The sequence below is a fragment of the Corallococcus silvisoli genome, from assembly GCF_009909145.1.
Lineage (GTDB): Bacteria > Myxococcota > Myxococcia > Myxococcales > Myxococcaceae > Corallococcus > Corallococcus silvisoli.
In genome coordinates this window covers 114,314-154,831 of record NZ_JAAAPJ010000020.1, presented here as the reverse complement: position 1 = coordinate 154,831, position 40,518 = coordinate 114,314, and the positions used below count along the sequence as shown (strand labels likewise).

At 70.0% G+C, this 40,518-nt stretch carries 40 protein-coding genes (1 of these 40 running past the window's edge); 20 read left to right on the top strand and 20 right to left on the bottom strand.

Annotated elements, in window-relative coordinates; translation table 11 throughout:
- Positions 1–214: 214 nt before the first annotated feature.
- The 5 genes from fusA to GTY96_RS32005 all read right to left on the bottom strand — a co-directional run bounded on the left by fusA (position 215) and on the right by GTY96_RS32005 (position 4,886).
- Positions 215–2,296 carry an elongation factor G gene (fusA, locus tag GTY96_RS32025; RefSeq protein ID WP_161666694.1) on the bottom strand — a complete coding sequence of 694 codons (2,082 nt, stop codon included), beginning with the start codon at positions 2,294–2,296 and terminating at the stop codon, positions 215–217.
- A 153-nt stretch (positions 2,297–2,449) separates the two neighbouring features.
- On the bottom strand, positions 2,450–2,920 hold the full coding sequence (gene rpsG / locus GTY96_RS32020) for a 30S ribosomal protein S7 (RefSeq protein ID WP_014395858.1): 471 nt from the start codon (positions 2,918–2,920) through the stop codon (positions 2,450–2,452).
- Positions 2,921–3,087: 167 nt separating this feature from the next.
- Positions 3,088–3,459 carry a 30S ribosomal protein S12 gene (gene rpsL, locus GTY96_RS32015; protein ID WP_014395857.1) on the bottom strand — a complete coding sequence of 124 codons (372 nt, stop codon included), beginning with the start codon at positions 3,457–3,459 and terminating at the stop codon, positions 3,088–3,090.
- 222 nt (positions 3,460–3,681) lie between these two features.
- Complete coding sequence (rimI, locus tag GTY96_RS32010) at positions 3,682–4,176, bottom strand: ribosomal protein S18-alanine N-acetyltransferase (protein ID WP_143905903.1); 495 nt, start codon at positions 4,174–4,176, stop codon at positions 3,682–3,684.
- Positions 4,173–4,886, bottom strand: a complete 714-nt coding sequence (locus GTY96_RS32005; protein ID WP_407926992.1) for a hypothetical protein — start codon at positions 4,884–4,886, stop codon at positions 4,173–4,175. The genes rimI and GTY96_RS32005 overlap by 4 nt, the downstream gene beginning before the upstream one ends.
- 119 nt (positions 4,887–5,005) lie before the next feature.
- Between GTY96_RS32005 and GTY96_RS32000 the strand changes: the two genes are divergently transcribed.
- The 6 genes from GTY96_RS32000 to GTY96_RS31975 all read left to right on the top strand — a co-directional run bounded on the left by GTY96_RS32000 (position 5,006) and on the right by GTY96_RS31975 (position 14,488).
- Complete coding sequence (locus GTY96_RS32000; protein WP_143905899.1) at positions 5,006–6,196, top strand: DnaJ C-terminal domain-containing protein; 1,191 nt, start codon at positions 5,006–5,008, stop codon at positions 6,194–6,196.
- An 80-nt stretch (positions 6,197–6,276) separates the two neighbouring features.
- Positions 6,277–7,005: a HEAT repeat domain-containing protein gene (locus tag GTY96_RS31995; RefSeq protein WP_143905898.1), complete on the top strand. Its 729-nt coding sequence runs from the start codon at positions 6,277–6,279 to the stop codon at positions 7,003–7,005.
- A gap of 161 nt (positions 7,006–7,166) precedes the next feature.
- On the top strand, positions 7,167–8,867 hold the full coding sequence (locus GTY96_RS31990; RefSeq protein ID WP_143905896.1) for a hybrid sensor histidine kinase/response regulator: 1,701 nt from the start codon (positions 7,167–7,169) through the stop codon (positions 8,865–8,867).
- A gap of 75 nt (positions 8,868–8,942) precedes the next feature.
- Complete coding sequence (gene argS / locus GTY96_RS31985) at positions 8,943–10,664, top strand: arginine--tRNA ligase (protein ID WP_143905894.1); 1,722 nt, start codon at positions 8,943–8,945, stop codon at positions 10,662–10,664.
- A gap of 14 nt (positions 10,665–10,678) precedes the next feature.
- Positions 10,679–13,234 (top strand): 1-acyl-sn-glycerol-3-phosphate acyltransferase, encoded by a 2,556-nt coding sequence (locus tag GTY96_RS31980; RefSeq protein ID WP_161666692.1) that lies wholly within the window; start codon positions 10,679–10,681, stop codon positions 13,232–13,234.
- A 72-nt stretch (positions 13,235–13,306) separates the two neighbouring features.
- The gene (locus GTY96_RS31975; protein ID WP_328701076.1) at positions 13,307–14,488 is read left to right on the top strand and encodes a type II CAAX endopeptidase family protein; all 1,182 of its coding nucleotides are present in this window, start codon (positions 13,307–13,309) and stop codon (positions 14,486–14,488) included.
- Positions 14,489–14,518: 30 nt separating this feature from the next.
- Here GTY96_RS31975 and GTY96_RS38040 read toward each other — a convergent pair whose 3' ends face one another.
- The 3 genes from GTY96_RS38040 to GTY96_RS31960 all read right to left on the bottom strand — a co-directional run bounded on the left by GTY96_RS38040 (position 14,519) and on the right by GTY96_RS31960 (position 17,337).
- Complete coding sequence (locus GTY96_RS38040; RefSeq protein ID WP_143905891.1) at positions 14,519–14,734, bottom strand: DUF5818 domain-containing protein; 216 nt, start codon at positions 14,732–14,734, stop codon at positions 14,519–14,521.
- Positions 14,731–16,545, bottom strand: coding sequence for a S8 family serine peptidase (locus tag GTY96_RS31965; protein ID WP_161666691.1), 1,815 nt, complete (start codon positions 16,543–16,545; stop codon positions 14,731–14,733). The genes GTY96_RS38040 and GTY96_RS31965 overlap by 4 nt, the downstream gene beginning before the upstream one ends.
- A 156-nt stretch (positions 16,546–16,701) precedes the next feature.
- Positions 16,702–17,337, bottom strand: coding sequence for a serine aminopeptidase domain-containing protein (locus GTY96_RS31960; RefSeq protein ID WP_143905886.1), 636 nt, complete (start codon positions 17,335–17,337; stop codon positions 16,702–16,704).
- Between the two features lie 194 nt (positions 17,338–17,531).
- On the opposite strand from GTY96_RS31960, the gene GTY96_RS31955 reads away from it, so the two are divergent.
- From GTY96_RS31955 to GTY96_RS31945, 3 genes are all read left to right on the top strand, one after another.
- On the top strand, positions 17,532–18,485 hold the full coding sequence (locus tag GTY96_RS31955; protein WP_161666690.1) for an alpha/beta fold hydrolase: 954 nt from the start codon (positions 17,532–17,534) through the stop codon (positions 18,483–18,485).
- Positions 18,486–18,513: 28 nt separating this feature from the next.
- On the top strand, positions 18,514–18,942 hold the full coding sequence (locus GTY96_RS31950; protein WP_161666689.1) for a hypothetical protein: 429 nt from the start codon (positions 18,514–18,516) through the stop codon (positions 18,940–18,942).
- A gap of 80 nt (positions 18,943–19,022) precedes the next feature.
- Entirely contained in the window at positions 19,023–19,445 is a 423-nt protein-coding gene (locus tag GTY96_RS31945) for a hypothetical protein (RefSeq protein ID WP_235686013.1), read from the top strand.
- 61 nt (positions 19,446–19,506) lie between these two features.
- On the opposite strand, the gene GTY96_RS31940 is transcribed toward GTY96_RS31945, so the two are convergent.
- Genes GTY96_RS31940 through GTY96_RS31930 form a run of 3 tightly spaced genes read right to left on the bottom strand, consistent with a single transcriptional unit; the run spans position 19,507 to position 22,684 of the window.
- Positions 19,507–20,703, bottom strand: coding sequence for a class I SAM-dependent rRNA methyltransferase (locus GTY96_RS31940; RefSeq protein ID WP_143905871.1), 1,197 nt, complete (start codon positions 20,701–20,703; stop codon positions 19,507–19,509).
- On the bottom strand, positions 20,700–21,539 hold the full coding sequence (locus GTY96_RS31935) for an HAD-IIB family hydrolase (RefSeq protein ID WP_161666688.1): 840 nt from the start codon (positions 21,537–21,539) through the stop codon (positions 20,700–20,702). Before GTY96_RS31935 ends, GTY96_RS31940 begins: the two co-directional genes overlap by 4 nt.
- Positions 21,536–22,684: a hypothetical protein gene (locus GTY96_RS31930; protein ID WP_161666687.1), complete on the bottom strand. Its 1,149-nt coding sequence runs from the start codon at positions 22,682–22,684 to the stop codon at positions 21,536–21,538. Before GTY96_RS31930 ends, GTY96_RS31935 begins: the two co-directional genes overlap by 4 nt.
- Positions 22,685–22,771: 87 nt before the next feature.
- Between GTY96_RS31930 and GTY96_RS31925 the strand changes: the two genes are divergently transcribed.
- The 4 genes from GTY96_RS31925 to GTY96_RS31910 are packed head-to-tail and all read left to right on the top strand — an operon-like array spanning position 22,772 to position 25,233.
- Positions 22,772–23,713, top strand: a complete 942-nt coding sequence (locus GTY96_RS31925; RefSeq protein WP_143905866.1) for a magnesium transporter CorA family protein — start codon at positions 22,772–22,774, stop codon at positions 23,711–23,713.
- 34 nt (positions 23,714–23,747) lie between these two features.
- Positions 23,748–24,533, top strand: a complete 786-nt coding sequence (locus tag GTY96_RS31920; RefSeq protein WP_161666686.1) for an alpha/beta fold hydrolase — start codon at positions 23,748–23,750, stop codon at positions 24,531–24,533.
- A 34-nt stretch (positions 24,534–24,567) separates the two neighbouring features.
- Positions 24,568–24,837, top strand: coding sequence for a carboxymuconolactone decarboxylase family protein (locus GTY96_RS31915; RefSeq protein WP_143905862.1), 270 nt, complete (start codon positions 24,568–24,570; stop codon positions 24,835–24,837).
- A 30-nt stretch (positions 24,838–24,867) separates the two neighbouring features.
- Positions 24,868–25,233, top strand: a complete 366-nt coding sequence (locus GTY96_RS31910) for a carboxymuconolactone decarboxylase family protein (RefSeq protein ID WP_143905860.1) — start codon at positions 24,868–24,870, stop codon at positions 25,231–25,233.
- A gap of 18 nt (positions 25,234–25,251) precedes the next feature.
- Here the strand turns inward: GTY96_RS31910 and GTY96_RS31905 are convergent, their stop codons facing one another.
- The 4 genes from GTY96_RS31905 to GTY96_RS31890 all read right to left on the bottom strand — a co-directional run bounded on the left by GTY96_RS31905 (position 25,252) and on the right by GTY96_RS31890 (position 28,683).
- Positions 25,252–25,635 (bottom strand): hypothetical protein, encoded by a 384-nt coding sequence (locus GTY96_RS31905; protein WP_143905858.1) that lies wholly within the window; start codon positions 25,633–25,635, stop codon positions 25,252–25,254.
- Between the two features lie 36 nt (positions 25,636–25,671).
- Positions 25,672–26,679 (bottom strand): dipeptidase, encoded by a 1,008-nt coding sequence (locus GTY96_RS31900; RefSeq protein ID WP_161666697.1) that lies wholly within the window; start codon positions 26,677–26,679, stop codon positions 25,672–25,674.
- Positions 26,680–26,742: 63 nt separating this feature from the next.
- A complete protein-coding gene (locus GTY96_RS31895; RefSeq protein ID WP_161666685.1) occupies positions 26,743–27,870 on the bottom strand; it encodes a serine/threonine-protein kinase in 1,128 nt (375 codons plus the stop codon).
- Between the two features lie 216 nt (positions 27,871–28,086).
- On the bottom strand, positions 28,087–28,683 hold the full coding sequence (locus GTY96_RS31890; protein ID WP_143905852.1) for an SPFH domain-containing protein: 597 nt from the start codon (positions 28,681–28,683) through the stop codon (positions 28,087–28,089).
- Positions 28,684–29,004: 321 nt separating this feature from the next.
- Between GTY96_RS31890 and thiS the strand changes: the two genes are divergently transcribed.
- The 6 genes from thiS to GTY96_RS31860 all read left to right on the top strand — a co-directional run bounded on the left by thiS (position 29,005) and on the right by GTY96_RS31860 (position 34,103).
- Positions 29,005–29,208: a sulfur carrier protein ThiS gene (thiS, locus tag GTY96_RS31885; protein ID WP_120559178.1), complete on the top strand. Its 204-nt coding sequence runs from the start codon at positions 29,005–29,007 to the stop codon at positions 29,206–29,208.
- A gap of 26 nt (positions 29,209–29,234) precedes the next feature.
- On the top strand, positions 29,235–30,020 hold the full coding sequence (locus GTY96_RS31880; protein ID WP_143905850.1) for a thiazole synthase: 786 nt from the start codon (positions 29,235–29,237) through the stop codon (positions 30,018–30,020).
- Positions 30,020–30,640 (top strand): thiamine phosphate synthase, encoded by a 621-nt coding sequence (locus GTY96_RS31875; protein WP_161666684.1) that lies wholly within the window; start codon positions 30,020–30,022, stop codon positions 30,638–30,640. The genes GTY96_RS31880 and GTY96_RS31875 overlap by 1 nt, the downstream gene beginning before the upstream one ends.
- Positions 30,641–30,987: 347 nt before the next feature.
- A complete protein-coding gene (locus tag GTY96_RS31870; protein ID WP_161666683.1) occupies positions 30,988–32,031 on the top strand; it encodes a hypothetical protein in 1,044 nt (347 codons plus the stop codon).
- A 6-nt stretch (positions 32,032–32,037) separates the two neighbouring features.
- Complete coding sequence (locus GTY96_RS31865; RefSeq protein ID WP_161666682.1) at positions 32,038–32,922, top strand: DUF4129 domain-containing protein; 885 nt, start codon at positions 32,038–32,040, stop codon at positions 32,920–32,922.
- Complete coding sequence (locus GTY96_RS31860; protein ID WP_161666681.1) at positions 32,919–34,103, top strand: DUF4350 domain-containing protein; 1,185 nt, start codon at positions 32,919–32,921, stop codon at positions 34,101–34,103. The genes GTY96_RS31865 and GTY96_RS31860 overlap by 4 nt, the downstream gene beginning before the upstream one ends.
- Before the next feature lie 73 nt (positions 34,104–34,176).
- Here GTY96_RS31860 and exoP read toward each other — a convergent pair whose 3' ends face one another.
- From exoP to exoL, 5 genes are all read right to left on the bottom strand, one after another.
- Entirely contained in the window at positions 34,177–35,379 is a 1,203-nt protein-coding gene (gene exoP / locus GTY96_RS31855; RefSeq protein WP_161666680.1) for a spore coat polysaccharide biosynthesis glycosyltransferase ExoP, read from the bottom strand.
- A gap of 86 nt (positions 35,380–35,465) precedes the next feature.
- Complete coding sequence (locus GTY96_RS31850) at positions 35,466–36,527, bottom strand: glycosyltransferase family 4 protein (RefSeq protein WP_161666679.1); 1,062 nt, start codon at positions 36,525–36,527, stop codon at positions 35,466–35,468.
- A 33-nt stretch (positions 36,528–36,560) separates the two neighbouring features.
- Positions 36,561–37,091 carry a serine O-acetyltransferase gene (locus tag GTY96_RS31845; RefSeq protein WP_143905835.1) on the bottom strand — a complete coding sequence of 177 codons (531 nt, stop codon included), beginning with the start codon at positions 37,089–37,091 and terminating at the stop codon, positions 36,561–36,563.
- Positions 37,092–37,193: 102 nt separating this feature from the next.
- Complete coding sequence (locus tag GTY96_RS31840; RefSeq protein ID WP_143905833.1) at positions 37,194–38,711, bottom strand: oligosaccharide flippase family protein; 1,518 nt, start codon at positions 38,709–38,711, stop codon at positions 37,194–37,196.
- Entirely contained in the window at positions 38,708–39,958 is a 1,251-nt protein-coding gene (gene exoL, locus GTY96_RS31835) for a spore coat polysaccharide deacetylase ExoL (RefSeq protein ID WP_328701077.1), read from the bottom strand. Before exoL ends, GTY96_RS31840 begins: the two co-directional genes overlap by 4 nt.
- Before the next feature lie 424 nt (positions 39,959–40,382).
- Between exoL and ccmA the strand changes: the two genes are divergently transcribed.
- On the top strand, positions 40,383–40,518 hold the 5' portion of the coding sequence (gene ccmA / locus GTY96_RS31830) for a heme ABC exporter ATP-binding protein CcmA (protein WP_143905829.1). Its footprint extends 530 nt past the window's final position; only the first 136 of its 666 coding nucleotides appear in the window; the start codon lies at positions 40,383–40,385; its stop codon lies beyond the right edge, outside the window.

Below are 40,518 nucleotides of genomic sequence, written 5' to 3'. Positions count from 1 at the left end.
CTTGCCGTGGTCCACGTGCCCAATCGTTCCGATGTTCACGTGGGGCAGGCTGCGATCGAACTTTTCCTTGGACATGAACCGCTCCTCACGACGTCGCCGGTGCAACTCCGGCGGTCTAGGACTTCGAGAGAACTTCCGAGGGGTGCTGCGTGTGCTTCAAAGCCGCTAGAAGGTCAACACAATTCGCCCGGCGGCCTCCCCACCTGGCGGGAAGTCAGTAGCTCGGGTTGAGCGCTGACTTGGGCGCCGGGGCGTAGTGCTTGAACTGCATGGTGTAGGTCGCCCTTCCCTGGCTCTTGCTCCGCAGGTCGGTCGAGTACCCGAACATGGCGGCCAGGGGCACCTCCGCCTGGATGGCCTGCACGCCGCCAGGCCGGGGGGTCATGCCCAGGATCTTCCCGCGCCGGCCGTTCAGGTCGCCAATGACGTCGCCCATGGCCATCTCCGGGGTGACGACCTCCGTGGCCATGATGGGCTCCAGGAGGACCGGGGTGGCCGCGCGGACCGCGTCCTTGAAGGCCATGGAGCCGGCGATCTTGAACGCCATCTCCGACGAGTCCACGTCGTGCATGGAGCCGTCGTAGGCCTCCACCTTCACGTCCACCATGGGGTAGCCCGCCACGGGGCCGTTCTGCATGGCCTCCTTCGCGCCGTCGCGCGCGGCGTCCACGAACTCCTTCGACACGGCACCGCCGGTGATGCTGTTGACGAACTCGAAGCCCTTGCCGGGCTCGTTGGGCGACACGCGCAGGTTGATGTGGCCGTACTGGCCCTTGCCCCCCGCCTGGCGGATGTACTTGCCCTCGGCCGTCTTCGTCGCCGTCACCGTCTCGCGGTAGGCCACCTGCGGCTTGCCTATGTTCGCGTCCACCTTGAACTCACGCAGGAGCCGGTCGACGATGATCTCCAGGTGCAGTTCGCCCATGCCGGCGATGAGCGTCTGGCCCGTCTCCTCGTTGGTGCGCACGCGGAAGGACGGGTCCTCCATGGCCAGCCGCTGCAGCGCCTGGATGATCTTGTCCTGGTCCGCGGTGGACTTCGGCTCGATGGCGATGTCGATGACCGGCTCGGGGAACTCCATCCGCTCCAGGATGATCTGCTGCTTGTCGTCGCAGAGCGTGTCGCCCGTGCTCGCGAGCTTCAGGCCCACCACCGCGCAGATGTCACCGGCGTAGCACTCGGTGAGCTCGTCCTTCTTGTCCGCGCGCATCTGCACGAGCCGGCTGACGCGCTCGCGCTTGCCCTTCACGGAGTTCCACACCGCCGTGCCCGCCTCCAGCTTCCCCGAGTAGACGCGCAGGAACGTCAGCGTCTGCGAGGAGAAGGACGGGTCGTTCATGATCTTGAACGCCAGCGCGCTGAAGGGCGCGTCGTCGCGCGTCTCGCGGATGGCGTCCTCGCCCTTTGGCGTCTTGCCGTGCACCGGCGGGATGTCCAGCGGGCTGGGCAGGTAGTCCACCACCGCGTCCAGCAGCGGCTGCACGCCCTTGTGCCGGAACGCCGAGCCGCAGAACACGGGGAACAGCTTCAGCCCCACGCAGCCCTTGCGGATGGCGCCGCGCACCTCGTCCTCGGTCAGCTCGTGGCCCTCGAGGAACTTCTCCGTCAGCGCGTCGTCCTGCTCCGCCGCGGCCTCCAGCAGCTCCCCGCGCGCGGTGTCCGCGGCCGCGCGGTAGTCCTCCGGGATGTCCACGACGTCGAAGCGGCTGCCCTGCTCCTGCTCCTGGAACACGAGCGCCTTCATCCGGACCAGGTCGATGACGCCCTTGAGCTTGTCCTCGCTGCCCAGCGGCAGCTGCATGCGCACGGGGCGCGCGCCCAGCTTCTCGCGGATGGTGCCGACGGACATCTCGAAGTCCGCACCCACCCGGTCCATCTTGTTGATGAAGCAGATGCGCGGGACCTTGTAGCGGTCCGCCTGGCGCCACACCGTCTCCGACTGCGGCTCCACGCCGTTCACCGCGTCGAACACGGCGATGGCGCCGTCGAGCACGCGCAGCGAGCGCTCCACCTCGATGGTGAAGTCCACGTGCCCCGGCGTGTCGATGATGTTCACGCGGTAGCGCTGACCCGACCGCTCCCAGAAGGCGCTGATGGCGGCGGACGTGATGGTGATGCCGCGCTCGCGCTCCTGCACCATCCAGTCCGTGGTGGTGGTGCCTTCGTGCACCTCGCCCATCTTGTGGATGGCGCCTGTGTAGAACAGGATCCGCTCGGTGGTGGTCGTCTTGCCGGCATCGATGTGCGCCATGATGCCGATGTTGCGATAGCGCTCGAGGGGGAACTCACGGGCCATGATTCAGTTCCTTCCTGGAAGGGCGGGATGGACCGAAGCGGCCCGCGTCACCCACCCACCGGACATCTCAAAGATCCTGCCAGCCTGACAAACAAAACCGCCCGGACGCCAAGCAGCGCATCCGGGCGGCGACCGCGAAGCCCCTGACGGGACCTACCAGCGGTAGTGCGCGAAGGCCTTGTTCGCCTCCGCCATCTTGTGCGTGTCTTCACGCTTCTTCACCGCGTTGCCGCGGTTGTTGGCGGCGTCCATGATCTCGCCGGCCAGCTTCTCCTGCATGGTCTTCTCACCGCGCGCCTTGGCGTAGGAGATGATCCAGCGCATGCCCAGCGCGACGCGGCGATCCTGACGGACCTCCACGGGCACCTGGTAGGTGGCGCCACCGACTCGGCGGCTCTTCACCTCGAGCACGGGCTTGACGTTGTCCAGGGCCTTCTTGAACGTCTTGAGGGGGTCTTCCTTCGCGCGCTCCTCCATGAGGGCGAAGGCGCCGTAGCAAACGCCCTCCGCGATGGACTTCTTCCCCTTGCGCATCAGGTCGTTGACGAACTTGGTGACGAGCCGGTCCTGGAACTTCGGGTCCGGGAGGATCTTCCGCTTGGCGACTACGCGACGACGAGGCATCTCTTCTCTTCCCTTACGCCCCACTCCCCTCACCCGAGGGAAGCCTTGTACGGGGCTTCAAGAATGGCTTGTGACTTCCAGGGACACTCCCCAGGGTGTGGGGCCAGCGTCCGACACTGCTTCAATGACAGCGAAGGTGTTCCGCGCCAACGACGCGCGGGGACCGACTAGCTGGGACGCTTCGCGCCGTACTTCGAACGGCTCTGCTTGCGACCGGCAACGCCCACGGAGTCCAGCGTGCCGCGGATGATGTGGTAGCGAACACCCGGGAGGTCCTTCACACGGCCACCGCGGATCATGACCACCGAGTGCTCCTGGAGGTTGTGACCCACGCCGGGGATGTAGGAGGTGACCTCGATGCCGTTGGTCAGACGCACGCGGGCCACCTTGCGGAGGGCCGAGTTCGGCTTCTTCGGGGTCGTGGTGTAGACGCGCGTGCACACACCGCGCTTCTGGGGGCACTCCTTCAGGGCAGGGCTCTTGCCCTTGATGTTGAGCTTCTCGCGGCCCTTGCGGACGAGCTGGCTGATGGTCGGCACTGAAACCTCTTCTTCGTGGGAACCCCGCGTCCGGCTACACGAATGCGGAGCATATCTACCTACAGGCTACACAAAAGGCCCGCGAGTATAGGGAGGGCCCCCCGGGTGTCAAGCATGGCCTGCCCCTGGGCCTGAACCGGCCAGAGGACCCGGGCGTATTTCCCCGACACCCGAAAAACCTGGGACTGCGACGACGGTCGGACGCTCTACTCCCTTACGCCCCTAGAAGTCGAGGACCATCACGATCGCGTCCTCGCCCTCGTCCGCGTAGTAGTTCGGGCGGACTCCGACAGGCCGGAAGCCCAGCGAGCGGTAGAGGTTGAGGGCGGACTCGTTGCCCCGGCGCACCTCCAGGGTGGCCAGGGAGCAGCGGCGCGCGACGCCCCGGCGCAGGACCTCCTCCATCACGGTGCGGGCGACGCCCCGCCGGCGATGGACCGGGGCGGTGGCGACGTTGAGGACATGGACCTCGTCGTGGACGATCCAGAAGATGGCGAGCCCCAGGAGGGCCACGCCGCCCTCGGGCAGCGGCTCCTCCACCAGGAGGATGGTGGACCAGTCGTGCTGGAGCTCGCGTCCGAGCAGCTCCGTGGACCAGGGGTTCTTGAAGGACGCCTTCTCCAGCGCCATCACCGCCGGCATGTCGTCCAGGGTCATCTGCCGGATGACGAAACCCTGCGCCTTTTCGGGAGTCCCGTCCTCCCGCAGCCGTCTCATCGCCGTGCCTCCCGCGCGAAGGGCGCCACCCGCCGCACCTGCGCCGACTTGCGTACTTCAGCCAGGGCCTGGGCCGCCAGCGTGCCATATCGCGCCCGGACCAGCTCCTCGCGGATCGCCGTGCGCGCCGCCTGGTCGAACTCACCGGGGTACAGGTCCCGGTGCGCGTCATAATGGTGGCGCACCTCCGCCTCGCTCACCTGTGCCTTCAACCGAACCCGGCTGTCCAGGATTCGCTCCGCCCGGAGTCCGCGTGCCAGCACGCCCAGGAGCGCGTCGCGCCTCACGTCATGCCGGGTCAGGAAACGCTGGAGCCCCGCCTCCCCTCCCAGCCGCGCCCGGAACGCGTCCAGGCGAGCCTCCACCTCCGCGGGTTCGGCCGGAAAGGCCTGGAGCCGGTCCGCGCTGAGGACCTGGAGGCGCTGGTTGATGGACAGCTCCAGGGCTCCCTGGAGCGTCTGCTCGTCCAGCGGCAGGGCGGCGGCCTGGACGGCGCCCCGCTGGATCAGCGCCACCCGCGCCTCCATCTCCAGTTCGCTCTGGGTGAGGACCTGGCCCTCGATGACCGCCACGACGCGGTCCATCATCCGGCCCTCTTCCACGGTGGAGGGGACCAGGGGCTGAGCGGCCCTGCCGGCCCCGAAGGAGGTGCCCAGCAGCCCGTACATCAGCCATAAGGGGGCCGCCCGGCGGGCGCGCGGTGCTGGCATGGCCTTCCTCATCTTCCGGCGACTGTAACCATCGCGGCCCTGTCCCGACATCCCATGCTGGCGCTCACCGCCCCGCTGGTTACGTTCTTCCTTGTCGGGTACTGCACGGCAAAAAACCTATGGCGGACGACTACTACCAGATTCTGGGCGTGCCACGGACAGCCTCCGCGGACGAGCTCAAGAAGGCCTTCCGGAAGCTGGCACGCCAGCACCACCCGGACGTCAACCCCGGAGACAAGGGAGCGGAGGAGAAGTTCAAGCGCGTCAACACCGCCTTCGAAGTGCTGGGCGACCCGAAGAAGCGCGCCCTCTACGACGAGTTCGGCGAGGACGCGGAGAAGATCGGCTTCGACGAGAAGAAGGCCGCGGCCTACCGCCAGTACCGCGCGGCCCAGGCAGCCGGCGGGAGTGGGGGCGGTGGCATCCCCTTCAGCACCGAGGGCGTGGACCTGGGGGACCTCTTCAACGACATCTTCGGGCGCTCGGGCGGGGGCGGCGGCGGTGGGGGCGCCGGCGGCTTCGACATCAACGACCTCTTCGGCCGGGGTCGGGGCGGCAGCCGGGCGACTGCGGCCGAGCGGGGCGACGACCTCACGACCCGCGTGCAGATCTCCCTGGCGGAGGCCGTCTCCGGCACCGAGCGCACCCTCTCCCTCCAGCGCCCGGGCCGCTGCTCGCGGTGCCATGGCGAGGGCAACACCGGGAAGCTGGTGACGTGCCCCACCTGCAACGGCACGGGCCGTTCGCGGCGAGGCGGGGCCGTGTTCGGTGGCTCGGGCGTGTGCCCCACCTGCCGGGGCAGTGGGAAGGCACCAGAGCCCTGCCCCCAGTGTGGCGGCAGCGGCATCAAGGAAGAGACGACCCGGCTGACGGTGAAGATCCCGGCGGGCGTGCTGACGGGCTCCAAGGTGCGGCTGGCCGGTCAGGGCGCGGCGGGCGTCCATGGCGGCCCTCCCGGGGACCTCTACATCGAGACGGAGGTGGCCGAGCACCCGCTGGTGCGCCGCGAAGGCGATGACCTCTACCTGGACCTGCCGGTGACGGTGGCGGAGGCGATGCTGGGCGGCGAGGTGCGCGTGCCCACGTTCCAGGGCGAGGTGACGCTGAAGGTGCCCCCGGGTTCGCAGTCCGGTCGGAAGATGCGGCTCAAGGGGCGCGGCGTGCCGTCGCTCCGGGGAGGAACACCGGGCGACATGTACCTGCTCCTCCAGGTCAAGGTCCCCGAGGAGGCCACCGACGAGGTCCGAGCCGCCGCGGAAACGTTGTCTCGTGGCTACCGGGGCGACGTGCGCCGGGAGCTGACGTTGTAGTTGTCGTTGCCACTTGTCCTCGAAGGCGCACCGTCCTACATGGCGCCTCCACCTTCCGAATCCGGAGCGGGTACGTACCTATGGGTCTCTTCGATTTCCTCACGGGCGGCTCGGGCCCCGAAAAAGCCCTCAAGCTCAAGTCCAAGGTGACCCAGAAGTACGGGGAGCCATCCACGCGGCAGAAGGCCCTTCAGCAGCTGGGGGAGATGAAGTACCCCGAGGCCGTCACGGTGCTGCTCAGCCGGTTCACCATCACCGTGGACCCGCTCACCACCGACGCGGATGAGAAGGAGCACACCTACGAGCTCATCAAGCACTTCGGCCAGGATGCCGTCGCGCCGGTGAGCGCCTTCCTCAAGCAGGGCGATCAGGCCACCTCCTGGGCGCTGCGCATCCTGCAGGAGCTGCTGCCCGAGGACGCGCTGATGGGCGTCATCGCCGACACGCTCCAACACCTGTCTTCCCGCTACACGCGCGACCCGGAGAAGAAGGTCGTCCTGCTCCACCACGTGCTGGGCAAGCAGGATCCGCGCGTGGCCCCGGCCGTCCTCCCCTTCCTGGAGGACATGTCCGACGACGTGAAGATCGCCGCCATCAACGTCCTGGGCCCCCTGAAGCACGAGCCGGCGCGCGAGCCCCTGCTCAAGCTGCTCACTTCCGAGGAGACCGCGCGCCGCGTGCAGACGGCGGCGCTGGGCGCCCTGGCGGAGAGCGGCTTCGTGGTGCAGGGCTTCCAGGAGAAGGTGCAGGCCGCCCTCGTGGATCCCTACAGCCTGGACAAGGACGGCCGAATCCAGCGCCGGCCCTGAAGCAAATCCAGAAGTCCTTGGATTCAAGCCCCGGCGGGAAGCAGGCCGCCGGGCATGGGGGGATGGAAGGCTGTCGGGCAGATGACACGGGCCCGGTCGGCGGAGGACGCCTGGCTTCGGTGCGGTTCCCTCCCACGTGAGACATGAAGCAGGATTCACGCGTGCCATCGAAGAAGAAGGGTCCGCAGCTCGCAGAGGTCGTCCCGCTGCGCCCCGCCACCACCGTGAAGAAGGCCCCGCCGAAACGAGCGGTGAAGCCCCCGCCTCCCGTGGACACGGACGCGGCCGCGCAGGCCCTGCTGGAGATGGGTCGCCAGCTCACCGACAACGCGGGCCCCACGGAGGCCCTGCGCGCCCAGCTCCAGACGCTCCACGCGCTGCTCAAGCCGAAGGTCTGCTACGTCGCGCGCCACTTCCCGTCGCGCAACCAGCTGCATGTGGAGCACGTGCGGGGCCGCTACGACGAGCGCGTCACCGCCGCCGTCCCCGGTGAGGGCGTGGTGGGCCGGTGTTTCACCGACAAGGTGCTCCTGCGCGAGGACGACACTGTCGCCGTGCCCCTGGAGGGGCCGCAGGGCGTGACGGGCGTGCTCGTGGTGCTGGGGGCCCGGAGGAAGGCGTCCGACGTCCTGATGCAGTCGCTGGCGTCGCAGCTCACCGCCGCCTACGAGGTGGCCCGGCTGCGCGACGACAGCGCCCGGCGCAACAAGGACCTGCAGACGGCCATCGCGGGGCTCAAGAGCCTGGAGCAGAACCGCGAGGAGCTGCTCGGCAATGTGTCCCATGACCTGAAGAACCCGCTCACCACCATCAAGGCCTACCTGGCCATGCTGGGCCGGGAGAAGCTGGGCACGCTGACGGACGGACAGCGCCGCGCGGTGCAGATCTGCGATCGCAACGCGGACCGGCTCCTCCAGCAGGTGAACGACCTGGTGCTGATGTCCCGGCTCTCATCCGGGAAGATGCAGCTCAACCAGCGCCCCTTCGGCCTCAAGGCCGTGGCGGAAGAGGTGGTGCGGGGGCTGGGCGCGGTCGCCGAGCACAGCCGCGTGCGCGTGGTGATCCCGCCCTGTCCGGAGGTGTTCGTCCGGGGCGACCGCGAGCGCATCTCCGAGGCCATCCACAACCTCGTCGAGAACGGCATCCACCACAGCGAGACGGACGACGTCGTCGAGGTGAGTGTCGCCTCCAGCGAGGGCCTGGGCACCCTGACCGTGAAGGACTCCGGCCAGGGCATGACGGCCGAGGCGCTGGAGCACGTCTTCGACTCGTTCTACCGCGCGCAGCCGGGCATGCCGCGCCCCCCCGGCGCGGGCCTGGGCCTGCCCCTGGTCGCGAAGATCGTCGCCCTGCACGGCGGCCGCGTGGACGCCTCCAGCATCCTGGGCGAGGGCAGCACCTTCCAGATCGTCCTGCCCCTGTTCGCGAGCGCGGTGAGCGCCCCGGACATCAACCAGGCCGCGCCCAAGGCGGGCGGCATCCTCCTGGTGGAGGACGACGTGGACTGCCGCGAGGTGCTGGAGCAGGTGCTGGAACAGGAGGGCTACCGGGTGATGGCCACGTCCGGCGCCGCCGAGGCACGCTCCATCCTGTCCCACATCCGGCCGGCCATGGTGCTGCTGGACCTGCGGCTTTCCGGCGAGGACGGCCGGTCCGTGCTCCACTACATCCGCACCACGGAGTCCCTGGCGGACGTGGTCGTCTACATCATCTCCGGGGCCAGCGATGTCGCGTCCCTCACCTCGGGTGAAGGGCCGGACCGCATCGACGGCTACTTCGAAAAGCCGCTGAAGCTGCCCAAGCTGCTGGACACCGTGGCCTCGGTGGTGCGCCCCAAGAGCCGCGGCCCCGCGGTGCCCTGAACGGCGCCCCGAGCACCTTCCGCGCAGAAGAGGTGGCCGGAAGATGCCCCGCCTTGGCTAGTATCCGCGCGGTCCATGAGCACATCCGTCTATTCCCGCTACCGCGCAGCGTTCGCCCAGGCCCTGGCCGGGGCCCTGGGTGTCCCCGCCGCTGACATCGAGCCCCAGGTCAAGCCCGCGGACCCCGCGCACGGCGACCTGAGCTTCGCCACCTTCCCCCTCGCCAAGGCGCAGAAGAAGGCGCCGCCCGCCATCGCCGCGTCGCTCGCGCAGACGATCCAGGTGCCCGGCCTGGAGGTGAAGGCCGTCGGCCCGTACGTCAACGCGCGCTTCCTTCCCCTCCCCTTCACCCAGGAGGTCATCGACAGCGTGCGCCTCGCGGGCGTCGCGTATGGCAGCGACGCGGAGGACGGCAAGGGCAAGACGGTGGTCATCGACTACTCGTCGCCCAACATCGCCAAGCCCATTGGCTTCCACCACATCCGCACCACGTTCCTGGGCCACTGCATCGCGAACCTCTACCGCGCGCTGGGCTGGCGCGTGGAGGGCATCAACTACCTGGGTGACTGGGGCAAGCAGTTCGGCCTCGTGGCCGTGGGCTTCCAGGAGTACGGCGATCCGGCGCGCATCGACGACATGGCGCACCTGGTCCAGGTCTACGTCCAGGCCAACAAGCGCGCCGGGGAAGACCCCGCCTTCGACGAGAAGGCCCGCGAGTTCTTCCGCCGCATGGAGGCAGGCGAGCCGGAGGCGATGAAGCTCTGGAACCAGTTCCGCGAGACGAGCCTCAAGGGCTTCAAGCACGTGTACGCGCGCATGGGCATCGACTTCGAGCACATCGAAGGCGAGAGCCGCTACCAGGGGCGGATGGACGCGGTCATCGAGCAGATCGCCCAGAAGCCCGGCGTGAAGGAGTCCCAGGGCGCGCTCATCGTGGACATGCCCTACGCGGACGGGGAGCCGCCCGTGCTCCTCAAGAAGAACGATGGCAGCACGCTCTACGCCACGCGCGACCTGGCCGCCGCCGAGGACCGCCACGCGCGCTTCAACTTCGACAAGTCGCTCTACGTCGTCGCGCAGGACCAGGCGCTGCACTTCCGGCAGGTGTTCCGCACCCTGAAGGAGATGGGGCAGCCGTGGGCGGACCGGTGCATCCACGTGCCGTTCGGCCGCATCCACGGCATGAGCACGCGCAAGGGCCAAGTGGTGGAGCTGTCGCAGGTCCTGGACGAGGCGAAGGAGCGCGTGCTCGAGCGCGTGAAGGAGAACATCGCCCAGGGCAACCTGGAGACGGCTGACGCCGACGCGCTGTCGGAGCAGATCGGCCTGGGCGCCATCGTCTTCGGCGACCTGAAGCACAACCGCGCCAGCGACTACACCTTCGACTGGGACGAGGTGACGAGCCTGGAGGGGCACACCGGCCCGTACCTCCAGTACGCGCACGCCCGGAGCGCCAACGTGCTGCGCAAGGGCGGCGGCGTGCCGGCGAGCTATGATCCCGCGCTGCTGACCCTTCCGGAGGAGCAGGCCCTGGTGCGTGAGCTGACGCGGCTGCCAGACGTGGTGAAGGCGGCGGCGGAGCAGTACGAGCCCAGCCTGGTCGCGCGCCTGCTGCTGGACGTGGCGTCGGCGTACAGCCGCTACTACACGGCCGGAAACAAGGAGAAGGAGAAGCGCATCCTCGTGGAGGGGAATGACGCAGTGCGCGCGGCCCGCCTGGCCCTCACGGACGCGACGCGCATCACCCTGGCCGCGGGCCTGACACTGCTCGGGATCCCGACGCCGGAAAACATGTAGCCTGGGGGGCTGCCGTGGACACCGCGCTGGCGCAGACCGTGACGCAAGGAGAGGCCTTGAAGGAGGAATTCGGTCCCATGTCCCGGGTGCTCGGGGCACGGTACTTCGACGGGGTGCATTTCCCCCCCGAGGCCGAGAACGAGCTGCGTGCGCTCAGCGCCCGGGGTTTCGTGGTGCACGTCATGCGCACCACCGCCTGGATCAACTTCCTCTACATCGCGTGGGCGATGGTCCGCCGGGCCATGCCGCCCATCCGCGCGGTGGTGAACCTGCGGCCGTGGTTCACCCGGCCCTGGCGCCAGACGGCCCAGGGCGGCGCGGTGGAGGAGCGCTTCCGCTACGCCGGCGAGCAGGGCGGCAGCGGGCTGGTGTTCCTGCGCCGCACGGCGCTCCTGCACGCCTCCGGCAAGGAGACGCGCGAGGACCCCTTCCCCGCCCTGGTGCGGCTGGCGCGCAGCTCCGAGCGGCCGGTGTTCCTGGTGCCGGAGCTGTTCGTCTGGGAGAAGCGCGCCGCGAAGCTCAAGCCGGGCTGGCGGGACGTGGTGTTCGGCAGCCCCGAGGCGCCGGGCTTCGTGCACTCCATGGTGGCGTTCTTCCGCAACTACAAGCGCGCGCAGTTCCGCGTGGGAGAGCCCATCGATCTGCGCCGCTTCATCGAGGAGAACCCGCAGGCCACCGACGAGGTGCTGGCGCGCAAGGTGCGAAGCGCGCTGCACGTGTACCTGGCCCGGGAGACGCGCGCGGTGTTCGGCCCGCCGCAGAAGCCCACGGACCGGCTCATCGAGGAGACGCTGCGCGACCGCCAGCTGCGCAAGGTGCTGGACGAGCACGCCGCCGCCACCGGCCGCAAGCCCGCGAGCGTGCAGCGCGAGGCGAAGCGCAACCTGGAGGCCATCGCGGCCAAGCCCAACCCCTCCGTGCTGGCCCTCATCGCGCCGGTGCTGGAGTGGGTGTTCAACCGCATCTACGACGGCATCGGCGTGGACGAGGCGGGCCTGCACCGCGCGCTCAAGGCGGCGGGCAAGGCCCCGGTGGTGCTCTGCCCCAGCCACAAGAGTCACGTGGACTACCTGGTGATGAGCTGGGTGCTCTGGAACCGGGGCTACACGGCGCCGCTGGTGGCTGCGGGCGCGAACCTGTCCTTCTGGCCCCTGGGCCCGATGTTCCGCCGCTGCGGCGCGTTCTTCCTGCGCCGCTCGTTCAAGGGCGACAAGGTCTACGCCGCGTCCTTCAAGGCGTACATCAAGAAGCTGGTGCACGACGGCATCCACCAGGAGTTCTTCCCCGAGGGGGGACGCTCGCGCACGGGCAAGCTGCTCACGCCCAAGCTGGGCATGCTCACGTGGCAGGTGGAGGCGGTGCTGGACGGCGCGCGCAACGACCTCTACTTCGTGCCCGTCTCCATCGACTACGAGAAGGTGGTGGAGTCCGGCAGCTATTCGAAGGAGCTGGCCGGTGGCGAGAAGAAGCCGGAGGACCTGAAGGCCCTGCTGAGCACGCCCAAGGTGCTGGCGGCGCGCTACGGCCGCATCCACCTCACCTTCGACGAGCCCCTGTCGCTGGTGGAGTTCATGAAGGCGCGTGGCCTGTCGCCCCAGGAGGGGGTGACGGACGAGCAGAAGAAGGGCCTGGTCCGCGCGCTGGGCAACCGCGTGATGTACGGCATCAGCAAGGTATCCACCGTCACGCCGCATGCGCTGGTGAGCGCGTCGCTGCTGGCCCACCGCCGGCGCGGCCTCACCCAGCGCGAGCTCACCGACCGGATCAGCCTCTTGCGCCGCATCGCCTCCGAGGACGGCGCGCGGCTGTCCAAGGAGCTGGCCAACGCGCCGAGCAACCCGGAGACGCTGGGCCCCATCCAGGACGCGATGCGTGAGTTCATCTCCGACGAGATGGTGCGCACGCAGGAGGCGCGAGGCGAGGTCAGCTATCAGGTGGAGGACTCGCGCCGTCCGGAGATGTCCTTCTACAAGAACACGCTGATGAACCTGGTGGCCGCGCGCAGCCTGGTGGCCAACGCGCTGCTCGCGGGCACGCCCGCGCCCTACGACACCGTGAAGGCCCGCGCGCTGTTCCTGTCGCGCCTCTTCAAGGTGGAGTTCATCTACCGGGTGGGCGCGTCCTTCGACACCATCTTCGGCGAGTGCGTGGAGCGGCTCGTGCGCATGGGCCTGGTCATCCAGGAGGGCGACACGCTCACGCGCGCACCGGAGGCCCACGCCCAGCCGGACCTGGAGTTCCTCGCGGACCTCTTGCGCGACTTCCTGGAGGCCTACCTGCTGGCGGCCATGACGCTGCCCGACGTGGCCGCGGGCGTGGCCACCGACCGCAAGTCCTTCGTCAAGCTGGCGCTGGAGACGGGGCGCGGCGAGTACAACGCCGGCCGCATCACCGCCGCCGAGTCGCTGGCGAAGACGACGCTCGAGAACGCGGTGGAGTACCTGCTGGATCAGCGAATCCTCGTGGAAGAGGACAAGAAGCTGCGCATGGGCGACCCTGCCACGGCGGCGGAGCTGCCCCGGAAGAACCCGCTCGCGGACGAGATCCGCGGCTACCTCCACCGGGGCTGAAGTCCCCCGACAACCCGAAGCGAACGCGGCACCCGAGCCTCCGCCCTGGCGGAAGGGGCAGGAGACGACACGGTGGACGAAGCCTCTCCTCCCAGCGAACCTCGGTCGCCGGAGCCTCCCGCGGTGGCCCCCCTGGACGCGCCCCACCCCGTGCTCGCCGCGGCGGTGGCCTTCGGCATGTTCATCACGCTGGGGGCGGTCACCCAGTTGCTCAACCCCGCCTTCGGCGTGTGGTTCACGGAGGTGTTCATCTTCCTGGGACTCGCGTGGGTGGTCCTGCGCCAGGCGGGGTTCCGGCCAACCGTGTACACCGGCCTCACGCCGTTCCTGGGGCCTCCGGCGCTGTTCGGCTTCCTGCTGGGCGTGGCGAACTTCTTCGCCGTGGTGGTGCCCATCCAGTTCCTGGCCCAGTGGGTGGCCCCCGCATGGGTGCGGGAGATGTTCGACGCCTCGCGCCTCTTCGAGGGGCAGACGCCCGTGGAGCTGGCCCTGCTCCTGGGCGGCGTCTCCGTGGCCGCGCCGCTGTGCGAGGAGTTCTTCTTCCGCGGCCTCTTCCAGCGCGCACTGACTCCGCCGGCCCCCGCGTCGCCCTGGCGTGCGTTGATCATCACCTCCGTGGTGTTCAGCGCGTTCCACCTGGATCCCGTGGGCTTCCTCGCGCGGGTGGAGCTGGGACTGCTGTTCGGCTGGCTCTTCCTGCGCACCGGTTCGCTGTGGCCCGGCATCGCCGCGCACGCGGCCAACAACATCGTCTCATCGGCGCTGTTCCTCGCCGCGACGCACTCGGGGCTGGCGAAGGACGCGGGGACGGATGACGTGACGGACTGGCGGGCCGTGCTGGGGCTGGCGCTCGTGGGGTGGTCCGCGCTGCTGGGCCTGCGCGCCGCGTCCCAACACTTCCCCTCCATCTGGGGACGCGGAGCCCCAGCGGGGGACGAGGAGGTGCGCGCGACGAAGTCCGTGCCCCTCTTCGCCGTGCAGATCCTGCCGTGGGTGCTGCTGGCCACGCTGTCCCTGGTGGGACTGGCCGTGGTGGATGGTCGTGGCGTATCGCTGAGCGTCTACGACGTCCAACACCCGGTGACGCCGCTGAAGAAGGACGCCGATCCGGCCCTCCAGGCCGAGCGCAAGGCCCTGCAGCAGCTGCGAGTGGCCGTGCGCAAGGGCCAGGCCCCCATGGAACGCTACGAAGAGGAGCGGCTTCGGCAGTCGGAGGCGTATGGGCCTCCCGACAAGAAGAAGCCCTCGCGCTGAGGCCCGGGAGGAGTCCCCCCGGGCGTCGCGTCAGTCCGCCTTGTACGTGGTGACGTGGAACACCGGCCCCACCATGGCGGCGGTGACGGTGTCCCGTTGGATGCTGCCCTCGGCGGAGATGCGCTGACCGTCCTTCTTGATCTTCCGGTCGCCGCCGGCCAGCTGGTACGTCTTGCCGTCATCGGCCTTGAGGACCCACACACCGCCCTCGAGGTCCTGGTACTGCACCGTGCCGGAGAGCTTCACGCGTCCTCCCGCTTGAGCATCGCGCGAGCGATGACGAGGCACACCACCGTGTTGAAGCCCAGCCACGGCTTCGCCAGGAAGGTGAAGGGCATCCACGCCAGCGCCGGAGCGCCCACCCACGCCGCGTAGGCCAGGAAGCCCGCGAACCCGAGCGCCAGTCCGCCCACCGCCGGACGGAAGCCCCGCCACGCGATGGCCGGCAGCGACAGCACCAGGGGAATGAGCGCGCTGTAGAACAGAGGGCTCACCGTGTTCCGGCCGAAGATGATGCGCTGCCAGTCCGGGATGGGCAGCGACGCCACGCTCACCACCTCACCAGCCGCCCCCGAAGCGCCCGTGAACCAGGTGCGCAGGAAGAAGAAGCCCACCGTGGAGAGGACCAGCGGCACGAGGAACGCCGGGCGGAAGAGCACGTTGAGGTAGCCCGGACGCTCGCGGCCGCGCAGCGTGAGCAGCACCAGCGCGAGCAGCGCCGCGGCCCACCCCAGCGAGGGCCAGCGGGGCGAGCCGCCCGTGAACACCTGCATCGACGCGCTGGCGTTGAGCACACCGTGGCCATACTGCTCCGACCAGGCCCGGTCCCCCGACCCCTTCGCGCCGGCGTAGAGCGCCTGCTCCACCTCGTCCGGAGTGGTGGCGCCCGCGCCGTAGAGCATCGCCGCGACGGCGGCCACGTGCGGGGCGGCCATGCTGGTGCCCTGGTACCAGGCGTAGACGGAGCGCGACGGGTCGCGCGGGTCGATGGTGTTCTGCAGGATGCCGCCCGAGTCCCCCTGGCGCTTGTCACCACCGGGCGCCGCGATGTCCAACTCCTTGCCGTAGGACGAATAGGGGGCGCGCGTGCCGTCCGGCCCCACCGCGCCCACCGCCACCACGCCCGGGTATGCCGCGGGGAACTCCACCCGGCCGCGCCCGGTGTTGCCCGCCGCGGCCACCACGGTGACGCCCTTCTTGCGCGCGTACTCCACCGCGTTCGCCATGACCTGGGAGTAGAGGCCACCGCCCAGCGACATGTTGATGACCTTCGCGTCGTGGTCCGCCGCGAAGCGGATGGCGTCCGCGATGTCCGCCGTCGTGCCACTGCCGAAGTGGTTCAGCACCTTCAGGGGCATCAACGTCGCGTCGAACGCCACGCCCGCCACGCCCTCGCCGTTGTTGGTCGCCTGCGCGATGGTGCCCGCCACGTGCGTGCCGTGGCCGTGGTCGTCGTTGGCGTGCTCGTCGTCGTTGACGAAGTCATAGCCCTTCACGAACGACACGCCCTTCAGGTCCGGCACCTGCTTGAAGTCGCCGTAGTCCTCGTAGGCGATGCCCGTGTCGATGACCGCCACCACCACGCCCTTGCCTCGGTTGCCGTCCCAGGCCTTCGGCATGTCGATCATCCGGAGGTTCCACTGGGACTCATACTGGGGGTCGTTCGGCGTGTAGCTCGTGCGCACCTGCATGAGCGGCTCGGCGGACTCCACCGCGGGGTTCTGGCGGATGCGCTGGAGCACGTCCTCCACGTTGCCCACGCCCACCGCCAGCGTGATGCCATTGCTGGGGCCCTCCAGGGAGTTGAACTCCAGGTCCACCCCCCACTCCTGCTCCCAGGCGTCGAACTGGGCCTTGGTGGTGCCGTCCTTGAAGTCCACCACGATGGCGTTCGACACGACGTCGACGGAGCCCTCCGCCACGGCCCGGGCCACCTCCGCCTCGGCGGCGGCCACGTCCTGCCCGGCCGGGACCTCCGGCTCCCGCGACGCAGAAGCACACGCCGAGGCCGACAGGGCCAGCGCCGCGAGAACCACGTTCCATCGCTTCATCCGCATCGGGATACTCCTTGAACGATGACGCCTCGAAGACCCACTACGAACGAATGGCGGGACGATTGGGTCTGCCCCACCAGTCTGTCCGTCCCCCGGCCGGCCATGCAAGGCGGCCGGGGTGAAGAAACGTGAAGAAGTCCGGAGGTTTGCACCCCCGCCCTACCCCCCCGCCAGCCGCTGGAGCCACGCCGCCGCCGCCCGGCCCACCTGCGGAAGGTTGCGGTGGAACGTGGCCCCCGCATCGTCGATGACCTCTAAATCCCCGCCGGCCTCGGCGACAGCGGCGGCCAGCGCCGCACGGGGCAGCCGGGTGTCCTGCGCCCCGACAATCACCAGCAGCGGACACGACAGTCGCACGAGCGACAACGGGTCCACATCCGGCGCCACCAGACACAGTCCGCCCACCGCCGGGTGCCGCTCCTGGAGCGCCAGCGCCACCCGCGCCCCGCCATGCAGCGACGCCACCGCGAGCGCGGCCGTCCCCGCGTTCTCCAGCGCCACCCGCATCGCGGCTTCCGCGTCCTCCACCAGCGCCCCGCCGGAGCCCCGGACGCCCTGGCTGGCCCCCACCCCCCGGTGGTTGAAGCGCAGCGTGGGAAAACCCGCCCGCGCCACCGCGAAGGCCACCTCCGCCGCCACGACGTGATCCATCCCGCCCCCCTCCTCCGGCCGAGGCGGGAGGATGAGCAGCGGCGGCGCGCGCTGGCCCCGGTGCACCGTGCCCTCCATCACCGAGCCCTCGGTGCCTACCGGGATGAGCGTGGACCGCTCCAGGAACTGACCTTTCTGGACCATGCCCCCACCATAATCCGCCCTCCCGGAACACCAGGGCCGCTTCACTCGGGCCGTCCCCTCTCGGACGCCCGGCTACGCGGCGCGTTACGCACATTCCGTGACCTGCTCGCAACTTTTCAACGGTTCGGCTGAGAATGGATCAACGCAACATACTGTCCTTCCCCCCCTTCAAAAATCCGCAGGAGCCTCAAGCCATGGGAACCATCGGGAGCGGTCGCAACTCCATCAACACGGCCACGCGCACCACGACGACGACGCCGACCACCACCGCGACCCCCGCGGCGAAGCCGGCCGCCGCCGTGACGGCCAAGCCGGCCAACCAGGTGAAGGACGGCTTCGACGCGCGCGCGACGAACAGCGCGGTCCGCACCGCCGCCCCCACGGGCGTGTTCACCGCGCCGGCGGGCTCCAAGGACAAGGTGTTCGACGGCAAGCTGGTGGGCAAGGGCGGCCAGGCGTTCGACGCCAGCACCCCGCTGAGCCAGGTCCCGGCCTATGAGCCGAAGGGCGGCGTGAAGACGCCCGGGACCATCATCTACGTGAACGGGATGATGACGGACAAGGCGGGCCAGGAGACCACGCTGCAGGCCATCGCGGACAAGACGGGCCAGAAGACCATCGGCATCCACAACTCCACCGAGGGCTTCTTCAAGGACCTGGGCCAGTGCATCACGGACAAGATGGACAAGGGCAAGAACCCGGCCGTGGATACGCTGGCGGACTCCCTCTACAACGAGCTGAAGGCGGGCCGTGACGTGAGCCTGATGGCCCACAGCCAGGGCGGCCTCATCACCTCGCGCGCGCTGAACGACGTGGCCAAGCGGCTGCGCATCGAAGACGGGTTGTCCCCCGCGCAGGTGCAGGAGAAGCTGGGCAAGGTCTCCGTGGAGACCTTCGGCGCCGCGGCGGCGACCTACCCGGACGGCCCCAAGTACGTCCACTACGTCAACGACAAGGACCCCGTGCCGGGCATCTTTGGCCTGGGCACCAGCGGCAAGGGCCCCCTGGACCTCATCCGCCACGCCGGCAAGGACGCGAAGATCCACTACTTCTCCGAGAAGAGCATCTTCTCCGGCGCGCACAACATCAACGACACCTACCTGAACAAGCGCGTCCCGTTCGACCAGGCCCGCGCCGGCAATTTCTAAGTAGGCAGGCTGTGCTATGACTGCACGTATGACGCTCGAAGATGCCCAGCGACTGGTGCAGTCATTCATCCGGGCCCACGGAGGCGATGAGAAGGCCTCCGGGCTCAACGCGAAGGGATTTGGCGGCGCCGCGCTCGGCGAAGCGCAGGTCTACTTCGAACACGTGAAGGACTCGGGGGCGCTGAAGGTCAGCGCCCTCATCTACCGCTTCCGCGACGCGCCCCGCCCGGGCGTCATCGACGGCTTCCGTGACGAGGAGAAGCGCGGCACGGACGCCGGCGGCGGCAAGGTGGACTACGAGACTGAGAACAAGAGCCTCTTCCTGAGCCGCACGTACGGTGTGTTGCCGGCGGAGCAGCAGTTCAAGGAAGACGTCGACCGGCTCGTGGAGGCCAGCCTCGTGTGGGGCGATGAGGTCTTCAACCGCGTCGCGGATCGCGTCGCCCCCGCGAAGTGATCAGCTCCTTCTCCAACAAGCTGCAGTGGCTCCTGTCCTCCATGGGCCTGGCGCGTCCAGCGCCGCCCGCGGGAGGACCGATGACCCGCGAGGCAGCCCGGCAGCTGGTGAAGTGGTACCTCCAGTCGCAGGGCGCCGGCGTCACCGAGGGGCTCAACGCGGAAGGCCTGGGCGGCATGATGGCCGGCGAGGGTCAGTACGCCTTCGAGCACATCGAGTCCCCGCCTTCGCTCAAGTGCAGCGCCCTCATCTACCGGTTCCGAGAGCCGCCCAAGCCCGGCATCATCGAGGGCTTCCGGCAGCAGCAGGAAGAGGGCACGGACACCGGCGGTGGCAGCGTCGACTTCGAGCCGGGCAGTGGCTGCCTCTTCCTCAGCCGCACCTATGAAGTGATGCCGGATGGCCGCGAGTTCACGCGCGACCTGGACCGGCTGGGCAAGGCCAGCGTCGTCTGGGGCAAGGACGTGCTGGACCGCGTGGCCCACCAGGTCTTCGGGACCTGAGCCCCGCGCGGCTTCCGAGGGCGCGCCGCGCATCCGGCGCGCCCCGAAGCCGGGCCTTCCTCTACACCGACTGCATCACGTAGAACTTGAGGTACTTCCCTTCCGGGAACTGCAGGCGCACGGGGTGGTCCGGCGGCTGGTAGCGCTCCTCCACCAGCGCCAGGTCCACGCCGGCCTTGAAGCCCGCCTCCCGCACGGCGCCCATGAACATGTCCCCCGTCACGCGCGCGGAGCACGACGCCGTGGCCAGCAGCCCTCCGGGGCGCAGCAGCGCCAGGGCCTGCCGGTTGAGGGACGCGTAGCCGTCCACCGCCGCCTCCACCGCGCGCTGGCTCTTCGCGAAGGCGGGGGGGTCCAGGATGATGAGGTCGAAGGTGCGGCCCTCCTCCTTGAACGACTGGATGAGGGCGAACACGTCCGCCGCCAGGAAGTCGTGCTTCGCCGCCGGCAGCCCGTTGCGCGTGAAGTTCTCACGGGCCAGGGCGATGGCCTCCGGGTCCTGATCCACGGAGAAGACGCTGTTCGCCCCGCCCAGCGCGGCGTTCACGGAGAAGCCGCCGCTGAAGCTGAAGCAGTTGAGCACGTCCCTGCCCTGCCCCAGCCGCCGGATGAGGTGGCGATTCTCACGCTGGTCCAGGAAGAAGCCCGTCTTCTGCCCCTTCCACGCGTCCACCAGGAAGATGGCGCCGCGCTCACGGATGGGGATGAGCTCCGGAGCCTCCTCGCCCCAGAGCATCTTCCCGCTCCCGCGCCCGTCGTCCTCCTCCACGTCGTCGCGTCCCACCTCGTCGCGGCCGAGGATGCCCTTCAGGCCCGGCACCCCCGCCTTCAGCGCCTCCACGATGAGGGGGCGGTACGGGGTGAGCCCCGCCGAGTACAGCTTCATCACCGCCCAGCCCGCGTACAGGTCCACCACCACGCCGGGGAGCCCGTCGCCCTCGCCATGGATGAGGCGGTAGCTGTCCGTGTCCTTCAGGTCGATGAGCGCCGTGCGCGCGGCCAGCGAGCGCTGCACCCGCTGCGTGATGAAGCGCGCGTCCACCGTCTCGCGCGAGTCCCGCGTGAGGACCCGGACCGCGATGGCCGAGTGTGGGTCGTAGTATCCGCGCGCGACGAACTTCCCGTTCTCCGTCAGGTCCACCACGCTGCCGGGCGGGATCCGCGGCAGGTGCTCCAGCGCCTTGCGGAACACCCACGGGTGGCCCGCGCGCAGGTGACGCCCCAGGCCCCGGGCCAGCTCCAGCTTCACGACATTCACGTTGAGACTCCTCGACTGCGGACCGCCCGGCGGCGGGCGAGGAGGGCTCGCGCCAGCTCCTCGAAGCCCCGCCCCTCGGGCGCCCGGGTGATGAAGGCCGGCGGCGCGTCGATGCGGTCCAGCACCGCGCGCACGTTGGCCACGCCCACGCCCAGCTTGAACGCCTGGAACATCGGAGCGTCGTTGAAAGAATCCCCCGCGTAGACGTACCGGCCGTCCGCGGGCTGCAGTTTTTCACCCCACGCCACCCGCGCGAAGCGGCGCGAAGCGGAGAGCTTGTCGAAGCGGCCCAGCCAGCAGTTGACGTGCACCGACGAGCGCACCGCCGTCACGCCCCGGGCCCGGAGCAGCGCTTCGATGCGGCCCGCGCCCGCGTCTCCCAGCCGGGCCTCCTCGTTGTAATCCACCGCCAGGTCCACTTCCGTGTAGCGGCTGTCCACGGAAAGCCGCGCCCCCGGCACCTGGGCGAGCACGCGCCGCACCTCTTCCTCCAGGCGCTTGCGGTTCGCCACGCGCTGGGCGGGCGGCTCCAGGTACACCTTGCACAGCTGTCCCCGCGAGCCCTTGAGGAAGAACAGCCCGCCGTTCTCCACGATGACGCCCTCCACCGGGAGCTGACGGGCCCACGCCTCGCCCCACCCCGCTGGCCTGCCGCTCACCAGCACGACGCGCAGCCCGGCGGCGGTCAGCTGCTCGAGCGCCCGCATCGTCTGGCTGCGCAGCTTGTGGCCGGTCGTCAGCGTGCCATCCACGTCGGTGAAGACGCCGTGCACCCCCGACAGGTCCGCCTTCCGCAGGGGGCGCGGCTCCACGTCCTTCTTCGCGGAGTCCTTCACATCACGTCCAGTTGCGCGAGCTGGGACTGGAAGGACTCGATGGTGGCGAGCAGTTCGGGACCCGTGAGCGTCGCGAGCTTCAGCTTGCGCGCCTTGCGCAGGAACGCGTCCATGGTCGCGTCCCGGCCGTAGAGCGATTGGGCGCTGGCCGCGGCCTCCGCCAGGGCCTTGGCGGACGCGACCGGATCCTTGTTCGACTGGCTCAGGGCGCGCTCCAACCGCACGCCACACGCGGCCCACACCTCGCGGTCGTGGAGGATGAGCAGCTGGCGCTGGTTCATCGCGGACAGCCCGCGCACCAGCGCGTCCAGCCCCTCCGTCACCGTCACCAGCGCCTGCCGCTCCGGGGCCGTCTGGAGCGCGAGCGCCCCTATCTCCGCGCGGGCCTCGACGATGTGGCGCTTGTCCTGCGCGCGCAGGTTCCGGTACGCGGCGGTGCGGCCGAAGGCATCCAGCTCCGTCTGGAGCTGCTGCGCGTTCCAGAGCACCTCTTCCGGCTTCGCGTCACGCACCTTGCCGAGCCGCGCCGCGACGATGCGCGACAGGTCGGAGGTGATGGCCCGCACGGTGACGGCCGCCTTCACCTCCGCCTCGTAGCCGGGGACCACCTGGGCGCGTGACACCTCGCCGAAGCTGCTCGCGGACTCGAAGACGAGCTGGCTCATCTGTTCGCGGTAGTCCGAGCGGAAGCGCTGGATCTCCGCCAGCAGCTGCCAGCGGTCGCTCACCACGGACGGGTTGCGCATGGCCTCGCCCAGCTGGGTGATGCTCTGGGCCAGCCGCGTCATCCCCTCCTGGAGCAGGCCCGGCACGTCCGCGGCGCCCTTGCGCGACGCGGAGGGCTCCGCCGGGGGCGCGCCGGGGAACTGCTCCCGGATGACGTTGAGCAGCCCGTTGACGTCCATCACCGTGTCGCGGATGACGGGCGCCATCTCCTCCCACAGTGACAGGTCTGGGCTGGCGTCGACGACGGGCGTCTCGTACTTCACCAGGTCCAGGTCGCTCAGCCGGGAGATGGCCTGGGCCGCGGCGAGATACACCGCGCGCAGCCGCGCGGCGAAGGCGCGGTCGGGCAGCGACTGGAGGATTTGTTCGAGCCTCGGGGTGAGGGAGGCCGGCGGGGGATTCTCGGCGGCAGCGGACACGTTGCCCCCACTCTACCGCTCGACATCGCGTCCGGGGAGTTCTAGCAATCGTTCCGGGCCGGAAGCTTGGCCGGGGAGTCCACGGAAATGATCCAGGTCTGTCTGTGGGAGGACGGCAAGGCGGTTTCAGGCGGCGAGGAGCTGCTCGACCGGCCGGGGCCCAAGTGGATCGACGTCCTGGAGCCGACCGCGGAGCTGATGGGCCGCCTGGCTGAACGCTTCCAGCTCCACCGGCTCGCCGTGGAGGACTGCCTCCACCTGGACCAGCGGCCCAAGCTGGAGGAGTACCCGCACCACCAGTTCATCGTGCTGCAGGGCTTCAGCTGCGGGACGGAGGTCACCGAGCTCACGCTGCATGAACAGCACTTCTTCCTGGCGCAGGACTGGCTCATCAGCGTGCACGCGCTCAAGCTGCCCAGCCACGATGCCGTCGTGCGGCGCGTGAAGGAAGACCCCGCCGGCACGCTGGGCCGGGGCGTGGACGTCGTCCTCTACCTGCTCACGGATGCGCTCGTGGACGCGCAGTTCCCCATCCTGGATGACTTCAGCGACGAGCTGGACGACCTGGAGGACGCCATCTTCGCGGAGCCCTCCCCGGAGCAGCTCCAGCGCATCTTCCAGCTCAAGCGCGCGCTGGTGACGCTGCGCCGGGTGCTCTCCCCCCAGCGCGACGTGGTGGGCATGCTGTCGCGCCGGGGCATCCCGCAGATTCAAGAGAAGACCACGCTGTACTTCCGCGACGTCTATGACCACCTGGTGCGGCTGTACGAGCAGATCGACTCCAGCCGCGACGTGGTGGGCAACGTGATGGACGGCTACCTGTCCATGGTGGCCAACCGCACCAACGACATCAGCAAGCAGCTGACCATCTTCGCGACCCTCTTCCTGCCCCTGTCCTTCATCGTGGGGTTCTTCGGGCAGAACTTCGACCAGTTGACGGGCCGGGGCTGGTACGCCGCCATGTGGGCGACAATGGTGGGCTTCCCCGTGGGGCTCGTCGCCTGGTTCAAGTACAAGAAGTGGATCTGACCCCGCACCCGAACGGGTCACGCCGGGAGGACGCATGCTGACGGTCGCCGTGGATGGAATCCCGCTGCACTACCGGGACGTGGGCCGGGGCTTGCCGGTGCTGCTCCTGCATGCCTTCTCGCTGGATGGCTCCTCGTTCGACCCCCAGGTGGCGGCGCTGTCCGGGCGCTACCGCTTCATCGTGCCGGACCTGCGCGGCTTCGGACAAAGCCCGCTGGGCGAGGGCCCCCTGGAGATGCGCAGGCTGGCGCTGGACGCGCTGGCGCTGCTGGACGCGCTGAGCATCGACTCGGCGGTGGTGGGCGGCGTGTCCATGGGGGGCTACGCGTCGCTGGCCCTGCTGCGCGAGGACCCGGGCCGGGTGCGCGGACTGGTGCTCGCGGACACGCAGTGCAACGCGGACGACGCCGCGGGACGCGACAAGCGCGAGGCCACCGCACAGCAGGCCCTGAAGGAAGGCTCTGCGTCCGTCATCCACGGGCTCGTCCCGCTGCTGCTGCACGCGGGGCCGGAGTCACCGGTGGGGCGCGAGGCCACAAGGCTGGGACTCTCCACCACGCCGCAAGCCATCGCCGCCGCGCAGCGGGGCATGGCGTCGCGGCTGGACAGCAAGGATCTGCTGGCGCGCTTCGCGGGGCCCACGCTGGTCGTGGTGGGCGAGCACGACGTCCTCACCCCCGTGGCGAAGGCGAAGCAGATGGCGGACCTGGTACGGGGAGCGAGGCTGGAGATCATCCCTGGCGCCGGACACCTGGCCAACCAGGAACGCCCCGAGGCCTTCAATACGGTGCTGGACACGTTCCTCGCGTCGCTGGCCTGATGGGCGTCCCCGTCTTTCGCCAGGGAAGTGCGCGATGAAGAAGTCCTCCCCTCCGGACCCCATGTACCTGCCCGACGTCGAGTCGCACGAATCCGACGGGCACTACGGGAGGATGATCGCCATGGCGCGCGGCGCGGGCTTCGCGCCGCCGGGAATCTGGCACCTGTTCGCCTTCAAGCCGCGCATGACGGACGCGCTGTCCGCCTTCACCCACGAGGTGATGCGCGGCCCCTCGCCGCTGTCCGCCGGGCTGAGGGAGCTCATCGCCGCGTATACGTCGCGGCGCAACGCCTGCGTGTTTTGAACGGGCTCTCACGCCGCGGTCGCGGCGGAATTGCTGGGCGGCCCCGAGCGCGTCCAGGCGGTGTTGGATGATGTGACGACGGCCCCCATTCCGGAGGCCGAGAAGGCGTTGTTCGCCTTCGTGGACAAGCTCAACGACGCGCCAGGAGACGTGCGCCGCGAGGACGTGGAGCGCTTGAAGGCGGCCGGCTGGTCGGACGAGGCCATCTACGACGCGGTGTCCGTCTGCGCCCTCTTCAACTTCTACAACCGGTGGATTGACGGCACCGGTGTCCAGGGCCTGTCACCGGACCTGTACGCGAAGTCCGCGAAGCGGATGGCGGCGGGGGGCTACCTGCCCGCGCCGCCGCCCGCGGACGCACCGAAGCCGCCCTCCGATGGGGAGCCGGAGCGCTGACGCTCCGGGCCGGAGCGCTCACGGCTGGCAGATGACCTGACCCTCCTGCACCGAGCAGGACGAGCAGTCCGCCGTCTTCACCAGCACCCCCTGCTGGCAGGTGAGCAGCGCCGTGCCGCCGTTCGGGCTGCACACGCCCTTGCCCTCCGCGTCCTGGGCGCACGCGTCGTTCTCCTGGTTGAGGGACGTGTCACACCGCACACTGTCCGCCAGTTCACGGCAGCCCAGCGGCCCGCGGCAGGCCAGCGCGCGCCACTTCCCGCCGCGGCACTCCAGCGCCTGAGCGTCGTCCTGACACACGAAGTCCCTGCCGCCACACGAGTCCCCGGCGCCAGGCCCGCCACAGCCGGAAAGAAGGGAGAAGCCGACGAGGGACAGGAGCACGAAGAGCAAACGGTTCATGAGTGCCAGCGACTCTTCGCGACCGTTTTTTCGCTGTCAACCGCCGCTAAGCGTCTCGCGGAAGTAACGCCGGAAGTTGCCACCCAGCACACGTTCCACCCACGCCTCCGGGTGCCGCTTGAGCAGGGCTTCGGTGAGCAGGGGAAGGTCCGTCACGTCCCGCATCCCCCGGGGCAACGCCACCATGCCGTCGTAGTCCGAGCCAACGCCCACCCCCTCTTCGCCCATGACGTTGACCGCGTGCTCCACGTGTCGGACCACGTCGTCCATCGTGTCGCCGCCCAGGTACACCGGCGCCAGGATGATGCCCACCACGCCGCCGCGCTGGGCGATGGTGCGCAACGCCGCGTCGGACAGGTTGCGCCAGCCGCCGCCCGCCGCGCGCACGCCCGTGTGCGAACAGAAGTAGCGCACGGTGGGGTGCGCGAAGAGGTCCGTCAGCGTCTGCTCGGAGGCGTGCGCCACGTCCACGCTCATCCCCAGGCGGGCCATCTCTTCCATCACCTGGTGCCCCAGCGGCGTCAGCCCCCGGTTGCCCATCATCGGGAACGAGGAACCGCCCAGGTCGTTGTTGGACAGGTGCGTGAGCCCCATGAAGCGCACCCCGCGCCGATACAGCTCCTCGAGCCGCGACACCTGTCCTTCGATGGCGTGGCCCCCCTCCACGCCCAGCACCGCCGACAGCCGCCCGTGGGCGAGGTTGTCCTCCAGCCCCGCCCCGGTGGTGGCGACGCGCACGGTGTCCCCGGAGCGGGCGCAGAAGGCGTCCAGCCGCTCGATCTGCCAGAGCGCGCGGGTCCACTCGGAGCCGCGCGCCTCGCGGGGCCACTTGCGCCATGCGGCGAACAGCGGGAAGCCGCCAATGAAGGGGAAGCCCCGGGTCACCAACGTGAAGCACTGCAGCTTCACCCCCGCCTCGCGCAGGCGGGGGAAGTCCACGTGCCCCTCCGAGGACCGCTCGCACAGGTCGCGGTTCCACATCAGCGAATCCGCATGCCCGTCCGCGATGCACCACCGACGGTGCAGCTCCGTCACGTCACCCATGCCAGCAGTCTTCGCCACCGCCTCCCGCGATGACAAGCACCCCGCGAGGGAGGAACGCCTCCCTCAGGTCCAGTCCTCGCCGTCGTCGCCGGACCAGAGCTCGTCCTCCAGCGGGAGGCCCGCCTCCGCCCCCCCCAGGGGCCCCACGAGCGCGTCGGAGCGCACCTCCGCCACCTCGCGCAGCGCTTCGGGAGGACCATAGGGCCGCCCCTCCGAGTTCAGCAGGGCCCGCAGCGAGTCCCGCAGCTCCGCGCCCGTCTGGAAGCGCGCGGCGCGGTCGCGCCGGAGCACCCGCTGGAGCACCGCGCACATGCCCTCCGACAGCCCCCGCGTCGCCTGCTCCACGTGCACCGGCGTCAGGCAGGCCATGCGCGCGGCCATCAGGGGCGCGGGAAGCCAGCTGGGCGTCTCCGCGCACAGCCCGCGTGCGTTGTTCAGGGGCTGGGCCTGCTGCGCGGCGCGCTCGATGTCCTCCAGGTCCAGCAGGTGCAGCCCCGTGAGCAGCTCCAGGAGCACCATTCCCAGGGAGAACAGGTCCGCCCGTCCGTCCAGGCCCTGTCCCTCCAGGGCTTCGGGCGAAGCATAGGCCACGTCCCCGCGCACGAGCCCCGGCTCGGTCACCACGCGCCCCGGCAGCCGCGACCACGCGAGCGCGAAGTCCGACAGCCGCACCCGGCCGTGTACGTCCACGCGCACGGAGCGGGGGCTGACGTCACGGTGCACCACGCCCACGGGCACGCCGCGCGCATCCTCCAGCGCGTGGGCGTGGTGGAGCGCGTCCGCCACCTCCGCGCCCACGTACGCGGCGAACGCCTCCGAGAACGGCCGCCGCCGCAGCGCCGCGAAGCTGGACAGCGACTCCAGGCAGGGGCCGTCCACGTACTCCGTGACGAGGTGGGGCGCGCCGTCGTGCACCCGCACCAGGTACACCGGGGCGATGGCCGGGTGGCTCAGCCGCATGAGCAGCTTCACCTCCTCGCGCAGCCGCGCCCGCCCCACGTCGTCCCCAACGTCGCGCAGGCGTTTGATGAGCACCAGTCCGCCCGGCGTGCGCGCGTAGTGCCGGCGGGCGAGCAGCAGCTCCCCTCCGGCGCGCGACCCCAGGTAGCGCACCAGCTCATAGGACGTGGCCCCGGTGGAGAAGAGGATGAAGGGCCGGGACGCGGACTGCGCGGGGGGATGGGTGGCCATCGTGGATGACGCTCCTTCGGAAGCGCTTCCCAGGGTGGGAAGGCATGAGGAAGACCTCACGCCCGCGTCCTACCACCCGGGTCAGACATTCCCATCCGACCTCACCGGGCATTTCCCCGACTAAAAAGGAAACGGCCCCCGCGTCGCCGCGAGAGCCGCTGCCTTCAAGTCCATCCCCTGTCCACCTGGGACGTTTCGGCGCGTGTGGCGCGGGGATTACTTGTCCAGCTTCTTCACCGGCGCGACCAGGGTGACGTCGCGGGCGACCATGTCCTTGCCGTCCATCACGTAGGAGGCGCGCACCTGCGAGCCTTCCTTGATGTCATCCAGCTTCACCGCGCGGCTGCCGCTGTCCATCAGCGCCGTCTTGTCGTTCGTCTTGATCTTCAGCTCGCGGTTGTGGGTGTCCACCAGCGTCAGCGTGTCGCCGGACTTGGACAGCAGGCGGCCATTGACGGTCGTGGCCGCGGCGGCGGCCGTCGTGCCGGCCATGCCGGAGCCACCCAGGGCCAGCTCCTCATCGCGGTTGGCCTGGGCCTCGGCCAGGTCCTTCTCCTCGTCGCGCACGTCCTCATTGGCGCTGGCGATCTTCTCGTTGGCGTCCTGGTGCGCCTCCGCGATGTCCTCGTTGGCGCTCCGCTGCGCGGACGCCATCTCCTTGTTCTCGTCCTGACGCGCCTCGGCTGTCTCCTGCGCCGCTTCCTGGCGGGCCTCGGCGACGTCCTCGCGCTGGGCCTGGACATCGTCCTTCTTACAGCCAGTAACCATCGTCAGCCCCGCCACCGCCGTGACCGCGAACATGAGCTTCCGCATGTGACTGCCCCCTGTTTGTGTGTTCTGGATGCCGGAGGAATTGTTCCCCGGCGTTGGGCAGAAACTGGTCGCTCCCCCCGTACCTGCACAGGGGTTGTCACGGGCGTTTCCAGGGACTAGGGGCAGCCTCCTGGGAGGACGCGCCCTGGCCGTCCGCCTGCTCTCCAGGCGGAACAAAACGCATCCGGGCACGAAAAATCCGCTCCGGGGCGCTTGATGGGGGTGGTTTTTGGAGGGTGGCGGTGCGTTGACAGGGCAGAACCGCCCTTGTACTGGCACCGGCGGGTCCCGTTCGTGGGGGCCGGAAGGAGCCGTGACGCCGTGAACGTGTGGGTGAACGGAGAAGCGCGAACGCTGCCGGAGGGCAGCACCCTTTCGTCCCTGCTGGCGCTGCTGGCGCTGGGCAGCGGACCCGGGGTGGCGGTGGAGGTGAACGCGGAGGTGGTGCGCCGCGCCCGTCACCCCGAGCACCGGCTCCAGGACGGAGACCGGGTGGAGATCGTCACCTTCGTGGGTGGCGGGTGAGTGCAGGCCTGGGAGAGGACACGGTCATGAGCGGCATCGCGGACAAGCCTTTCACGCTGGCGGGGGTGACGTTCACCTCGCGGCTCATCGTCGGGACGGGGCGGTACCCCAGCCACGCGGTGATGAAGCAGTGCCACGACGCATCGGGCGCGGAGCTCGTCACGGTGGCGGTGCGGCGCCTGGACCTGAAGGCCACGGGCGAGGCGTCGCTGATGAACTGGATCGACCGGAACAAGCTGCGGCTGCTGCCCAACACGGCGCTCTGCTACACGGCGGACGACGCGGTGCGCACGTGCCGGCTCGCGGAAGAGCTGGGCATGAGCAAGTGGGTGAAGCTGGAGGTCCTGGGCGACGAGAAGACGCTCTACCCGGACGTGGAGGAGACGCTGAAGGCGGCGCGCATCCTGGTGAAGGAGGGCTTCACGGTGCTGCCCTACACCAGCGACGACCCCATCACCGCGCGCAAGCTGGAGGACGCTGGCTGCGCGGCGGTGATGCCGCTGGCGGCGCCCATCGGCAGCGGCCTGGGCATCCGCAACCCGCACAACCTGCGCCTCATCCGCGAGGTGGTGAAGGTGCCCGTCATCGTGGACGCGGGCGTGGGCACGGCGTCCGACGCGGCGATCGCGATGGAGCTGGGCGTGGACGCGCTGCTCATGAACACCGCCATCGCGGGCGCGAAGGATCCGGTGCGCATGGCCGTGGCCATGAAGAAGGCGGTGGAGGCGGGCCGCGACGCGTTCCTGGCCGGGCGCATCCCGCGCAAGGCGTACGGCTCCGCGTCCAGCCCCATCGAGGGGCTCGTCGAGTAGTGCCCGGCCTTCCCCGCCTCGTCGTCATCACCGACTGGCGCCTGCCCCGAACGCGGCTGTTGTCCGCGCTCGACCGGGCGCTCGCGGCGGGGCCCGGGGTCGCCGTGCAGCACCGCCACCCGGAGGCCTCGGGGCGGCTGTTCCTGGAGGAGGCCCGGCTCGTCGCGGACCTGTGCCGGGCCCGGGGGCGGACGCTGTTCGTCAACGGGCGGCTGGACGTGGCGCTGCTGGTGGACGCGCACCTGCATCTGCCCGCCGCCGGCCCCTCGCCCCTGGACGTGCGCCCGCACCTGCCGCCGGGGCGGCTCATCAGCGTGGCGGTGCACGATGCGCACGAGGCTGAAAGTGCGGCGGGAGCGGACCTGGCGCTGGTGAGCCCGGTGTTCGCCCCCGGCTCCAAGCCGGGAGACACACGCGCGCCCCTTGGACTCGAAGGGTTCCGGGGACTCGCTGCGCGGCTGCCCTGCCCTGCCCTGGCGCTGGGCGGGATGACGCCCGAGCGTGCGCGAGGGGTCCCTGACGCATGGGGCTTCGCCGCCATCTCGTCGGTGCTGGAGGCGGAGGATCCACGCTCGGCGGCCATGGCACTGCTGGATGCTTGTGGGGCCTCGCTCGGTTGAGCACGAGCGCGGGCCTCGCGTCGGGGGAGGCATGACCCTCGATGCGGTGGCGGAGCCTCTCGCGAGCCGCCCAGGACCGCGCTCGAGGCGTACGGGACGTCTCCCGGTTGAGCACGGGTGCGGCTCCCGCGTCGGCGGCGTCGTGCCCCTCGATGCGCTGGCCCGAGTCCCTCGCGAGCCGCCCAGGACCTCGCTGGAGGCTCACGGGACGTCTCCCGGTTGAGCACGAACCGTTGACGGGGCTTCGGTCATCGCTGTCAGTCCTTTGAAGCGGGAATCTCCACGGCTCGCGCGGCGCGATGCATCCAGGGCCCCGGGAGCTGGGGGCGGCGCTATGCTGCCCGGCCGTGAAGCCCTCCCCGACCTCCGTCGAGCTGCGCCCGCTCGCCATCGGAGAACTCATCGACCGCGCCGCGACGTTCTGGCGTGCGCACCTCAAGCCCCTGTTCGTGCTCTGCCTGGGGTTCGACCTGCTCAACTACATCGCGGTCAAGGCCTTCACCGTCGCGATGACACGCATGGTGGGCGTGATGCCGGGACTCAAGGGGCCTCCCGCGAACACGGACCCAGGAGCGGCCCTGGCCCAATCCGGCATCGCCTTGGGCCTGATGAGCCTCCTGTACGTGTTCCTCGTGTGGAACTACTGGATCGCCACCACGGCGGCGGCCCGGTACGTGGTGCCCATGACCCTGGGCGAGTCGGTCCGCCCCTCGGAGGGACTGCGCCGGGCGGCGTCGCGGCTGGGCACGCTGACGACGACCTACCTCCTGTCGTTGGCCTGGTCCCTGGGCGTGACGCTCCTCTTGTGCCTGCCCGGCTCCCTCGTCATGGGGTTGGGCGTGGTCGCGGCCGTCACGGGCAAGGGCGCCACTGGCGGCACGGTGGTCAGCGTGGCGCTGATCATCATCGGGGCCATCGTGCTGGGCCTGGGCGCGCTGGCGGCGGTGCTCTGGTACTTCCTGCGCTTCATGCTGCTGCCCCCGGTGCTGGCCATGGAGGACATCGGGGCGTGGGCGGCCTTCAAGCGCTCCGGCGCGCTGCTGTCGGGTCGCATCGAGCCAGGCTTCGTGGGCCGAGGCACCGTGCGGGCCATGGTGCTGTCCACGGTGGTGGGCGGCATCCTCATCGCGGTGAGCCTGGTGTCGGGCTTGCCCGCGTGGATCGTCCGGCTTGCCTATGGCGGCAACCTGTTGGACCCCGCGGCGCAGGCGGCCATCCCGCAGCTGCTGCTGGTGCCCGCGGAGCTGCTGCAGGTGGTGGGACAGTCCTTCTTCACGCCGCTGAGCTTCGTGGTGTCGGCGTTCTTCTACGTGGACATGCGCGTGCGCCGCGAAGGCCTGGACCTGGAGCGGCGGATGATGGCCCCGGAACCGACGACACCGTCCCCCTGACGCCCCGTGCCCACCCTGCCCCTGCTCCTCGTGCTGTCCGCCTTGTCCCCCTGCGCGGACCGCGAAGCCGTCTCGCACCGGCTCGAGGACACCGCGCGCTCCCGGCCCCAGGACCTCACCGCGGAGGTGAACCGGCTGGTGGAGTCACTGGACGGAGTGCCCCTCCCGCCGGCGGGCTCCGGACAGTCGGCACCCGACCGGGCCCACCAGCTCACGGTGTACCTGGAAGCGGTGTGCCGGCTGGACGCGGAGCCGCCCGGGGTCCCAGGCGTCACGAGCGATCCCGAACGGCTGCGGGCCATCCTCGACCGGCCGGAGTTCGCGAGGGCCCGTCAGCGCAACAGCGACGTGTTGACGCGCCTGATGCGGGAGCTGGGAAACTGGCTGGAAGGCCTCTTTGAGTCCAAGGGCGCCCAGGGCTTCGCGGTGGCCACGCGCGCGGTGATGCTCGGCGTGGCGCTGGCCGTGGTGCTGTTCGGCGTGCTGCGGGTGCGCTGGCGCCGGGTCCGGAAGACCGCGACGTCGCCGGGTGTCGAGGCCGAGGCAGCGCCCCTGCCCCTGGACACCCCCGGAGAGCACCTGAGCCGGGCGCGCACCGCGCTGGAGTCGCAGGACGCGCGGGAAGCCATCCGCGAAGGGCTCCTGGGCCTGCTGTCCTCCCTGGAACAGCGCAAGCTGGCGAGGCCAGATCGAGTGAAGACGAACCGCGAGCTGGCCGCGGAGCTGCCCACTCGCGGCGCCCCGGCGCGCGTCACGGGTGAAGTGGAGCGGCTGGTGGGCTGGTACGACCAGGCATTCTATTCGCTGGAGCCGGTGTCGCGGGACGAAGCCGCGCGCTTCGTGGAGTCGGTGGAGCAGTTGCACGGAAGCCTGGCGGAGGGACGACCGTGAAGAACGCCCGTGTCGCGGTCGTCCTGGGCCTGATGATCGCGGTGGCCTTGGCGGTGGGCCTGGCGTCCCATGAAGCCGTGCCGGATTCGCCCGTGCCGTCCATCACCAATCCGGGCCCCCTGGGCCTCAAGGCCCTCTTCGTGTACCTGCGCGAGCGGGGCCGGGACGTCAGCGCGCAGGAGTCCTCGCTGGAGTCGCTTCCCCAGGGCACGCGCACGCTGGTCATCGCCGCGCCCCAGGCCCAGCCGGTGACGAAGGAGGAGATCAGCGCGCTGGAGCGCTTCGTCCAGGGCGGCGGCACGCTCGTGTACCTGTCGCCGCACGGACTGGGAGCGCACCAGCCGGGAATGGAGGAGTGGCTGCGGCTGGCGTCGGGCGCGCTGCCCGGCGCGAACCACCAGGGCCTCGCCTCCGAATGGGTGGACCCCGCCGGCGTCACTGTGGACGTGTGGCTCCCCGCGGGCGCGCTGCGCGGACTGTCGCTGCTGCGCGTGGCGCGAGACCGGAGCCTGCGGATGGAACGGGCGGACGCGGTGCCGCTCGCGGGACTGGGCGCCGCGGGTGTGCTGTGGCACTGGAGCCTGGGACAAGGCGAGGTCTACGTCGTCGCGGGCCCGGACCTCGCGGAGAACCGGCGGCTGGAGCTGCTCGACAACCTGCGCTTCTGGGATGCGCTCGCCGCGCGCGGCCCCCTGCGCTTCGACGAGTTCCACCACGCCGCCGTGACCCGCCCCCCTCTGTCCCAGGGCCTGTGGGTGTTCATCGCCCAGGGCCTCGCGGTGGGCCTCGTCTACGTCGTCTCACGCGGCACGCGCTTCGGCGCGCCCCGGCCCCTCCGGGTGGAGCGGCACCGCTCGTCGCGCGAGTACGTGCGCTCCCTGGGCTGGCTCATGCGCCGCGCGAAGGTGGAGGCGGAGCTGCTGCCGGAGCTGGACACCGCCCTTCGGCGCTTGATGCAGGAGCGGCTCGGCATCGCTCCGTCTCTTCCAGACGCGGAGGCCGCGCGCCTGCTGGAGGAGACATGCGGCGTGCCCGCTCGCGACTACCTGGACGCGAAGGAGGACCTGCTGCGCACCCGTGGCCACGCGCCTGTCCGCCCCGCGGACTATGCCCGGCTCGCCCGCCGCTACGCCCTCCTGGAGCGCCGGGTGACGGGCCGCGCGGGCGACGCCCGGGAATGACGAAGGCGCGGCGCCCGGTGCCAAGAAGAGGCCCCGGACCCGCGCCTCGGGGCCGTCCGTGACCGGACCGGCGCTACAGCATCTTGCCCGCGGCGAGCATCGCCTCGCCCACGTGCTGGCGGATCTCCGCGACGCGGGCCTCCCAGCTCTCGTGGAAGATCTTCTCCGCGCGCTCGCGGTTCGGCCCCGGCTTGTCCGCCAGCGCCGCGTTCACCTGCTTCACGTAGTCCGCGGGCCTGGTGGCGATGCGGCACAGGCCCACCTTGCGGACCTCCGGCAGGTCGGACGACACCACCGGCAGACCGGACGCCAGGTACTCGCGCACCTTCAGCGGGTTGGAGTTGAGCGTCAGCTCGTTGATGACGAAGGGGTTGAGCGCCACGTCGAAGGCCTTGTTGTAGCCCGGCAGGTCCGCGTACGGCTTGCGGCCCAGCATGTGGATGTTGGGCACCGCGCGCAGCCGGCTGTCGTCGCAGTCCGGCGTCGTCTTGCCCACGATGACCACCGAGCCCTCCGGGTGCGCCTTCGCGCACGCGATGATGGCGTCCTGGTCGATCCAGTCCGCCACCAGCCCGAAGAAGCCGATGATGGGCTTGGGCAGCTTCGCGATGTCGTCCGGAATCCGCGTGGCCGGGTCGCACGCCTTCACGAAGTGCGAGAAGTCCGTGCCGTGGCGCACCAGCACCGTGCGCGGGTTGAGGCGCTTCTTGTTCTCATACAAGCGCTCCGCGGATGTGATGCACATGTCCGCGCGGCGCAGCAGGCGCTCCTCCAGCTCCGCGATGTGCTTGCCATTCGTGTCGCTGAACGCGGAGAACTCATCCACGCAGTGGTAGACGATGAAGTCCTCACCCAGCGTGCCGGACACCGGCGCTGACGCCGGCAGGAAGCTCCAGGAGATGGGCCGCTCGAACTTCAGCTGCTTCATCGCCCGCAGCACCTGGAGCCGCAGCAGGTGGCGGTTCGCCTGGCGCACCGTCTCCGAGCCATAGAAGGGAATCGCCAGCGGCGCCAGCACGTGCAGGTGGGGCTCCACCTCGCGGATGCCCTGGCTGAACGTCGTCAGTTTTTTGAGGATGCGGCGCGCGTCATGCACGTTCGCCTTGGGCGCCCGGTTGCCGATGCTGTTCACCCACAGCACGCGGTTGTCCCGCGAGAGGATCCGCATGATGTGGACCTTCGACAGGGGATCCCCATCCCAGTCGTTGGAGAACACCACCAGGTCCCGCCCGCGGAGGGCCCGCTTCGACAAATCCATCTCTTCACTGCGCCGCATCGTCGTCTCCTGAAATCAATCCCGGTCTCGCGAAACCCTTGAAGCGCCCCTCCGTCTCCGGAGGGCCCCAGCCCGTCCCCGCACCGTCACGCCGCGTTCACGGTTCCTGCAGTCGCCATGCCAGACGGCATCAGCCCCGTGTACAGGTCCAGCATCACCGGCCCCGCATCCGGGGCCACCCCCTTGGCCGGGCCCGACACCAGCGCGTCGCGAACCGCCTGCGCCAGCGCCTGCTCCTCTCCCGCCTTGAACAGCCGCGTGCCCTCCGGGCGCGCGCACACGTCGCTCGCCACGCACGGCACGCCCAGCGCCAGCGCCTCGCGCACGGAGATGGAGTCGCCGTCATGCGTGGTGGGCCGGATGAAGACGTCGCTCCGCGACAGCAGCCCCAGCGCCTGCGCGTGCTCCAGTTCGCCCAGGTCTTCCAGATGCCCCGCGACGCCCAGCTCCCGCGCGTCGCGGATGAACTCCTCGGAGCGCGTGCCCGGACCGAACAGCGCCAGGCCCACGCCGGGGTGCGTCCGCGCGATCAACCTCAGCGCGCGGAACATCGCCTTGCGCCCGTACACGGGCGACGGATGGTGCGCCATCGTCAGCAGGGGCGCGCGCCGGGCCCGGGCGGCCTCCACCTCCGGCGTCACCGGACCGGGCCGCACCTGCGACCCGAGGAAGGCCGGCTGCACCAGGACCTTCTCCTCTGGCACGCCACACGCGACCACCGCGTCGCGCACCGCCGTGGAGACGGCCACCACCCGCGCGTAGCCAGCGAGGGCCGTGCGCGCGAACACGCGCCGGGCCCGCGACTCCGCCAGGTAGTCCGGGAGCAGCCCCGAGTGCAGCGTGATGACGCGCGGCGAGCGCGCTCCGGGCATGCCGCCCACCAGCGCCGCCAGCACCCACGCCTTCGGGTTGTTGCCGCTGGTGTGCAGGTGGACCGTCCAGCCCGCGGACGTGAATCCCGCGAGCCGAAGGCCAAAGGCGGCGGCGCCGTGCACGGGGAGGACGTCCGGAGCCGGCCGGCCACCCTTCCCGATATCGAGCACCTTCGCCTCGACCCCTCGGCCGCGGAGAAATTGATGAAGTTGTTGGACGTGGATGGCCACGCCCCCGTACGGCGGCGGGTAGTCCCCGACGAGCAGCACGCGCATGAAGGAAGTCCTCCTCTTCTCCGAAGCCGCCGCCTAGCGGATGGACGCCCGCGGGGAGGACCGGGGAACCCGGGTGAGCTTGGGCGACGTCCGCGGGGGCAGCAGGCCCATCTCGCGCTGGTAGGTGGCCAGCGGATCCGCGTCCTGGCGGATCATCCTCGCGGGCACGCCCGCCACCACCGCGCCCGCCGGCACGTCCTTGAGCACCACCGCGTTGGCGCCAATCACCGCGAAGTCGCCCACGTGGATGTTGCCCAGCACCTTGGCGCCAGCGCCGATGCGCACGTAGTCACCAATCACCGGAGCTCCCTCCAGGCCGGAGCGCCCGCCGATGGTCACCTGCTGGGAGATGAGCACGTGGCGGCCCACCCTCGCGGACTTGTGGATGACCACGCCGATGCCGCCGTAGCCCAGCTGCGTGCCTTCACCCAGCTCCGCGTCCTCGGGGATGTAGGAGCTGTTCAGGTAGTAGATGGCCTTGCGAAGGACCGCCGGAAGCAGTGGAACCCCCCGCTGCTTGAGCCCGTGCGCCATCCGGTACAACGTCATCGCGTCGAATCCCATCACGCCCTCCCTCGCCCTCGCCCGAACTTCGTGACGCCTGGAAACTAAGTACCCAGGCGTGGAGAGGGAAGTCCTCCCCACGCGTCTTGTTCCCGACGACGCTCACACCGCCCGGCGGGGCCGGAGGGATTGCAAGGCGCTCCAGGGGCGAACGCCTTGCGCATACAGACCCACGACATAGCCCACGATGAAGAGCAGTCCTGCCACCGCGAGGGGAAGCACGCGCCACAGGAAGCCCGTGGGCAGGTTCATCCACGCGTCGTGCACGCCCGTGCGCAACAGGAAGATGCTCCCACCCGCCGCGACCGCCGCCAGCGACGCCTGCCCCAGCTCCCGCCACGGGATGACGTCACGAAACCCCAGCTTCCGCTGGGACGTGGACAGCGCGCGGGGCACGCGCAAGAGCAACATCCCCTTGCCCACCACCTCCGCCAGCGCCCAGGACGTGATGCCCCCCATCATCCCGAAGTGCTTCACCCCGAACCACAGCAGGGGCACCGTCACCGCCGCCTTCACCAGGTACGAGGCGAAGATGGCGCGCGTCTGGCCCCGGGCCCGCAGCGTGCCGTCCATGGGAAGGATGGACAGCACCACGCCCAGCACGCTCACCCGGAAGATGGGGACCGCGGGCAGGAACTTCTGGCCGAACATCGCCCCCACGAACTCCGGCGCCGCCGCGAAGAGGAACGCCGCGAACGGCAGGAACACGAACGCCAGCTTCCCGGCCGCCTCCCGGAAGGCCTCCACGCCCTCCTCCAGGCGGCCCTCGCGCTCCAGTTCCCCCAGGCGCACCATCAGCACCTCGCTGGTGGGCGTGTAGAGCAGGTCCACCACCGGCAACTGGAAGCACCCCACCCGGTAGAGCGCGTACACCGCGGGGGCCACCACGCCCGCCACCGCGTACATGTGCGCGTTCTGCTGGGGGATGGCCAGGCACATCGCCGCGCCGAAGGGGGCCGCGTACACCAGCTGCTCGCGGAACAGCTTCCAGTCCACCAGCGGCCCGGTGGAGCCCCTGAGCGACACCCCCCAGGTCGCCGCGTAGCGCAGGCCCGCGAAGCAGGCCACGGCGATCATCATCCCGTGCAAGGAGAAGCCCAACAGCGGCGGCAGCACCATCACCCCCGAGCGCACCGCGTCGGACACCAGGTACACCGTCGCGGACGCCTTCGTCCTGCCCTGGCTGGTGAGTGAAATCTCCAGCGGATAGCTGCCCAGGAAGAACGCCGTGTAGAGCGCCAGTGCCGCGCGGTGCTCCATCAACGCGGGGTTGTTGAAGTAGGCCGCCACGTGGCCCAGGAAGCCCCAGACCAGGCCCGCCGCCACCAGCCCCGCGCCCGTCACGAAGAGCAGCGCGTGCCCCAGGTAGGGCCGCTTCGCCTCCGCGCGGGGCAGGAAGTAGTAGAGGCTCTGCGCCACGCCGAAGGGCAGCACGTAGGAGAGCGTCGTGGCGATGAGGAACAGCTGGTAGTAGGTGCCGTACTCATCCAGGCGCAGCACCCGGGCGAGCACGAGGGGGATGGACAGCGTGAGCCCGGCCGTGAACAGGCGGGCCAACACCAACGGGCCGGCGCGCCCCAGGAACGACGGGGACGCTGCCGGCTTGGGTGATGCACTCACTGGATCTCCTCCGGCTTCGCCGCCTCCGGGGCAATGGCCACGTTCGGCGCCACCACGACCTGGGCACCGGTCAGCGCCGCGGCAACCCGCGGATCCTTCACGAAGACCGGCGCTGTCACATCCACGACTTCCACCGGAGTCGCCTTCGCCAGTGACGCGTCCGGGCCTTCCAGGTCCTGGATGAGCAGCGTGTTGGACGGGCCGGAGGAGGACAGCGAGTGCGGCCGGCGCCCCAGCACCGGGTGGTTCATGCCCAGCACGCCGAAGCAGTCATCGAACTGGCACACCGTGAGCGCGGACGAGTAGTCCCCCATCATGCCCAGGCTGAAGTTCTCCCACATCACCTTGCGCTTGAGGGTGAACGGGTCGCCCCCCACGCGGTTGGGCAGGTCCTCCGTGGTGACGCCGGAGCGGAAGCCGTTCTGCGTGAGCACGCGGATGATCTCATCCGAGTACCAGCCGTTGCAGTACGCGAAGTCCTTCACCTGGATGCCCACCTCGCGCTCGATGGTGCGCTTGGACTCCAGGATCTCGTGCTCCACCACCGACGTGGGCTCCAGCGTCAGCACCGTGTGGCCCAGCGTGTGCGCGCCGAACTCGAAGCCGTCGCGAGCCATGCGGCGCACCTCCTCCCAGCTCATCACGTCGCCCTGCTCCGGGATGAGGTCCGAGCCGCCGCCCAGCTGCTGCTCCAGCGCGTCGATGATGCCCGTGAGCACACGCGTCGGGTGCTCACCGATGAAGTCGTCCAGCGACGCGGACACCGTCTTCTGCCCGGAGAGGATGGGCCCCAACAGCTCCAGCGACGGGCCCGGCATGGATTCATAGAACGGGCGGAACTTGCGCTCCTGGACCCGGCGCAGCAGGTGGAACAGCCGGTCGTGGTTGAAGCGCTTGTCCGTGTCGATGAACGCCGTGGGCAGGTAGGTGATGGCCGGCACCCCCATCTGCTTGAGCACCGGGTACGCGTGCCGGTAGACGTCCCGGTAGCCGTCGTCGAACGTCACCACGCACAGGTCCTTCTTCGCCGTGCGCCGCCCCGCCATCACGTCCACCGCGTCGCCCAGGCTCGCCAGTTCAAAACCCGCCGCGTGCGCTTCCTCCAGATGCCGCCGGAATGTCTCCTGGGAGATGAGCAGGCCCGGGATGGAGCGCTGCAACTCCCCCGTGAAGTCGCTCACCACGCGGTGGTAGCTCACGATGAGGATGCGCCGCCCTCCGGACTGTGACCGGCGGTACGCCGCCATCGCCTTGCGTGCTCCGCTGTAGTGAAGCAATCCCGCCGCCGCCGCCTTCGCCGCCCGCCGCAACACCCTGCCAGCCATCACGCCTCCCTCCAGCCCGCAATCCCGCCCGTTCCCCCCAATGGAACGGGCCCCATCGCGGTGTGTGCACGGTGGATGCCAAGGCGATAGGGTAGGGAATTCACCCTGCAAAACGCTTAATTCATGTGTTCCTGGTGGAACGAAAGTTCCCACGGAGGTCCCGGTCGTTGGCGGCAGTGGCGCTGAGCGCCCACCGGTGGGGAAAACCTTTCAGTGGCAGGGTGGCGGACAGGCGGAGCAGGCGTAAAAACTTCCCGCCCTCCCGCGGGCAGGCGCGGGCGGGCCCCCGCGGGCCAGGGGTTTCACTGGTGGACAGCGGGTTTTCCGGCTACGAAACGGCCCGCCGATGCCTCCTCCCCCCTCTGGATCAGCGCCCGCGCTCGCCCTCCATGACGTGAGCAAGCGCTATGGGCGAAGGTGGGCGGTGGCCCGGCTCACCTACGCGCTGCCCCCGGGGCGCTCGCTGCTGCTCACCGGCCACA

Coding starts and splice junctions, on each gene's coding strand:
- GTY96_RS31925 (WP_143905866.1), top strand. CDS start 22,772: ATGATCCAGGTCTGTCTGTGGGAGGACGGCAAGGCGGTTTCAGGCGGC.
- GTY96_RS32005 (WP_407926992.1), bottom strand. CDS start 4,886: ATGCCAGCACCGCGCGCCCGCCGGGCGGCCCCCTTATGGCTGATGTAC.
- GTY96_RS31960 (WP_143905886.1), bottom strand. CDS start 17,337: ATGGTCCAGAAAGGTCAGTTCCTGGAGCGGTCCACGCTCATCCCGGTA.
- GTY96_RS31845 (WP_143905835.1), bottom strand. CDS start 37,091: ATGGGATTCGACGCGATGACGTTGTACCGGATGGCGCACGGGCTCAAG.
- GTY96_RS31950 (WP_161666689.1), top strand. CDS start 18,514: ATGACGCTCGAAGATGCCCAGCGACTGGTGCAGTCATTCATCCGGGCC.
- argS (WP_143905894.1), top strand. CDS start 8,943: ATGAGCACATCCGTCTATTCCCGCTACCGCGCAGCGTTCGCCCAGGCC.
- fusA (WP_161666694.1), bottom strand. CDS start 2,296: ATGGCCCGTGAGTTCCCCCTCGAGCGCTATCGCAACATCGGCATCATG.
- GTY96_RS32000 (WP_143905899.1), top strand. CDS start 5,006: ATGGCGGACGACTACTACCAGATTCTGGGCGTGCCACGGACAGCCTCC.
- rpsG (WP_014395858.1), bottom strand. CDS start 2,920: ATGCCTCGTCGTCGCGTAGTCGCCAAGCGGAAGATCCTCCCGGACCCG.
- GTY96_RS31915 (WP_143905862.1), top strand. CDS start 24,568: ATGAAGAAGTCCTCCCCTCCGGACCCCATGTACCTGCCCGACGTCGAG.
- GTY96_RS31850 (WP_161666679.1), bottom strand. CDS start 36,527: ATGCGCGTGCTGCTCGTCGGGGACTACCCGCCGCCGTACGGGGGCGTG.
- GTY96_RS31920 (WP_161666686.1), top strand. CDS start 23,748: ATGCTGACGGTCGCCGTGGATGGAATCCCGCTGCACTACCGGGACGTG.
- GTY96_RS31880 (WP_143905850.1), top strand. CDS start 29,235: ATGAGCGGCATCGCGGACAAGCCTTTCACGCTGGCGGGGGTGACGTTC.
- GTY96_RS31895 (WP_161666685.1), bottom strand. CDS start 27,870: ATGGCCACCCATCCCCCCGCGCAGTCCGCGTCCCGGCCCTTCATCCTC.
- GTY96_RS31905 (WP_143905858.1), bottom strand. CDS start 25,635: ATGAACCGTTTGCTCTTCGTGCTCCTGTCCCTCGTCGGCTTCTCCCTT.
- GTY96_RS31945 (WP_235686013.1), top strand. CDS start 19,023: ATGACCCGCGAGGCAGCCCGGCAGCTGGTGAAGTGGTACCTCCAGTCG.
- GTY96_RS31890 (WP_143905852.1), bottom strand. CDS start 28,683: ATGCGGAAGCTCATGTTCGCGGTCACGGCGGTGGCGGGGCTGACGATG.
- GTY96_RS31995 (WP_143905898.1), top strand. CDS start 6,277: ATGGGTCTCTTCGATTTCCTCACGGGCGGCTCGGGCCCCGAAAAAGCC.
- GTY96_RS31900 (WP_161666697.1), bottom strand. CDS start 26,679: ATGGGTGACGTGACGGAGCTGCACCGTCGGTGGTGCATCGCGGACGGG.
- GTY96_RS31955 (WP_161666690.1), top strand. CDS start 17,532: ATGGGAACCATCGGGAGCGGTCGCAACTCCATCAACACGGCCACGCGC.
- GTY96_RS31965 (WP_161666691.1), bottom strand. CDS start 16,545: ATGCGGATGAAGCGATGGAACGTGGTTCTCGCGGCGCTGGCCCTGTCG.
- exoP (WP_161666680.1), bottom strand. CDS start 35,379: ATGCGGCGCAGTGAAGAGATGGATTTGTCGAAGCGGGCCCTCCGCGGG.
- exoL (WP_328701077.1), bottom strand. CDS start 39,958: ATGGCGGCGTACCGCCGGTCACAGTCCGGAGGGCGGCGCATCCTCATC.
- rimI (WP_143905903.1), bottom strand. CDS start 4,176: ATGAGACGGCTGCGGGAGGACGGGACTCCCGAAAAGGCGCAGGGTTTC.